This is a genomic window from Pseudooceanicola profundi (assembly GCF_050897955.1).
Classification (GTDB): Bacteria; Pseudomonadota; Alphaproteobacteria; order Rhodobacterales; family Rhodobacteraceae; genus Pseudooceanicola.
Genome location: NZ_JBPAXZ010000001.1, coordinates 503639 through 559329, shown reverse-complemented (window position 1 = coordinate 559329; position 55691 = coordinate 503639). Strand labels below are relative to the sequence as shown.

The following is a 55691-nucleotide window of genomic DNA, read 5'->3' as shown; positions in this document are numbered from 1 at the left end:
TCTTGTGGTGGTGCGGCCCCCTTTACCCGCTGTGAGGCCGCAGGACCAGAGGGCTCAGGGCCCGGCGCGCCCGCGCCGTGTCAGCCGTCCGATCAGGAAAGAGGTCCGCGGCGCCCAGACATAGCGGGTTCTGCCAAGGGGGCGCCGGCCCACACGGATGCGGCTCAGGCTGAAGCCCAGCAGGCCCGCATGTCCGGCCGCGACCATGACAAACAGGGCGTGCGGGCCAAACCCGGTGATCAGCCAAGCCGCGATATAGGGCGAGAATATCGCGCCAGCGGCGTAGAAAAATAGCAGCGCGGCAGAGAGTTCGGCGCGTTGCCCGTCCTCGACGAAATCATGCGCATGGGCCGCCGCGACGGAATAGACCGGATAGGTGGCGAGCCCGAAGAAAAACGCGTTGAGCTGGGCCGCCGCCGGGCTGGCCGCTCCGGTCATTGCAGAGGCCGCACAGGTGACCATAGAGGCCAGCGATATGCCTGCCAGCACGCGGCGCCGGTCAAACCTGTCGGCCAGCAGCCCCGCCGGTATCTGCGCCAATGCGCCGCCCAGGACGAAGAGCGCAAGAAACCAGGCGATCTGCTGCGCGTTCAGCCCGACGGCCTGCCCGTAGACCGGGCCGATCATACGGAAGGTTGCTGCCGACAGGGCCGAGACGATCACCGCCACCGCCGCCAGCGGAGAGGTCCGCCAGGCCACGACCGGGCGCAGCCGGGGGGCGTCCGGCATGGCCGGCTGGGCGGCTGTCGACAGGGTCAGGGGCAGAATCGCGGCGCAGCAGATCAGCGCCAGGATCGTGTAGGAGGAATATGCCGCCGGTGTCAGAAAGCCGATCAGCAGCTGCGACAGGAGCGACGCCCCCATATCCGTCAGCCGGTAAACCCCGGTTGTCTGGCCGCGCGTTTCTTTGGTGATCCGCACCATCAGCCAGCCTTCGATCACCGTGTAGCTGCCCGCGATACACAGGCCGGACAGGACCCGCAGCAGCGCCCAGGCATAGGGATTGACGACCAGCATATGGGCCAGCATGCCAATCACGCCAAAAACCACAAAGGCGGCAAAGGCCCGGGCATGTCCCACCCGTCCCATCAGCCGCGGTGCCCACCAGCAGCCCAGGAAAAAGCCGAGGAAATGCGCCGAACCGAGCAGGCCGATCTCCTGGCGCGAAAAGCCTTCGGCAATGCCGGACAGCGCGTCGAGCGGGCCAAGGCCGCCCGAGGAAAGCTGAAGCAGAACCACCGACAGAAACAGCGGGGCGAGGGTGAGGATCACACGCATGCCCCCTCCTTGCCCCGGCGCGGCGGATCATGCCAGCCCGGATGCGACACCTGGTGACGTTTCTTTCTGCCGAATGTCGGAAGCCGGGGATGTGGAGGCCCCGGCGGGAGGCGGCGGCGGATAGGGCGTCAGTACCGGCGCCCGGGGCGAATCCGGGGGCAGGCAGAGCCGCCAGCTCCGGGGCGGGTCCATACGGGACCGCAGCCGATCCAGCCGCCAGAGCGGCGCGCCGCCGCCAGGAGTGTCGCCGCTCAGGCGCCAGCGGCTTTCGACGCCCTGTGCCCCGCCGGGGCCGGGGGTCAGGATGAGGCCCAGCGGCACGGCCGGACCAAGCGCGGTCCCGCTTTCAGCCGCAAGATGCAGCCGCCTGATGGCGGTCAGGCCGGGCAGGCCGGGGATATCCGCCACGGCCAGCGGAGAGGTGCCGCTGCGCAAGACCTCCTCCAGCGTCCAGAGCACATCCTCGGCCCGTTTCGGCCGGACAAAATGCAGCCGTTCGGGCGGAAACAGCGCGGCAACCCCCTCTGCATGGAGCTGCTCTGCCTGCCAGGACGGCGCGATCCACCACACCGGCCCCTCCCGCCCGGCGGCGGCCAGCCGGGCGGCCATGACCAGGGCCAGGCTGCGCCGGGCCGGACCGCAGATCTCGTGCAGGCGGGACAGCGCCAGGACGGCCCCCCCGCCAAGGTCGAGGACAGGTCCGGCCCGATGTGGCCGGCGGGACAGGGCAGGGGCGTGAGCAGACATGAGGAAAGTGTAAAATGTTCGCTTTATGTTCTCAATGCTTATGTGGAAAATTTTCTTAAGCACGGAGCCTGAACAGGGAATGTGTAACCTTTTGACCATAAGGATCGAGAGCGACCGGGGGACAAAGATGAAAGACAACAGACTGGGGCAGACCGACCTGCGGGTGAAAAACTACTGCCTGGGCAGCATGACCTGGGGCTCTCAGACCCGCGCGAAAGACGCCCACCGTCAGATCGACATGGCCCGGGATGCCGGGCTGAACCTGATCGACACGGCGGAAATATATCCGGTCAACCCGATCAAAGCGGAAACGATCGGCCGGACGGAACGCATCCTCGGGCTCTGGCTGGAAAAAAACCGCGCGCAGCGCGGCGACATTCTGATCGCGACCAAGCAAACCGGCCCCGGCAACGCCAAGGTCCGCAACGGCGCGCCGATCACCGGTGCCAATATCCGGCAGGCCATCGAGGATTCGCTGCGCCGGCTCCGGACCGAATATATCGATATCTTTCAGTTCCACTGGCCCAACCGCGGCTCGTTTCATTTTCGTCAGAACTGGCAGTACAACCCGGCCGGCATCGACCGGGACAGGGTGCTCGACAATATGGTCGACTGCCTCGAAACGCTGGAGCAGGAACGGTGCCGTGGCACGATCCGTTTCTTTGGCCTGTCCAACGAAACCGCATGGGGCACGGCGCAATGGCTGCGCCTGTCCCGCACGCGCCACGCGCCACGCCCGGTCACCATCCAGAACGAATATTCACTGCTCTGCCGGCAGTTCGATACCGATCTGGCAGAACTCAGCCTGACCGAAGACATCGGGCTTCTCGCCTATTCGCCTCTGGCGGCCGGGCTGCTGACCGGGAAATATCAGGGGCGGGCCATCCCGGACGGGTCCCGGATGAGCCGTGTTCCGGACCTGGGCGAACGCAAATCCGACCGGGCCTTTGCCGCCGTCGACGACTATCTCGATATCGCATTCAGGCATGATCTCGACCCTGTGCATATGGCGCTGGCCTGGGTCGCGCAGCGGCCCTTCACCACGTCGACAATTCTGGGCGCCACCACACCCGACCAGCTGGGCCACATCCTGTCCGGGCTGAGCCTGACCCTGTCAGACGAGGTGATGAACGATCTGGACGAGGTGCATAAAAACCATCCGCAGCCGTATTGACCGGTCTGCCGCAGCCATAGGCCCATGCGCATCGGCTCCGGGTAACTTTCAGTCGCAGGGTGGCTTGCCTACAACACTCCCGCCCCGCCAGAGCGGTGGGTGCTCATTGCTGCTTGCCTGACAGACCAAATCCGCGCCTTCCTGAACGCGGAGGGATGTCATGCCGCTTTCGATATCGTCGGAGGTATTTTTGACCTGTGCCGTGACCGGCTCCGGCCAGACACAGGACAGGTCGCACCTTGTGCCCCGCAGCCCGGCCCAGATCGCCGAGAGCGCGCTGGACGCCGCGCGCGCTGGCGCGGCCTGTGTTCACATCCATGTCCGCGATCCCGACACCGGCGCCCCGTCCCGCGATCCGGCCCTCTACCGCGAGGTGACGGACCGCATTCGCGACGCCGATACGGATGTCGTGCTGAACCTGACCGCCGGGATGGGCGGCGACCTGATCCTTGGCGGCACCGACCATCCGCTGCCGCCGGGGCCGGGCACGGATATGATCGGCGCAGAAGAGCGGCTGGTCCATGTCGCCGACTGCCTGCCGGAGATCTGTACCCTCGATTGCGGCACGATGAACTTCGCCGAAAACGACTATGTCATGACCAACACGCCTGGCATGCTGCGCGCCATGGGCCGGCAGATCACGGCGCTTGGCGTGGTGCCGGAGATCGAGTGTTTCGACACCGGGCACCTGTGGTTTGCCCGCCAGCTGGTCGAAGAGGGGGTGCTGAAGGCGCCGGCCCTTGTTCAGCTGTGTATGGGCGTCCCCTGGGGTGCGCCGGACGATTTGCAAACTCTGCAGGCCATGGTTGCAAATGTGCCCTCAGGCTGGACCTTCTCGGCATTTGGGTTGGGGCGGCATCAGATGCCCTATGTCGCCGCCGCGGTCCTGTCCGGAGGTCATGTGCGGGTTGGCCTTGAAGACAATCTCTGGCTGTCGCGCGGCACGCTTGCAACCAATGCCCAGCTGGTCGAGCGGGCCGTGACCATCATCGAAAACCTCGGAGCCAGGGTCATGGGACCACAGGCCATGCGGGACCGGCTGGGCCTGCAAAAGCGGGCGCCGGGAGGGATCGCATGACACGTGTCGCAGCCATAATCGGCGGTGGCGTGATCGGCGCCGGATGGGCGGCCCGGTTCTTGCTCAACGGCTGGGATGTGCGGGTTTTCGATCCCGAGCCTCAGGCGCAGGCGCGCGTCCGCGAGGTCATCGACCGCGCCCGTCTCGCGCTTCCCGGTCTTGGCGACGTGGCGCTTCCGCCGGAAGGCCGGCTCGAATTTCCGGGCCTGATGTCCGATACGGTGCGCGGCGCTGAATGGGTTCAGGAAAGCGTGCCCGAACGGCTTGAGCTCAAGCACAAGATCTATCAGGCCCTGCTGCCGCATATGGAGGACGGGGCGATCCTTGCCTCCTCCACCTCGGGCTTTACCCCGACAGAGCTGCAGGGCGGCATGCAGAGGGCCAGCCAGGTCATTGTCGCGCACCCCTTCAACCCGGTCTATCTGATCCCGCTGGTCGAGGTCGTGGCAAGCCCGCGCAATATCCCGGAGATGGTGACACGGGCCACCGATATCCTGCGGGAAATCGGCATGGCGCCGCTGGAGGTCAAGGCCGAGGTGCCCGCGCATATTGCCGACCGGCTCCTGGAGGCCGTCTGGCGGGAGGCGCTCTGGCTGGTGAAGGACGGCGTGGCCACAACGGCCGAGATCGACGATGCGATCCGGCTGGGCTTTGGTCTTCGCTGGGCGCAGATGGGCCTCTTTGAGACCTACCGCATTGCCGGCGGCGAGGGTGGCATGGCGCATTTCCTGCATCAGTTCGGTCCGGCGCTGGAATGGCCCTGGTCCAAGCTGACGGATGTACCCGAGATGGACGATGCGCTGGTGCAGAAGATCGCCAGCCAGTCCGACGCCCAGTCCGGCGCCCATACGATTGCAGAGCTGGAGGCGCAGCGCGACCGCAACCTCGTAGGGATCCTGCGGGCGCTTGGCGCGGAAAGCTGGGGCGCCGGGACGCTGCAGAAAGAAGGCGATGCGGCGCGGCTGGCGGCCGCTGGCGTGCCGGAGAGCTTTGCCGATATCGCGGACCTCTCGCAGCCGGTGCGGACGATCCGCCGGGCGGTGCCGCTCGATTGGCTGGATTACAACGGCCATATGACGGAGGCGCGCTATCTGCATGTCTTTGCCGATGCGACCGACCGGATGATGATCCTGATCGGCTGCGACCGGGAATACGTCGCGGCCGGTCAGAGTTTCTTTACCGTTGAGACGCATATTCGTCATATCGATGAGGTTAAGGCGGGTGCGCCGCTGGAGGTGCTGACCCGTGTGATCGACGGCGGCGGCAAGAAGATGCACCTCTGGCATGAATTGCGGTCGGGCGACCGGCTGCTGGCAACGGCGGAGCATATGCTGCTGCATGTCGATCTGGGCACGCGCCGGTCTGCGCCGATGACGCCGGTATTGGAAGAGCGTCTGAGCGCGCTGAAGGATGCGCAATCCGGACTGCCCGCGCCGGAGGGGCTGAGCCGGTCCGTGGGGCAACGCCCCTAATCGCGGATCTCTGCCTGCAGGCGCGTCAGCATTTCGGGCAGGGTCCGGGCTGTCACCTGCGCCTCCCGCACCAGATTGTCGAAATCCCGGGTCAGGGCCTGAACGCGTTCCTTGTCGCGGAACACGATGTAATGGCTGCCGGAATAGAGCGCGACCATCAGCGGACCAAACACCGTGATCGGGGCGGAAAACACCCGCCGCGCATCAAACAGATACATGCGCAGCCGGGGGTAAAGTGTCCGCGTCAGGTCGCGCAGCCGCTCGACCTGGTCGTGGCGGATACGGGCGGGCAGGCCGCGGTAATATCCCTCTGCCCGGGCGAAGCTCTCAAGCTCATGGATCGGCAGGGCAATTTCGTAATCCGATGAGGACTGGCGCATCCAGCTGAGCCTGTCCTGCGACGCGCCGATGGCCTGCGCCGTGGTCTTGCCAAGATGGGGGGAATATTCCCACTGCATCACCTCGGTCGTTTTGAACATGTCGGGCAGGGAGGCGGGGACGTGGCGGATTTTGTACCCCGCCGCCTCCTGATGCCAGGCGAAGATCTGTTCGTCGACGAGCGCCCGCGGGGCAGAGGTCAGCGACAGCGAGGCCGCCATGAGATTGGCCGCCGTTTCGGGCCGTTCCGACAGCGACAGCAGCCAGTCGGCCGACACGCCAAGCGCCGCCGCGCATTCCCCCACGACCTGCGCATTGGGCAGCCGCGCGCCGTCGCCGGACAGAAGCTGCGAAATGGTGGACCGGTCGACGCCGATATCCCGGGCCAACCCCGCCTGGGTCGCCCCGCGGTCCTTCATCGCCTGCGTCAGACGCTGGCGGAACTGGCTTGCCCTGAGGCGTTTGTCGACTGATTCCGGCATGGCGTGACTTATATCACCAACGGGGAATTTTGTTAATCAGATACGGAATTCTCCATGCCGCAGTGCAGAGGTAATTGTTTTGTGACGGCCCGAGAGACGCGGAGACACGCGCCGGGGCAGCTCAGGGACAATGGGGATGTGGCATGGAAACGCGTGAACGCACGCTTGTGAAATCCGTTCTGTGGACCGTGCTGGGTCTGGTGGTGATGGTTGTGGTGGGCTTTGTCTTCACCGGCTCCATCGCCACCGGCGGCAGCATGGCGGTAGTGAACGCGCTTCTGGGGTTCATCTGTTACGCAGGCTACGAACGGGTCTGGGCGCGGATCGGCTGGGGGCGTGTCGATGCGTAAGATCGAATGGCCCACGCTGGCGCTGATTGGCGCAACCTATCTGGTCTGGGGGCTGGCAACGACCTGGCTGGCCACGCTGTGGCTGCCGCTGGCGGTGATTGTGGCGGGGGTCGCAATCTCCTTCCACGCCTCGTTGTGCCATGAGATCATCCATGGCCATCCCTTCCGCAACCGCCTGCTGAACGAGGCGCTGGTCTTTCCGGCTCTTGGGTTGGTCATTCCCTATCTGCGGTTCCGCGATACCCATCTGGATCATCATCACGATGAACATCTGACCGATCCCTATGACGATCCGGAAAGCAATTTCTGGGATCCGGCGGTCTGGACGAAGATGGCCCGCTGGCAGCAGTTCGTCATGGCGGCGAACAACACGCTGCTGGGGCGGATGCTGCTGGGGCCGGTGGTCGGCACCGTCTGCTTCTTTCGGACCGATCTGCGCGCGGCGCGGCAGGGGGATGCGCGGGTGCGCAAAGGCTGGCTCTGGCATATCCCGGCGCTGGTTCCGGTCGTGCTTTGGCTGGCTTTCGTGGCGGAGATGCCGGTCTGGGCCTATCTGCTGGCCACCTATCTGGCGCATGCCTTGCAGAAGATCCGGACCTTCCTGGAACACCGCGCCCATGAGCGTGCCCGGGGGCGGACCGTCATCGTGGAGGACCGTGGGCCGCTGGCACTGCTCTTCCTCAATAACAACCTGCACGTTGTGCACCATGCCCACCCGAACCGGGCCTGGTATGAGCTGCCTGCGCTCTACCGTCAGCACAAGGAGCGGTTTCTCAAGCGGAACGACGGCTATGTCTATCGCAATTACCGCGAGATCTTCGGGCGCTATCTGATTTCCGCAAAGGACCCTGTGCCGCATCCGCTCTGGCAGCCGCCCGCGGAATAGGTCACTGATCCGGGTCATGGAAACCTGGATCCTCTTCTCCCTCGGCGCGGTCGTCTTTCAGACGGCCCGCTTCATGCTGCAGAAGGTGCTGGCCACCGGCGGGCTTTCTGCCGGGGGGGCGACCTTCGCGCGGTTCCTTTTCTCCGCCCCGATTGTCTGGGTCGCCGCGCCGTTTCTGGTGCCGGACTGGCCGTCGCTGGGGCCGCTTTTCTGGCCCTATGCGATTGCGGGCGGGATCAGCCAGATCATGGCGACGGTCTGCGTCGTCCTGCTGTTCCAGACCCGGAACTTCGCGGTCGGGATCACGCTGAAGAAGACCGAGGTGCTGCTGACCGTGCTGGTCGGCATCGTGATCCTGGGCGAGGGCGTCAGCCTGGCCGGGCTATTGTCGATGATCGTGGGGCTGACGGGCGTCCTGATCCTGTCAGACCCGCCCAAGGTCGAGGGCGGCCGCTGGACCGACATCCTGATGTCGCGCGCCGTGGTGCTGGGGCTGGTGTCCGGCGTGTTTTTCGGGATTTCCGCCGTGACCTATCGCGGGGCCACGCTGGAAGTGGCGGGGGAGGCCTGGTCACGGGCGCTGGTGACGCTGTCGGGCGTGCTTTTGGTGCAGATCGTCAGCCTCGGCGGCTGGCTGCTCTGGCGCGAACCGGGAGAGGTCTCGCGTGTCGCCAAGGCCTGGAAACGGGCGGGCTGGATCGGGCTGGCCTCCCTGGGCGGCAGTTTCTGCTGGTTCTCGGCCTTCGCGCTGGAGAATGCGGGCTATGTTTTTGCCGTGGGGCAGCTGGAGGTGATCCTGTCGCTGCTGGCCTCGGTCATTTTCTTTCACGAGACGGTCAGCCGGCGGGAGGGGCTGGGGATTGCCTTGATCACCCTGTCGGTCGTGGCGCTGGTGGCGGTGACCTGATCTGAGGCGGTGCCTCTCTCGAAGGCCCGGTTCAGAGCACCCGCCCGGCGGCACGCCGGGCAGCGGCCGACCGCCCCCCTGGGCGGCCGGTGCCCTCGGAGCGCATGACGATCAAGCTAAGCCTTGGTCTTTTTCAGTCCTCACGCCCCTGCGCTTCCACCATCCCGCGAAGCCGCTTGAAGGCGCGGTTCTCCCCCTTGTTGGCGAAGAAGGGCACGCTGTCGGGCGGGGAGAGGTCGGCGGCGCGCTGCTGAACCTCTGCCAGCACCACTTCCGTGATGAAGGGCAGGTCAAAGCCGCGCGCCTCGGGCAGGGGGATCCATTGCAGCGCCGAGAGCTCATCCGAGGCGGCGGAGAAATCGTCGAGGTCAGAAACGATATGCGCATCTGCGTCGACCACAAAAAAGCGCGCATCGAACCGGCGGGGCCGGCCCGGCGGGGTGATCGCGCGGAACACGAAGCGCAGGGCGGAGGCGTCGGGGATATGGCCGGTCGCGGCAAAGCTTTCCCAGTCCGGCGGGACCGTATCCCACTGACCCGGGCGACCCAGGATCAGCCCCGTCTCTTCCCAGAGCTCCCGCACCGCTGCGGCGGCAAGCGCCGTGACCAGATCGCCCTCGGCATCCTCCAGCAGACGGCCCGCGCAGGGATCGGGGATCGGCCCGGCCAGCGGCACGGTGGCGTCACCCGCATCCACGGCGCCGCCGGGGAAGACGAACTTGTTTGGCATGAAGACAGCCTTGGCGCCGCGCTGCCCCATCAGGACCTTCGGCGCCGTCGTGCGGTCGCGCAGGGCAATCACCGTGGCGGCATTGCGGATCTGCGATTTGTCAAAGGGCTGGCCTTCGTCGAGATTGGCGGCATTGGCCGGATCCGGTAACTGCATGTTTTCCTCCCTCGGCGCGGATGCACCCCGGGGGCCTTAACCGGTTTTTCCGAACCCGTGCATGCGCCGGGCCCATTGGAAAGCCACCAGCGCCCCCTTCAATCTGGGCAGAAGGTAGAGGGACAGCGCGACCGTGCCAATAGCGAAACAGGTGAAGAGCACCAGAGGCTCCGGCTGGAAGGCAAAGAACACGGCTAGCAGCGAAGGCGCCATCAGATGGCCGACGATCAGGATCGTCAGATAGGCCGGCCCATCGTCGGCGCGATGATGAAACAGCTCCTCCCGGCAGACGGGGCAGTGATCGCGCACCGTGAGATACCCCTTCAGCAGCGGTCCGGAGCCACAGTTCGGGCAACGCCGCCGCCAGCCCAGCCGCAGCGCCGGCCATGTCTCCCTCTCCTGGCTTTGCCCGGCCTGATCGTGATCGGCCTTGGGCGGTTCGGCCTCTGTCATGACGGTCCCTCTGCTCGGCGGCGTGCACGGGAGGCCTGCCGCCGGAATGGATGTGATCTGCCTAAGGTGACGGTCTGAACGGCCGGTGAAAAGAGGATGCGGTGTCCTTGCGGCGGGATGTCGCGCGCCGCAACGGGCGCCCCGAAAAAAAATAGCCCCCCCGCGACGGAAACCCCGAGCCCCCCCGTTAGAGAGATCAGAAGGCCGGCGGGACACCCTGCCGGAGACTTCACCGGAGAGATCGAAAACAGGATTGAGACCCGATGAAACGAGCAAATGCAATCACCTCCGCGCTGATACTGGCGCTGACCTCCACCGCGCTGCCGCTGGCCGCGCAGGATCGCGACGCCGCCCCGCGGCCTCAGCGTGGCCCGGGCTTTGACATGTCCCGCATGGATACCGACGGCGACGGCAAAGTCACCCGCGAGGAAATGCAGGCCCAGGCGCAGAAGCGCTTTTCGGACGCCGATGCGAATGGCGATGGCGAAGTGACCATCGACGAGATCGTCGCAGGCATGGAAACCCAACGCACCGAACGGATGCAGAAAATGGCCGAACGCATGCTCAAGCGCGCCGATGCCAATGAGGATGGAAAACTGACGGCCGATGAGATGGGGCCGCGCAATGGCGACCGCATGTTCGCCTTTCTGGATGCCGATGAGGACGGCGCCGTAACGCGCGAGGAATTCGAGCGGGCCCGCAAAATGTTCGGCGACCGCGAGGCGCGCATGAACCGTGGCGATCATGACCATGGCAAACGCTGGAAGTCCGACCGCGCGGATAAGCCCCGCCACGACTGAGATACAGGCCGGCGGCGCGTCGTCGCCGGCCTCCTCCCCCACAACGCTCATCAGAGAAAGCCAAATCCATGCATCCCAGAAATCTTACTCTGTCCGCTCTTGTCCTGGTCCTGACGACCTCGGCGCTTCCGCTTTCGGCCCAGGCGCGGGATGGTCATCTCCGCCCAACTGCAATGCCATCGGTAAACGATGCGTTGGCTTTGGACCTTAACGGCGACGGTGGCGTCACCCGCGAGGAACTGCGCGCCGGATCGGACCGGCGCATCGCCCGGCTGGACACTAACCGCGATGACGAGATCACCGCGGAAGAGATCGCAGCCCGCGCCCGGTTTGACGATGAAACGTCACGGCAGATGGCCCGTTATCTGGTGCGCGTGGCCGACACCGACCGCAATGGCAGCCTGTCGTCGGACGAATGGCAGAGCCAGACCCGCGAACGTGTTTTCGCCTTTCTCGACAGGGATGCGGACGGCGCCGTGACCGGTCCGGAATTCGCATCCGTCAGGCAGAGCTTTGCGGCGAAGGCCAAACCGCTCCCGGCATCCCGGCCCGACCACCGCGACGGCACGTGGGGGCGCTGAGCCATCGGCCTGTGACGGGGGGGAGACCTCCCCCGTCACAGGCCCGATTGCACGGCCCCGAGGAAATGGTTACGCCCACCGGATATGATGGACATGCCCTTCGACGATCTGGAGCGACTGGATGACGACGCGCTGCTGGTGCTGTTCGCCAATGGCGACCGGCAGGCCGCGCGGCTGCTGACCCAGCGGCTTGCCCCCGGTGTTCATGGCCATGCATGGCGGATGCTGGGCGATCAGGCCGAAGCCGAGGACGTGGCTCAGGAGGCGATGATGAAGCTCTGGCGCATCGCGCCGGAGTGGCGCCAGGGCGAGGCCAAGATTTCCACCTGGCTCTACCGGGTGACGGCCAACCTGGCGACCGACCGGCTGCGCCGCAGACGTCGCGGCGCGGTCGATATCGACGCAATACCAGAGCCGGAAGACACGACGCCCGGCGTCGATCAACAGCTTCAGGACCGTGCCCGCACCCATGCCCTGCACACGGCCCTGGCGACACTGCCCGACCGGCAGAGAGAGGCGGTGGTCCTGCGCCACCTCGAAGGTCTGGCCAATCCCGAAATCGCGGAGACGATGGGGATCGGGGTCGAGGCGGTAGAGAGCCTGACAGCACGCGGCAAGCGTGGACTCGTCAAGGCACTCTCGGGCATGAAGGAGAAACTGGGATTTGTAGACGATGACTGAGCGAGACACACATACCGAGGCCCCCGATAGCGGGCTGGAGCCCTATTTCGCCGCGGCCCGGCGGACGATGCCCGCGCCGTCATCCGACCTTTTGGCACGGATCGGGGCAGATGCCTTTGCGGTTCAGGACGAACAGAGCCATGCCCGCCTGCAGCCCCGGGTGTCGGACCGGCGCGGCCCGCTGGCCGCAGTTCTGGCGCTGCTGGGCGGCTGGCCCAGCCTGGCCGGGCTCGCCACGGCTGGCATCGCGGGCCTCGCGGTTGGTATGTTCGGTCCGGCTGCGGCGGCCCTGCCGGTCTCCGCTCTCGGCCTCGCCACCGTTTCGACGGAAATTGAACAGGACGCATATCTGGTGGACCCGATCCAGAACTTCACTCTGATTTCCTACACCGATGATCTGGAGGACTGGCAATGACCCGGCAGATAGCAGACCCGGCGCCGCGCCGGATGGGCTGGCCGCTTCGCCTGCTGCTGCTCGTCTCGCTCGGGCTGAACCTGCTTGTCGCGGGGGTGGTGGCCGGACATATGATGAACGGCCGGCCCGAACGCAATGTGCCGCGGGTCGACCGTATGATCGGCCCGCTCACCTTCGCGCTGAGCGAAAAGGACCGGCGGGAAATCGGACGCGAGCTGCGTCGCGAATATCGCACGGCCCGGCCGTCTCATGACGATGTCGCCGAGGAATACCGGGGTTTGATTACGGCCCTGCGTGCCAACCCCTTTGATCCCTCGGTGGTCGAGACGGTGCTGGACCGGCAGGCCGAAACAGCCACCACCCGGCTGATGCGCGGGCAGACGGTGCTGATGGACCGCATCTCCGGCATGTCGACCCAAGACCGGTCCGAATTCGCCGATCGGCTGGAGGAGGGGCTCCTCCGGATGGAACGGCGGCTCAAGGACCGCAAACCCGGCCCGGCAGCCGACGACTGACGGTAGACGCGTCGCAGGCTGGCCGCGCTTTCCCGCGGGCAGGGGCAGACGCGACACTGGCCGTGCCACCTGCTGGCCGTTCCCTGCCGGTTCAGGCCCCGCGCGCGGCCCATGCGGGGCCGGCTTCCGCCTGCCACGCGTGATCGCAGGGCGGCTGTCCTAACTTCCGGCGAGCTGCGATCTGGCCAGCGGTGCAGGCGCCCAGGTGCCGGAACGGGTCGGCGGCTGCTCTGCCGCGACGGCGACCCGGTTACGTCCCTCGTGTTTCGCCTGATAGAGCGCCGAATCCGCTTCTGATATCCAGCGGATGATCTCATCCTCGGCGGCAAGAAAAGGCGGCAGGCGCCGGCAGGTCATGGTGCTGATCCCGATGGAAATGGTCGTCCGAAGGCCGGTGCCGCTCCGGGGGTGGGCGAAGACGGTGCCACAGATCGCTTCCCTCAGTTTTTCCGCCATGATCCGGGCAGCGGCCTGATCGGTGCCGGGCAGCGCGATCAGAAATTCCTCGCCGCCCATGCGGACGGCAAACCCCTCTGTCGGGGTATGTTCGGCAATGATCCCGCCGGTGGCCGACAGAATGGTATCGCCGGCCGAATGACCGAACCTGTCATTGATCCATTTGAAATAGTCCAGATCGGCCATGATGATCGTGGCCGGCTGACCGGTCCGGCGCAGATCATGCAGCAACCGTTGCAGCCGGGGCATGGCAAAGCGCCGGTTATACAGCCGTGTCAGCGGGTCGATGACGGCCGATCGCAGGCCCTGGCTGAGATCGGCGCGCAGGCGGTCGATCTTGTCCAGACGGTCCAGCTGAAGTCCGACCCGCGCGGTCGTTTCGGCACCATCGAGGGCGCCGCGCAGGATACCGCTGGCGCCCACCCGAAGCCCCTGGGCCGCGAAGCCGCTGTCATCCGGCCCGACCGCCAGCAGGCAGCTGGCGGGATCGGGCCGCGCGGCAAGCCGGGCGATGAGGCGCAGCGCCTGTTCCCGGCCAAGGCCCGGGCCGTCGACGACAAACAGCGAGGCATCCGGCAGGGCGGCGCCGGACCCCGTGCCGGTCCCGACCTGGACCGGCGCGATATTGCGATGTCGCAGGGTCCGCGTCAGCGTCTCTGCCCAATAGGGCGCGTCCTGCGCCGGAGAGACCAATGCGATCCGGCTTGGCCAGGAGAAGCCGGCCGTCGCTTCGGCCAGGCCGCTGTCGCGATCCGGGCCGAAACGAAGCTGCAGATCGGCAACGCGGCCGCGGTGATGCAGCAGCCCCTCAACCCGCGCGAGGAGTTCCTCGTCGCCATAGCTGCGGCACAGCACATCGTCCACACCGGCCGCGATCAGCTTGACGGTCCGGTCCGGATCGGTCCTGTCGGTCATGATGATGCGCAGGCAATCCGCCGTTGCCGGGTCCGCCTTGAGCTGATGACAGAAGGCTATGGCCCCGTCCGGGCCGAATCCGTCCCGCAGGATGATTGCACCGGGACGGTCAGCCCGTGCCGCCGCCAGCGCGGTGCTGGGCCGATCCGCCTGAATGACGTCGTAATACGCCCCGGAAAACAGGGCGCTCAGCATCAGCCTGCTGGCAAAGCGATCATCGGCGATCAGGAGTCTTCCGGGCATCTTCTCCGCCTGTTTCCTGGCCCGGGCATGGCCGCTTCTGCGGATCGAACCCGGTCTTGTCTGAGATCGACATTTGGTGAAAGTGGTTAATAAAGTGTTGCGATGGCTCCCGCAGGGGGGGCTTAAGCGGAAATTCCCTCATCACCATGGCGTGAGCGGCACAACGGAGACCGGATGAAACAGGATCAGGCCGAAACCATAGCCCTGGGCGCTTTAGCCTGGCTGGCGGGCAATGAAGAGCTGTTGCCGGTGTTCATGAATGCCTCGGGACTGTCCGAAACAGAGCTTCGCGCCCGCGCGGGCGAGCCGGAACTGCTGGGATCCGTGCTTGATTTCCTGTTGATGGACGATGCCTGGGTGATAGCCTGCTGCGATGCCCGGAGCCTGTCATACACCAGCCTGATGCAGGCGCGCGCGGCGCTTCCCGGAGGGGCACAGGTGCACTGGACCTGATCCTAAAGGGACGGCAGCCCGGGATTGCCTTCGATCAGACGCGCCAGCAGGCGCAGCAGTTCGGCATGGTCTTCGGGGCGCAGACGGTCCGCCATGCGGGCGGCGTTTTCCCGGGCGAAGGGGGTCGCGGCCTCGATCGCCCGTTCCCCTGCCGGCGTCAGCGTGATGTGGCGCGTCCGGCGGTCGCCTTCGCCTGAATTGCGTTCCAGCAGCCCCTGCGCCTCCATTCCGCGCAGGGCCCGTGACGTCGCGGTCCGGTCGATGCCGACAAAGGTGGCGATGTCGGACGGCTGGGTCAGCCCCTCGTTTCCGACAGCCAGCAGGACGCACCAGCTGATCCGCGTCAGGCCGATATCGCGCAACTTTTCATCCAGCCAGCGCTCCTGCAGGCGTGCGGCAACGGACAGGTGATATCCCAGCGACGCATGAAGGCGGTAGAGCGCCGGGTCCTTCTGGTCTCCGGTCACGCTGTCATGGATGGTGGGCGGCAGTGACATGGGTCCGACTGGGCCGCACCGCCGGCCACTTGTCAAGCCGCGCGGACCCCGAAACCTCCTCCGTGGCGGACCGGGTTCGGACATCATGCGGACGCGATTGTTCTGATTGAATGCTTCAAAAGCGACATGATGTGTCGGGAATGTTTCAGCATTCAGCCCGGCCCATGCTTTTCTGCCGGAAGAGGGAGCGCGCTCATGACAATCGAAACACCCAGAAAGAAACGTGGCGGCGGCCGGGCCGGATATGCCGCCCGGCGGGGGCCCGCCGTGATCACACAGGCGCCCTGGCAGGTGCCCGTGAACCCCGATCGACCGACAGAGCCGATGCCGCAGGAAGGTGTCGAGGCGATCCACGATACCGCCATGCGGGTGCTGGAAGAGATCGGCGTGGCCTTCCTGAACCCCGAGGCCTGTCGCATCCTGGCTCAGGCCGGGTGCCGGGTCGACGGCGAGGTGGTCTATATGGGCCGCGATTTCGTGACCGAGATGCTGAGCCATGCGCCGGCGCAATGGACCATTACCCCGCGCAACCCCGACCGCCGGATCACCATCGGCGGCAATCACATGGTGTTTGGCAATGTCTCGTCCCCGCCAAACTACTGGGATATGGCTCTGGGCCGCAAAATCCCGGGCCAGAGGGTGCACTACGCCAATTTCTTAAGACTTTCTCAATACTACAACTGTATCCATTTCATCGGCGGCTACCCGGTGGAACCGGTCGACATCCATCCCTCTGTCCGCCATCTGGATGCGCTTTACGACAAGCTCACACTCACGGACAAAGCGCCCCATGCCTACAGCCTCGGTCCGGAGCGGATCGAGGACGGCATGGAAATGGTGCGGATCGCCGCGGGGGTCAGCCACGATGAATTCGCGGCAACCCCCCGGATGTTCACCAATATCAATTCGACCTCGCCGCTCAAGCATGACTATCCTATGCTGGACGGCTGGATGCGGATGGCGCGTCGCGGGCAGGCGCTGATCGTCTCTCCCTTTACGCTGGCCGGCGCCATGGCGCCTGTGACCATGGTTGGCGCTGTCACGCAATCGCTGGCCGAAGGCCTGTCGGCCATTGCGCTGGCACAATATATCAACCCGGGCGTGCCCTGCGCCTTTGGCACCTTTACCTCCAACGTCGACATGAAATCCGGCGCGCCAGCCTTCGGGACGCCCGAATATATGCGCGCCACCCAGATCACCGGGCAGATGTGCCGCTATTACAACCTGCCCATGCGGTCCTCGGGCGCCTGTGCCGCCAACGTGCCGGACGGGCAGGCAATGTGGGAGACGTCGAACTCGCTCTGGGCCGGGGTCCAGTCAGGCAGTCATATCATCTATCACGCCGCCGGCTGGCTGGAGGGCGGGCTGATCGCCAGCCCCGAGAAATTCGTCATGGATTGCGAGGTGCTGAGCCAGATCCTGCGCTATTTCGATCCCGCCCTGTGGCGGACCGACGCCGGTGATCTGGCCTTTGACGCGATGAACGAGGTCAAACATTCCGGACATTTCTTTGGCATCCAGCACACGCAGGACCGCTACGCCACGGCCTTCTGGCAGCCCTCGGTCAGTGACTGGCGCAACTTTGAAGGCTGGCAGATCGCGGGCGGTGTCTGGACGGCAGAGCGTGCCCACACCATGTTCCAGCGCATTCTTCAGGAATTTGTGCCGCCCCCGCTGGAGGATGCGCGCCACGGCGAGCTGATCGAATTTGTCGAAAAGCGTCGGGCAGAAGGTGGTGCGCCAACCGATTTCTGATGCGCAGGTCCGCGCGCGCGGGCGGCGCAGCGTTCGCCATATATTAAGCTCTTTCTGCGATAGTCCCGGCAACCGGTGAACGGAAGGGCAAGGCATGCACGGGCTGATCAACCGCGCGATCCAGTGTTTTCTGCGCGACACCTACGGGCCCGATGTCTGGTACGTCGTGGCGCGGCAAGCAGGTGTTGCCGACATGGATTTTGCGGCAATGCTTCATTACGACGACGCGGTGACGGAGCAGGTGTTGACCGCCGCGGCAGGTGCCCTCACCCGGCCGCGCGACAGCATACTTGAGGATCTGGGGACCTACCTCGTCTGCAATGAAAACATGGAGGGGCTGCGCCGCCTGCTGCGCTTCGCCGGCACCACCTACGAGGAATTCCTGCTCTCTCTCGAAGACCTGCCTGGCCGGGCACGGCTGGCCGTGTCGGATCTGGAACTGCCGGAGCTTGAGTTGCGATGCGACCCGGACGACAGCTACGTTCTGTCTATCGGTGGCGGGCCGCAGGGCTTTGGCCTGGTGATGGTCGGTATTCTGCGGGCGCTGGCGGACGATTACGGCGCCCTTGTCCTGCTGGACTACGGCCAGAGCGAGGGCGGGCAGGAACAGATTTCGCTCCGCATCGTCACCTCTGCCTATTCGCAGGGCCGGCAATTCCATCTCGCCGCCGCCGCCGCAGACGCCCAGCGGGAACCCGCATCGTGACCGCTCAGCTTCAGGCAGCCCCCGCGGATCCCCCGGCCTTTAACGAGGTTCTCGACCGGCTGTGCCCCATGCATACCGTGCTGGACAGACGCGGCACCATCCTGCATGCCGGTCCGACCTTGCGAAAACTCCGCCCGGGAGAGGCGCTGCGGGGCCGGCGGGTCTTTGATATCCTTGAAACCACGCATCCGGCTGGTCTGTGCGATGTTGCAGCAGTGATCGCCGCGACCTCCCGCCGCCATCGGTTGAGGCTCCGGCTGCGGGATGCCCCGAAAACCACCCTGCAGGGCATGGCTGTCCCGCTTTCCGGCGGCGGGGCGATCCTCAATCTGTCGTTTGGCATCTCGATACTTGAGGCGCTGCAGCAATACAGCCTGACCGGGTCGGATTTTGCTGCCACCGATCCCACGGTCGAAATGCTGTTTGTGGTGGAGGCGAAATCAGCCGCGATGGAGGCGTCGCGCGGTCTGACGCGCCAGTTGCAGCGGGCCAAGGCCATGGCGGAATATGAAGCGGCCACCGATCTGCTGACGGGCTTGGCGAACCGCCGGGCGCTGGATCACGTTCTGGCCCGGATGACAGAGCTGGGGCAGGAATTTGCCCTGATGCATGTCGACCTCGATTTCTTCAAGGAGGTGAACGATACGCTGGGGCATGCCGCGGGCGACCATGTCTTGGAGAATGTGGCCCGGATTATGACAGAGGAAACCAGAGCGGAAGACGTGGTCGCCCGGGTCGGCGGCGACGAATTTGTCCTTGTTTTTCATAACTTATGTGACAGGGAACGGCTGGAGGAGATCGCGCGTCGCCTGATCCGGCGGCTGGAGGAGCCGACGCTCTGGCAGGGGCAGACCTGTCAGATTTCGGCTTCTCTGGGAACGGTGCTCTCCATCGATTATGCCCAGCCGCGGGCGGACTGGATGCTGGCCGATGCCGACGCCGCGCTCTATTCGGCCAAACGCGCGGGACGCGGTCGCCATTGTTTTCACAATCGTGCCGGTCAGCAATCTGGCAGTCCGCTGCGCTGACCGCCCGGCGCCGCCGGATGCACAGCTGATGTTCCGGGCTTGCACCTGTCGCTATTGCCCGGCTTCCCGTTTTGCGTCACTTCAGTCGCAAATTGGAGGACAGCTTGGGCCGCAACATATCAATCGAGCCGCTGAATCTGGACGCCTTCGCCCCGTTTGGCGACGTGCTCGAAGCCGAAGGAGATCCGGACAAGCTGATCAATCAGGGGTTCTGCGGCCGCTATCACGACCGCGCCATGCTGGATTTCGGTCCCCGCGGCCGGGCCGGCATCAGCCTGTTCAAGGCAGAACCGCGACAGCTACCTTACATGTTGGAAATGGTCGAACGACATCCGGACGGTTCGCAGGCCTTCATCCCGATGAGCCAGCATGACTGGCTGGTGATCGTGGCGCCGGACCGGGACGGAATTCCCGGCCGCCCGCGTGCCTTTCGGGCGTCGCCGGGGCAGGGGGTGAACTTCTACCGCGGCACTTGGCATGGTGTTCTCACCCCACTGCATGCCCCGGGGCTGTTTGCCGTGGTTGATCGCATCGGCACCACGACAAACCTTGAGGAACACTGGTTCGACCGCCCGATCCAGATCGGCTGACGCGGACTTACCCGAACGGGCGCAGTGTCGCGTGCCGGTTAACGTCCTTGTAAAGCAGATAGCGGAACCGCCCCGGTCCCGCCGCATAACAGGCCTGGGGACAGAAGGCGCGCAGCCACATGTAATCGCCCGGGCCGACCTCGACCCAGTCGGTGTTGAGCCGATAAACGCCTTTTCCCTCAAGCACATAAAGCCCGTGCTCCATGACGTGGGTTTCGGCAAAGGGAATGATCGCACCGGGTTCAAAGGCAACGATATTCACATGCATGTCGTGCCGCAGGTCTTCGACCGGCACAAAACGTTTGGTCGACCATTTGCCCTCTGTCCCGGGCATCGGATCGGACGCGACCTTGTCTTCATGCGTCACAAATGCCTCTGGCAGGGCAAGGCCATCGACCACTTGATAGGCTTTGCGGATCCAGTGGAACCTCAACGGCTCTGCCCCCGTGGCATGCAGGCCCCAGGAGGTGCCGGGCGGAATGTAGCAATAAGAGCCTTCCTCCAGCATGTGATCCGCCCCATCCAGGCGCAGCCGGGCCGTCCCGCGCGTCACGAAGAGCACCGCTTCCGCCTGAGGGTCCGGGTCCGGACGGTCGGAGCCGCCCCCTGGTTCGGTTTCAACGATATATTGCGAAAAGGTCTCCGCAAAACCGGAAAGCGGCCGCGACAGGATCCAGGCCCGGGTTCTGTCCCAGTGCGGCAGGAAACTGGTGACGATGTCGCGCATCGTACTATGCGGGATCAGCGCGTAAGAGTTGGTAAAGACCGCACTGTCCGAAGGTGTCTGGGTCTGTGGCGGCAATCCGCCCGGGGACGAGGCATAGCGATGCGACAAGGCGCTCTCCTAAAGGTGTGGCCCGGTTAGGCCGGGCTACAGGTCTGACACCGCAATCCGGACAAAAAGGCAAGGGGGTTGACCGAATTCTCTGCCGTCAGCGGCACAATCACGACGCGAAGGCGATCGTCGCCTCGACCGCTCTTTTCCAGTTTCGGTAGAGCCGCTCGCGGTCCTGTGCGGCCAGCGACGGGGCGAACCGCGCCTCCGCCTGCCAGGTCCGGGCAAATTCCTCCGGCCCGGGGTAGAGGCCCGCCTGATGCCCGGCAAGCCAGGCTGCCCCGGTGGCCGTCGTTTCCAGAAGGGCAGGGCGTTCCACCGGCGCGTCGATCATGTCCGACAGGAATTGCATCGCCCAGTCAGAGCCGGCCATGCCGCCATCGACCCGCAGCGCCGTATCGCCCAGATCAGACCAGTCTGCGCGCATGGCCTCCAGCAGGTCGCGGGTCTGATACCCCACGGATTCCAGCGCCGCCCGGGCGAATTCCGCCGCGCCCGAATTACGGGTCAGTCCAAACATCGCCCCACGGCATTCGGCGTTCCAATAGGGCGCGCCCAGACCGGTAAAGGCGGGCACGAGGATGGGGTGATGCCCTGCATCCGCCCCGGCGGCAAGGGCCTGCGCCTCCTGCGCATGGCGCATCAGCCCAAGCCCGTCGCGCAGCCATTGCACAGCCGCCCCGGCGATGAAGATCGACCCTTCCAGCGCATAGCTCGCCTTGCCGTCCAGCCGATAAGCGAGTGTCGTCAAAAGCCGGTTATGCGACCGGACCATCGTCTCGCCCGTATTGAGAAGCGCAAAGCAGCCCGTGCCATAGGTGGATTTCATCATGCCGGGGCGGAAGATGGCCTGTCCGATGGCCGCCGCCTGCTGGTCCCCTGCCACGCCGAGAACGGGTATCTCCCGCCCGAACAGATCGGCGCGTGTTGTCCCGAAATCATCGGCGCAGTCGCGTATTTCGGGCAAGATGGATCGCGGCACATGAAGCAGATCGCACATCTCCGGCGACCAGTCCCCCCCGGCGATGTCATAGAGCATGGTCCGGGAGGCATTGGTGGCATCCGTCACATGAACGGCGCCGCCCGTCAGGTTCCAGATCAGCCAGCTGTCAACCGTGCCAAAGGCAAGCTCTCCGGCTTCTGCGCGGGATCGGGCGCCGTCCACATGGTCCAGGATCCAGGCGGCTTTGGTGCCGGAGAAATAGGGATCGATCAGCAATCCCGTCACCTCCGACACGCGACGGCCATAGCCCGCCGCCGTCAGATCGCGGCAGCGATCCGCAGTGCGCCGGTCCTGCCAGACGATCGCCGGGTGGATCGGCCGGCCGGTCTTGCGGTCCCAGATCAGCGTCGTTTCGCGCTGATTTGTGATGCCGATCGCGGCGATATCTCCGGCCCGCAGGCCGGCCTTTTCGATGGCAGAGCGGCAGACGGCGGCGGTGCTGCTCCAGATCTCGCCGGGGTCATGTTCGACCCAGCCGGATTTGGGATAATGCTGGGTGATATCCTGCTGTGCCAGACCTGCCACCTGCATCTGCGCATCAAACAGGATCGCACGGCTTGAGGTGGTGCCCTGATCTATGGCCAGAATATACGACATGACATGGCTCCCTCCAGACCGGAGTGTGGCTCTGCGCGCGCGGGCTGTCAACGCGGTCCGGGTCCGGGGTCCGAATGATAGCGGGCTGATATTGCAGTAGTTTCTTTAGTTTATCTTCGGCCCGGCCGGGCCCGGCTGCACGTCATGCCCGGCCATCCACCGCTCAACCGACCGGACCTGGTCCGGCGTCATCCGCAGCCCGAGCTTGCTGCGCCGCCAGAGCGCATCCTCCGCGGTCCGCGCAAATTCATGCGACATCATCCAGTCAAGCTCGGCCTCGGTCAGCGTCGCGCCGAATTCCGTTCCAAGGTCCTGCGCGGTCTGTGCCGCACCCAGCACCGACCGCGCCTCTGTCCCATAGGCGCGCACCAGCCGCGCCGCCCAGGGCGCTGTCAGGAAAGAATAGTCCGCCCGAAGCCCGGCAATCAGCTCTGCCACCTGATCCACCGGGAAATCGCCGCCGGGCAGGGCGGCACCTGCCGTCCAGGCCGGACCGGCCGCCAGATGACGGCTGATCAGCGTCAAAGCATTTTCGGCAAGCTTGCGATAGGTCGTGATCTTGCCGCCGAAGACATTCAGCAATGGCGCCCCGCCCGCAGTGTCGAGCTTGAGCGTATAGTCGCGGGTGGCCGCAGAGGCCTTGGCAGTACCGTCGTCATGCAGCGGGCGCATCCCGGCATAGCTCCAGACGACGTCATCTGCCGTCAACGGCTGGCGGAAATACCGGTTGGCAAAGGACAGCAGATAGTCCCGCTCCTCTTCGGTGCAGTGCGGCGGCGTAAACGCATCCGGATGATCGGCATCCGTCGTCCCGATCAGGGTGAAATCGGTCTCGTAGGGGATGGCGAATATGATGCGCCCGTCTGTGCCCTGCAGAAAGTAGCATTTGTTATGCTCATAAAGCCGAGGCACCACGATATGGCTGCCGCGCACCAGCCGGATCCGGTCGGTGGAGACCATGTTCAGCCGGTCTTTCAGCACTTCGCTGGCCCATGGCCCCGCAGCATTCACGACCATATGCGCCCGGTGCTCGGCGATCTGATCGGTGTCGCAGTTGCGGGTCCGTATCAGCCAGGCGCTTTCCTCGCGCTCGGCCGAGATCACCTCCGTCCGAAGCATCAGCCGGGCGCCCCGCGCGGCCGCGTCCCGGGCATTCAGAACCACCAGCCGGGCATCGTCGACCCAACCGTCGGAATATTCGAAAGCATGTTCAAAACGCGGCTGCAGCGGCGCCCCTTCGGCCGTTCCCGTCAGGCTGAGGGTTCGCGTCCTTGGCAACCGGCTGCGCCCGCCAAGCGTATCGTAGAGCGCCAGCGCCCCCCGGATCAGCCAGGCCGGGCGGCGGCCTCTGGTCCATGGCATCACCCGGCCCAGCAGCCGGGCTGCCGGTGTGTCGGTTTCAAACCGCATGTCGCGGTGGTAGGGCAGAACAAACCGCATGGGCCAGGCGATATGCGGCATGGCCTGCAACAGGACCTCGCGTTCGCGCAGCGCCTCGCGCACCAGCCTGAATTCGAAATATTCCAGGTAGCGCAGGCCGCCATGGAACAGCTTGGTCGAGGCCGAGGAGGTGGCCCACCCCAGATCGTTGCGTTCCGCCAGCCGGACCGTCAGGCCGCGCCCCGCCGCATCCCGCGCGATGGCGCAGCCATTGATCCCGCCGCCGATCACGAACAGGTCGGTTATCTGGGTGTCATCGGTCACATCTGGATCCCTGCCGCGCTCTGATTGGTGCAGATATGCCAGCCCGCCGCCGGGTTGCAAAGGTGCCGCCGCTGCCGGCCGGCGGTCTGCTGCGTCCCGCGCCCGGCGGCAGAGCCTTTACAGTCAGCGGTCTGCGTCCCGCACGGGGTTTGTCAGCCGTCCAATCCCGCTAACCTCGACCTCGCAGATGTCGCCGTCCGTCATCCACAGCGGTGGTTTGCGCCCCATGCCCACCCCCGGCGGCGTGCCTGTGACAAGCACATCGCCCGGCTCCAGCGTCATGAACGAGGCGCAGGTGGCAACGATATCAGCGACCGAGAAAATCATCTGATCGATCGCGGCCTGTTGCACGATCTCGCCGTTCAGCCGGGTTGTCAGCGTCAGGCCCCGGCATCCGGGCGGCAGCGCGTCCGCCGTGACGAAACAGGGACCAAAAGCGCCGGTGCCGTCGAAATTCTTGCCGGCCGTCCATTGCGGAGACCGCATCTGATAGTCGCGCAGCGAGGCATCGTTAAAGATCGAATATCCGGCGACGTAGTCAAGCGCCTCCGCCGCATCGACATCCCGCGCCCTGCGTCCAATCACGGCGACGAGCTCGCCTTCGAAATCAAGCTGTTCGGACAGCCGGGGCCGGATGATCGGCGCCCCGTGACCGATGAGAGAGGAATTGAACCGCGCGAACAGAGTCGGGAAATCCGGCTGCGCATTGCCGGTCTCCGCAGCATGATCCGCATAGTTCAGCCCGACGCAGATGATCTTGCCCGCCCGGGAGATCGGCGGCAGCACGGCGCAGGTCTCGGGGTCGACATTCTGTCCCTGTGCCAGGGCCTCTGCGGCCTTGGCCAGCGCCGCCGGACCGGCGCCGATCAGGTCGAACAGGTCACCCGGATAGGCCGGCTGGTCTTCGGTCAGGCCGCGAAACCCCGCGTCGGCCTCAACCGCCAGGCCGGTCTGGCCATCCTGCATAAAGGTAAGAAATTTCATTGTTTTGCCTCTTCCCTGTGCCAGCTCGCGCAGGTGTCGCCTGCGCCCGGCGGCGCCGCCCGGTATCTGGCAGGCGCCGCGCGCCACCGGCAGGGTGGCCCGTTCTGTCGCGCACTGCAAGGCAGAGGGGACCGGCGCCCGTCACCACCCCCCGTTGAGGTAGCGGGCGGCGATGGCGTCCAGCCCGCCCAGAACAAAGACCGACAGCTGTTCGACCACCTGTTCTTCCGCACCATTGCCAATCAGCTGGCCCATCGGAGTCTTGCCCTGACCGACCAGCGCAATTGCCGCGCAGGGGGCGGCGATGCTGGGCAGGCAGCGAACCAGCACCGGGTCCGTGGCAGGGATTGCGGTAATTTCGCTCAGGATGGGCAGAACCAGTTTGAGCTTGGGCAGAACTTCCTGATCCTGCAGCCGGTGCATATGCACGGTCGGGGCCAGCACTTCCCGCGCCAGCACGGTCATCGGCCAGAGCTCTTGCCGGAACGCGCCACCGACAAGGAACCGGATCAGCCCCGTCAGCTTTTCCCGGGGGGGTAGTGGGCTGGCGGCGATCCGTTCCACATCGTCCATATCGACAAACCGCCGATGCGCCTCTGCCAGCACCGCCTGATAGAGCCCGGCCCGGCTGGTGAAATGATAGTTGATCGACGCCAGATCGACATCGGCTAGGCCCGCAATCTCCTTGCTGGTCGTGTCGGCGAATCCCGCCGCCGCAAATCGTTCGCCGGCCACCTCAAGGATGCGCTGGCGTGTGGCTGTGCCGTCGGCCCTGGGGATGCGTGCCGCGCCGGGGCGTTTTGCGTTTGGCATGGGTTCGTTCCGCTATGTCCGACCTGTCAGACGCTCGACTCTAGCATTGCGATATATTAAATTCAATTTAGATTTAATTTCCTGTCGGAGGGATGTCATGCCGGGTCGTGTCGCAAAAGGTGCTGTTTTTGGGGCGTTACTGGCCGTATGCGCAGGCGGAATTTACTGGTGGTCGGCCCGGCAGGACGCCGAATCCGGGCCGCTGACCCTCTACGGCAATATCGATATCCGGCAGGTGGCGCTGGCCTTTGACGGCAGTGGCCGCATCACCGATCTGACCGCGGAAGAGGGCGACACCGTCTCTGCCGATCAGGTGATCGGCCATCTCGACACAACGGCGCTGACCCTTCAGGTCAAGGCGCAGGCGGCGCAGGTCGAAGCGCTGCACCAGGCTTTTCTGGAACTGGAGGCCGGCGCGCGGCCGGAAGAGATCGCGCAGGCGCGGGCCAGCGTTGCCTCCGCCACGGCAGGCGCGCGGCTTGCCGATCTGCGCCGCGACCGGATCGACCGGTTGATCGCCACGGGCAGCGGCGCGGTGAGCCAGGAGGATCTGGACCGTGTGACGGCAGAGGCAGAGGCCGCCACGGCAAGCCTGCAGCAGGCCAGCGCCGCGCTGGACCTGATCGTAGCAGGCGCCAGGCAGGAAGACCTCGCCGCGGCGCGGGCCAGGCTCCAGTCGGCGGAAAGCCAGCTGCAGCTGCTCAAGTTTCAGCAATCGCAGGGCGAATTGCGTGCACCGGCCACGGCCGTTGTCCGGTCCCGCCTGAAAGAACCCGGCGACATGGTCACGGCACAGGCGCCGGTCTATGCGCTGGCCCTGACTGCACCCAAATGGGTGCGCGTCTATGTGCGTCAGGCCGACCTGGGACACCTGAGAGAGGGCATGCCGGCGCAGGTTCTCAGCGACAGTTTCCCGGGCGCGCCGGTCGCCGGTCACGTCGGGTATATTTCGTCAGTGGCCGAATTCACGCCAAAGGTGGTGCAGACGGAGGAGTTGCGGACATCGCTTGTCTATGAGGTTCGGGTTGTTGTTGACGACGACGCCGACCGGCTCCGGCTGGGGCAGCCCGTCACGGTGCTGCTGGAGGCCGGGTTGTGACCGAGCCAACCGTTCTGGCCGATGGGCTGGTGCTGCGGTTTCCGGGCGCGGGGGCCGGAGAGGCGCCGGCCCTGAACGATTTCTCGCTGCGCGTACGCCCCGGCGAACTGACCGCGCTTGTCGGCCCTGACGGGGCGGGCAAGACAACCTTCATGCGCTGCTGCGCCGGGTTGCTGAAACCGCAGCAGGGCCGGCTCTCGGTCCTGGGCCAGGACGTCCTGCAGGCGCCGCAGGCGGTGCAGGATCGCATCAGCTACATGCCTCAGCGCTTCGGGCTGTACGAGGATCTGAGCGTTCAGGAAAACCTCGATCTCTATGCCGATCTGCATGGCGTTCCGCCGCAGGCCCGCCGCGAACGGTTCGCCCGCATGCTGGAGATGACAGATATGTCGCGCTTCACCGATCGCCCGGCCGGTAAGTTATCCGGCGGTATGAAGCAGAAACTGGGGCTGGCCTGTACCCTTGTCCGGTCACCCGAACTGCTGCTGCTGGACGAACCTAGCGTCGGCGTCGATCCGCTGTCGCGCCGCGATCTGTGGAAGATCATCATGCAGCTGGTCGAGGACGAGGGGCTGAGCGTTCTGGTCAGCACCGCCTATATGGATGAGGCGGAGCGCTGTGCGCAGGTCTGCATCATGCATGCAGGCCAAATTCTGGCCCGCGGCACGCCGGCCGAGATACGCAGCCGCGCGCGAGGGCTGACCTATCGCTGCACGCCGCCGGCACATATGCAGGCGCGCGATCTGCAGGCACGTCTGATCGATGCCCCGGGCGAGGTGATAGATGCCGAGCCACGGGGCGGCGATGTCCGGTTCATCCTCAGGCCGGGACGGACTGAAGATCGGGCACAGGTGCTGGCCCGCCTGTTGCCGGACATGCAGCCGCAGACCAGGCCCGAAGATCTGGAAGATGCGTTCATGATGCTTCTGCGCCACGCCGGCGACACGCCGCCAGAGGTGGATGTGACGCCGGGGCAGGGGCACCCGGCCGTCGCCGCCGCGCGGCCGGGGGGACAGGACCGCGGCCCGGCGATCTCGGTCCGCGATCTTGTCCGCCGGTTTGGCGATTTCACGGCCGTGGCCAGCACCTCTTTTGAGGTTGCGCGGGGCGAGATTTTTGGCCTGCTCGGCCCAAATGGCGCGGGCAAGACGACGACCTTCCGCATGCTCTGCGGCCTGCTGCCTGCCACCAGTGGCGAGCTGAACGTTGCCGGGCAGAACCTGCGCGAGGCCCGCGCAAGGGCCCGTGCCAGCATTGGCTATGTGTCTCAGAAATTTGCGCTTTACGGCAATCTGACCGTGTCGGAGAACCTGCGGTTTCTGGGCGGGGCCTATGGGCTGCGCGGGCGCCGGCTCAAGGCACGGATGGCCACGCTGCTGGACCAGTTCGACCTCGACCCGTCGGCGCGCAGCGGGCAGCTGCCTGCCGGCTATCGCCAGCGTCTGGCCATGGCCGGGGCCCTGCTGCACGAACCGCAGATCCTGTTCCTTGACGAACCGACAAGCGGTATCGATCCGCTGGCCCGCCGTGCCTTCTGGCGGTCGATCACAGAGCTTGCCCGGGGGGGCGTGACGGTGGTCATCACGACGCATTTTATGGAAGAGGCCGAATATTGCGACCGTGTCGCGATCCAGGACGCCGGCAAGATGCTGGCCATCGGAACACCGCGCGAGGTGCGCGACATGGCGGGTGCCGAAGACAGCGACATGACACAGGCCTTTATCGGGATCGTGGAACAGTCGCGCGCAAAGCGCCCCGGATCGCATGCGGGAGAGGCCGCATGACCACGCGCACCGAGGTCGATACAGAAGCAGACGTCGACGCCGGCACGCAGTCCGCTCAGGCGGGCGGTTCCGCGCGGTCGCGGGCGCGGGCACGTCTGGTGGCGCTGGTGCGCAAGGAAACGCGCCAGATGCTGCGTGACCGCAGCAATCTGTTCGTCGGTCTGCTGTTGCCGGTCGTTCTGATCCTCCTGTTCGGATACGGCCTGTCCTTTGACGTCACGGATGCGCGCGTGGCGGTGATCATGGAAGACAGCTCGGCGGCAACAGCCAGCATTGTCGCGGCGTTGGCCGGGTCGGACTACCTGACCCCGGTCTGGACCTATTCGATGACAGAGGCAGAAACCCTCATGCGGGCCGGCGATGTGTCCGCGATCCTGCGCGTCCCCGCCGATTTCTCCCGGCATGTCCTCGCCGGAGAGGGGCGTCTGCAGCTGATCCTGAACGGGGTCGACACGACCTCGGCGCAGGCTATCGAAGGCTACGCCAACGGCGCTGTGCAATCCGCGCTGCAGATCCTGGCGGACCGGCAGGCCGGAATGGTCCCCGCCGCCTCGGTTGTCATCGTGCCGCGCGTCTGGTTCAACGAAGCCAATGACAGCACCTGGTTTCTTGTCCCCGGGTTGATCGTTCTGGTCATGACGCTGATCGGGGCCTTCCTGACATCGCTTCTGATCGCGCGGGAATGGGAACGTGGCACGCTGGAATCGCTTTTTGTGACCCCCGCACGCCCGCTGGAAATAGTTCTGGCGAAACTGGTGCCGTTTCTGGCCGTCGGGCTGATCGATCTGGCGATGTGCCTGCTCGCCGCGAAATTCGTCTTTGATGTGCCCATACGGGGGTCGATCACGGTTATCATCCTGTCTTCGCTGATCTATCTGCTTGTGTCTTTGGCGCTTGGGCTGGTGATCTCGGCTGTGACGCGAAATCAGTTCGCGGCCAGTCAGGTGGCCCTTCTGGCCAGCTTCATGCCGGCGCTGATGCTGTCAGGATTTGTCTTCGACCTGCGCAATGTGCCCGTGGTGGTGCAGGTGATCGGCCATATCCTGCCCGCTACCCATTTTATGGATCTGATCAAGACCCTGTTCATGGCGGGCGATTACTGGCCCCAGATCCTCAGCACCAACGCCATTCTTCTGGCCTATGCCGCGGGTCTGATCGCCATTGCGACGCGCCGGATGGCGAAACGGTTGGAGTGATCATGTCCGGAACCGCAAGATACATCAGCCAGACCCTTGCCCTGATCCGGAAAGAGCTGTTGGCCCTCTTCAAGGATCCCTCCAACCGGGCGCTGCTGTTTGCACCGGCGCTGATGCAGACACTGCTGTTCGGCTATGGCGCGACCTTTGACCTGAACCATGCGCCCTTTGCCGTGCTCGATCACAGCAACAGCGCCGCCTCCCGCGAGGTGATCGCGCGGATCGAGGGCACGGGTGTTTTTACCAGGGTTGCCGATCTGCAGAATTCCGATCAGATTGCGGACCCGATCGACAGCGGAGAGGCCCTGGCAGTGCTGGTCTTTCCACATCGGTTCGAGGCCGATCTGGCCGCCGGTGGACCGGCTCCGGTACAGGTCATTCTGGACGGCCGGAACTCCGCGACGGCAGGCTTGGCATCAGCCCAGCTTGCTACAATCGTCGCCCAGTTCAACGCAGACCAATTGGGGGCCACCGCTCCTGTCCGGCTGATCCGCCGGGCCTGGTACAATCCGAACTTTCAGTCCCGCTGGCACCTCATGCCGGCGATGATCGCCTCTCTCAGTATGCTTCAGACCCTGCTTCTGGCCGCCTTGTCGGTGGCCAGAGAACGCGAGCAGGGCACCTTCGATCAGCTCCTTGTGACGCCATTGGCGCCGACCCAGATCCTGATCGGAAAAGCGCTGCCCTCGATCGTGGTGGGGCTGGTGCAATCCCTGATCATCTTTCTGATCATCCTGCTCTGGTTCCGGATTCCGATGGCGGGGTCCGTCTGGCTGCTGTTTGGGGGGCTGCTGGTTTTTACCACGGCTTCGGTGGGGATCGGGCTTTCGGTATCTGCGGTCTCGGTCACCATGCAGCAGGCCATGCTTTACACCTTCATGCTGATGATGCCGCTGATGCTGCTCTCCGGCCTGTTGACCCCGATCGGGAACATGCCGCAGATCCTGCAATGGGTGACCTACGCCAATCCGCTGCGATTTGGCATCGATATCGTGCGACGGGTCTATCTGGAAGGGGCGGGCCTGCACGAGGTCGCACACAGCTTTGTGCCGCTGCTGATCGTCGCGGCCGTAACCCTGCCAGCCGCGGCCTGGCTGTTCCGCCACCGCCTGTATTAACGCGCCCTATAATCGACCGGGCAGGGGCCGACGCTGCAGTAGTGCGCCGAACCGGAGAAGGGGCAACCCAAGCCGTCTGGACCTGTGCCGTCTGTTAGGCCGGTCCGATGCCGACCGCGCAAGTCTTACAGCTCAGGAGCGGCCATGTCTTTGCAAGGTCACAGCAAAATCTGTGTGCCGTATATATCAATAATGAACTTTCTGACGGGGAGACCTCATCTCCCGATTTTCTTCACCGGCAAAGTCTGAGATCGTTCTGTTTGAATTCAGAAGGAAATCAGCATGCCAGGCCTCGCTCACCGCCTTGTCCCGACCACCGCGCTGCGCGATCTCGGACCCACGGAAACGCCGCGGGTCACGACGATGGAGCTGTTCTTCGATCTGGTCTATGTCTTCACGATCATTCAGCTGTCGCATTACCTGCTGGAACATGCGAGCTGGCTGGGCGCGCTGGAATACGCGACGCTCTTTGCCGCGGTCTGGTGGGCCTGGAACTATACGGCCTGGGCCGCCAACTGGCTGAACCCCGACCATCCGAGCGGCCGCGGGCTGATGATCATTCTGATGTTCTGTGCGCTCATGATGGCGGTTGCCGCGCCGCAGGCCTTTGGCGACCGGGCTGGCCTCTTCGCCCTGGCCTATGTGGCGATGGCGCTGATCAGGGCGGGGTATATGACACTTGCGTTCCGCGGGCAGACCATGGGGCGGAACTACTTTCAGCTTGGCGCGTGGAGCGCTGTGTCCGGCCTCTTCTGGATTGCCGGGGCGGTGATCGCGCCGCTCAGGCTGGAACTCTGGATCCTGGCGCTGGTGATCGACATCGCCGCCCCCTATTGCGGCTTCTGGCTGCCGGGAAAGGGGGCCACGCCGATGTCCAGCTGGACGCTGAGGGGCCTCCACCTGTTCGAGCGCAATCAGCTGATCTTCATCATCGCCCTTGGTGAATCCGTTCTGCTCCTTGGCGGTTTCCTCGTCAGCCACGATCTTCATGCCTCGTCCTGGATCGCGGCAGTGACCGGCTTTCTCCTGATCGTCTCGCTGTGGTGGATCTATTTTGTCGACCTGTCCCAGCCGGGCGAACACAGGTTCGAACATTCGACAGACCATACCGCGCTGGCCCGGGCCGGCCTCGCCTATGCCCATGGCGTCGCGGTCTGCGGTGCCATCGTCACGGCTGTCGCAATCGAGATGATCGTCGCGCATCCGATGGACGCCATCCACGCCGAAACGGCGGTCATCGCCTTTGCGGGGCCTGCGCTTTTCCTGCTGGGCTGCACCATCTTCCATCGGGTCACGGCAGAGCGTTTGCGCCTCATCTACCTGCTGGCGCTGGCTGTGCTGGCAGGCTGGAGCTGGCTAGCCCTGTCGCTGCACCTCTCGGCGCTGCAGCTGGGGATCGGGGTGCTGGCCGTGATGATCGCCATCGCGGCCCTGGGCCACAGAAAGAGCCTCTGACGTGCTGCCCGCGGCGCGCAACCTCACCCTTGCGAACAGCCTCTTCCTCGGCGGGATGGTCCTGCACAACCTCTCCTACCCGCTGGCCGGGGCAGGGGGGATCTGGCCTGCCGTCTTCTATCTCTATTACGGGGCGCTCTTTGTGCTGGCGACCTGGGCGCTGAGCGCGTCCCGCCCATGGCGGGCCATGATATCCGCCGCCGGTGTGCTGGTCCTGTGCGCGGGTCTGGCCAATTCCTATGGCCCGACGCCTGCCTCGGCCCTCGCGGTCTATGTCTCCTCCATCCTCTATCACCTCGGGATGATTATCGTCCTGGCGCGCTACACGTTCGGGGCGCGGCGGGTGATGACGGATGTCCTGCTGGCCGCGACATCGCTCTATCTCGTCCTGGGCTCCGCCTTCGCGGCGCTTCTGGCGCTGATCGAATGGGCGGCACCCGGCTCCTTCGTCGCCGGAACCGGGGCGGCAATCGGCTGGCAGCAGATGCTCTATTTCAGCTACGTCACCCTGACGACACTGGGCTATGGGGATATCCTGCCGGTAGGCTCCGTCGCGCAATCCGTCACCACGTTCGAGGCGATCTGCGGAACGCTCTACACCGTGATCCTGCTCTCCCGGCTCGTCGGGCTGCACGCCAGCCGCAGCTGATCCGCCACGGATAAAGCGGGAAACGCCCCGGATCAAGGACCACATCGGGACCAGCGAGACGTTACAAAGCAAGGTGTGCTGCGGGGGAAATGGCAGCCCGTAGGGGAATCGAACCCCTCTTTCCAGGTTGAAAACCTGGCGTCCTAACCGATAGACGAACGGGCCGCGCTTGGCGTGAGGCGGCTTTTAGGAAAACCGCGCGACGGGCGCAAGGGGATTTTTGATCGACGCGCGAAAAGTTTTACGACCCGCCGCGACGGCCCCGCTTCGGCCGGCGGGGGCCTCAGATCGCGCTGCTCGGCGCCGCATCGTCCAGCCGGAGCTGCACGGTCTGCCGCCCCTGCCACACGTTCACATCAAGCTTGCCCGCAAGGTGATACCGCCGCCCGTCCCGCGCCGCCAGCGCCGCCCCCAGGGCCGTGTCGAAGACGTTAAAGGCGATCGCATCGAGAGAGGCACCCAGCCCGTCGCCAAATCGCAGCTTCAGATGATTCTCGCCGACCTGCTTGGCAAAGCTGATTGTCATGTCGGGAAAGGCGAACCGCGGGGCAGGGGCGCTGGCGCCATAGGGCCCGGCGGTTTCGATCTGATGCACCAGCTCCACAGTGGCCGCCCCGGGCATCAGAATCCCGTCAAGCCGCAGGTCAGACGGCCCGCCGTCGCCCGCCCCCTGCCGCGCCAGCAGCTCTGACAGCCGCGCCATCGCCGCATCCAGCTGGTCGCGCATCACGGTCAGACCGGCGGCCATCTTGTGCCCGCCGCCCTTGACCAGCAGCCCCTCCGCCGCCAGCCGCTGGATGGCCGCGCCCAGATCGACGCCCGCCACCGACCGGCCCGATCCCTTGCCCACGTCCCCATCGAACCCGATCACCACCGAAGGCCGGTTCGTCGCCTCTTTCAGCCGCGAAGCCACGATGCCCACCACCCCCGGATGCCAGCCCTCGCCCGCCGCCCAGACCAGCGGCGCCTCCAGCCCGCGCCCCTCTGCCTGCACGAGGGCGGAGGCCTGCACCTCCCGCTCGATCTCCCGCCGCTCGGCATTCAGGGCATTCAGCCGCTCGGCCATGCGCCCGGCCTCCGCAGGATCGGTGCAGGACAGCAGCCGCGCGCCCAGATCGGCCTGTCCGATCCGCCCGCCCGCATTGATCCGCGGCCCCAGCAGATAGCCCAGATGATAGGAGGTCGGCGCCGTATCCATCCGCGCCACATCCGCCAGCGCCACCAGCCCCGGCCGGTGCCGCCGCGCCATAACGACCAGCCCCTGCCGGACCAAAGCCCGGTTCACCCCGATCAGCGGCGCCACATCGGCCACCGTCGCCAGCGCCACAAGGTCGAGCATCGCCATCAAATCGGGCAAGGTCCCCGCGCCATCCGCCCGCGCCTGGCGGTTCGCCTCCACCAGCATCAGGAAGACGACAGCCGCCGCGCAGAGATGCGCCAGCGCCCCGTCTTCATCCTGCCGGTTGGGGTTCACGCAGGCGGTACAGTCGGGCAGGGTCTCCCCGCCCAGATGGTGGTCGAGGATCACAACATCGCAGCCCGCCGCCGCCACCGGCTCATGGCTCAGCGTGCCGCAGTCGACGCAGACAATCAGGTCATGCGCGGCGCCCAGCTCGGTCATCGCCGGGACATTGGGTCCATAGCCCTCGTCGATCCGGTCGGGGACATAGAGCGTCGCCTCCCGCCCCATCTGCCGCAGCCAGTCGATCAGAAGCGCGGCAGAGGTGCCGCCGTCCACATCATAATCGGCAAAGATCGCGATCCGCTCGCGCCCCTTCACGGCCCGCAGAAACCGCGCCGCCGCCGCCTCCATATCCCGGAGCGACCGCGGATCGGGCAGCAGGTCCCGCAGCGAGGGCGCCAGGAACAGCGCTGCCTCCTCAGGTGAAACCCCCCGCCGCGCCAGCACCTGACACAGCGGACGCGGCAGCCCGCCGCCCTGCGCCAGCGCCTCCGCCGCCCGGTCCACCTCCATCGAGGGGCCGACCCAGCGGCGCCCGGTCAGCGAGGATGACACGTCCAGGTAATCCATCACACCCCCTCAGGTCAGACCCCGACGGCCCCCTTCATCTTGGCAAAAATACTCCCGCGCGGAGCGCATCCGACCCCGCCAGACAGCGCCCCCTCAGACCTCTTCGATCCGGATCGCCACCGGCCTTGTCTCCACCACGCCGGTCTTGTCCATCGCGGAGAGCGCAACGTCGAGTGATTGCCGGTCCGTCTGATGCGTCACGATCAGAACCGGCGCGCCGCCGCCCTCGTGGTCATACTGCCGCATCCGGTGGATCGACACGCCGGCCTCGCCCAGAACCGTCGCCACCTTGGCCAGCGCGCCGGGCTTGTCCTGCAGCGTCATCCGCAGATAATAGGCCGCCGGCGTCACCGATTTTGCGGGCACGGCCGCCACCAGCGTCTCCGCCTTCTGGCCAAAGACCGGGATCCGCAGCCCCCGCGCAATGTCGCAGACATCGCCCATCACGGCCGAGGCCGTCGGCCCTTCGCCCGCACCGGGGCCGCGCAGCACGATCCGCTCCACCGCATTGCCCTCCAGCACGACCATATTGGTCCCGCCTTCCAGCTGCCCCAGCGGAGAGGTCATCGGCACCAGGCAGGGCGACATCCGCTGTTCCAGCCCGCGCCCCGTCATCCGCGCCACGCCCAGCAGCTTGATCCGGTAGCCCATATCGGCGGCGGCGCGGATATCCTCGATGGTCAGCCGGCCGATCCCTTCCAGCTCCATATCGTCAAAGGCGACCCGGGTGCCGAAGGCCACGGCGGCCAGCAGCGACAGCTTGTGGCCCGCATCGATCCCGCCCACGTCCAGCTCCGGATCGGCCTCCAGATAACCCAGCTGGTTGGCCTCCTCAAAGACCTCCTCATAGGGCAGTCCCGCGCTTTCCATACGGGTCAGGATATAGTTGCAGGTGCCGTTCATCACGCCCATGACGCGGGTGATCGCATTGCCCGCCAGCCCCTCGGTCAGCGCCTTGACCACTGGAATGCCACCGGCAACGGCGGCCTCGTACCGGATCACGCGACCCTGCGCCTCTGCCAGCTCGGCCAGCGCCTGACCATGCACGGCCAGCATCGCCTTGTTGGCGGTCACGACATCCTTGCCAGCCTTCAGCGCCGCCTCCGTCGCGGCCTTGGCCGGGCCGTCCGACCCGCCCATCAGCTCGACAAAGACATCGACATCCTCGCGGGTGGCCAGCTTGACCGGATCGTCTTCCCAATCGTAGCCCGAGAGCGACACGCCCCGGTCCTTGTCCCGGGTCCGGGCGGAGACGGCGGAGATTGTGATCTCCACCCCGGTCCGGGCGGTCAGCATCTGCGCCTCGCGCCGGATGATCTTGATCACCCCGACGCCGACCGTTCCCAGCCCCGCAATGCCCAGACGCAACCTGCCGCTCATGCCCATCTCCTTCAAATTTCACTGCCTGCGGCTTTATCCGGTCCCGCCGGGCCTTGCAACGCGGCAACGGGGACCGGTCAGACCATGGTGGACAGGAAGGGCCCCGCGCGATGAGGCCTATTGGATCTGCCGCAACCGCGCTGCCCGGGCCCTGAGCGCCGCCGCCCGCGCATTCAGCGCAGCATCGTCGCCCTCTGCGATCTGCGCCTTCTGACCGCGCGCCAGAATCTCCGATTGCGGCACAAGCGCGGGGTAGTCGCCCTGCAACTCGGACGCGGGAATCGTGCGGCCCAGGTCCGGAATATCCGAACAGGCAGCGAGGCTGAGAAGCGCAAAAAGGACAAGAAGAAAGGACGTGCGGATCATGATCGGCTCCCGATTGACGACACCCTGACGCATCCGGGCGAGAGGGGCAAGAACCGCCGGGACCGCGGCCGCCGCGCTTGATCTGAACGGGCGTTCAGATACAACCGGTGGCATGGCCCGTACCCAAGGTTCCCGTTCCGAACTGACCGCGCCGCGTATCCGAGACGCAGCCCTGACGCTGTTCGCGCGCCATGGCTATGCGGCCGTTTCGATGCGCCAGATTGCGGCGGAGGTAGGGGTGCAGGTCGGCGCTTTGTACAATTATACGCCCGACAAGCAGTCTCTGCTCTTTGATCTGATGAAAACGCATATGCTTGAGCTGCTGAGCGCCGATGCGGCGCGGCCCCGGCCAGAGGATCCGGTCGAGGCGCTGGCGGAGTTCACGGCATTTCACATCCGGTTCCATGCAGCCCGGCCCGATGCGGTCTTTATCGCCTATATGGAGCTTCGTAATCTCGACCCGGCAAACTTTGCCGAGATCGAGGCGCTGCGGCACAGATACGAGGAGGGCCTGGCCGAGATCCTGCGGCAGGGCCAGGCGGCAGAGGCCTTCCGGATCCGTGATATCCGGATCGCAACCATGGCGCTGATTGCCATGCTCACGGGCGTAAACACCTGGTTCCGGCAGACGGGGCGGCTGCGGCTGGAGGAGATCGAGGAGATCTACCGCGATCTTGCTTTTCGCCTTGTGGCGGGGTGACGCCCTGCGGGCGTATGGGGGGCGCTGCCCCCCACCGGCCCTGCGGGCCGCCCCCCGGGATATTTTGGGCAAGAGGAAGGGGGCGCCGCCGCGTCAGTGCGCGGGTTTGATGAATGTGCCGTTTCTCAGCTCCCGAAAGGCCTGCTGGAGCTCTTCGCCGGTATTCATCACGATGGGGCCATGCCAGGCGACCGGTTCCTGGATCGGGGCGCCGGAGATCAGCAGGAAGCGCACGCCCTCCTCGCCGGCCTGGACGGAGATCTCGTCACCTGTGCCGAAGCGCACCAGGGTGCGGTTGCCGGACATGTCGCGGATATTGACCTCCTGACCGCGCACTTCCTTTTCCAGCAGCACCCCGGTCGGGGCCGAGGCATCGGCAAAGGCGGCAGATCCTTCGAACACATAGGCAAAGGCGCGGCGATAGGTGTCGACGGGCAGGGTTTTCTGCACCCCCGGCGGAATGGAGATATCGAGATATTGCGGATCCGCCGCGATCCCGTCGACGGGGCCGCGCCGGCCCCAGAATTCGCCCACGACGACGCGCACGCGTGTGCCGTCATCATCGATGATCTCCGGGATCTCGCCTGACGAGACATCCTGATAGCGTGGCGCGGTCATCTTGAGATCGCGCGGCAGATTGGCCCAGAGCTGGAACCCGTGCATCTGGCCGGAGGCGGTGCCTTTGGGCATTTCCTGATGCAGGATACCCGATCCGGCCGTCATCCACTGGACATCGCCCGCACCGAGCGAGCCGGAATTGCCGAGGCTGTCGGCGTGATCGACAGTTCCGGACAGCACATAGGTGATCGTTTCAATGCCCCGATGCGGGTGCCAGGGGAACCCGGATTGAAAATCGCGCGGATCGTCATTGCGGAAGTCATCGAAGAGCAGGAAGGGGTCAAGCTCGGACGGGCGGTGAAACCCGAAGGCGCGGTGCAGGCGGACACCGGCGCCCTCCATGGTTTCCATGGCTTGACGGGTCTCGAGAGTGGGACGGATGGACATGGCGTGTCTCCTGTTGCACAGATCGCAAAGATAGGCCGGACCCGGCCCTTGGCCAAGCGGCCGCTTGGTGCGCCCGCACAGGGGCCTTGTGCGGATGACAACATTTGGCGAGGCCCGGGACGTCGTTCCGGACCGGCCGGCGCCCCGCTCTGGACTGACAGGGGCAGGGCGGTGAAACACGAGGAGCTGAGCAGGATGGAAGCGACAGTGGCAGAGGTATCGGCATCCGCCGCCCGGCGTGTCTTTGGTGTGGGAGTGCTGCTGTTTCTGGGGCTGTTGCTGATCAGGATGGCCATGCTGGGCGGAGGCCGCCCGCTGGACGCGCTGATCCTGGTCATGGCTCTGGCGGCCCTGGGCGGAGGATGGGCCATGTACCGGGCGACGTCGCGGTCCATCCGGCTGCGATCCGACGGGCTGTTTGACAGCCGCGGCATCTGCCTGGCGCGAATGGAGGATATCGTCTCCGTGGATCGCGGCACATTTGCCTTCAAACCGTCCAACGGATTTGTTCTGCGGACCCGCGGGCGCCAGCCGACCCTGTGGCAGCCCGGGCTTTACTGGCGCTACGGGCGGCGCATCGGCGTCGGCGGGATCACCCGCGCGGCCGAGGCAAAGCAGATGGCCGATGCGCTGGCGATCATGCTGGCGGAGCGCAGCGCGGCCGAAGGGCAGGGCTGAGGTCCCGGACCAGCCCCGTGCCGGAACCGGGCGGGGCGGGGCGTGTCAGCCTCAGCTGGGCGTGCCGTCGTCCCACTTCAGCTGGGAGGTGAACCGCGGGTTCATGAACAGCCGGGTCCGCATTTCGAAATCGTCCATGCCGATCTTGAACGGGAGCTGGTAGTCGTTCCAGGTCTCGAACAGGATGAATTCGTCGCCGGAGGAGATCAGCGGAAGCTTTTCGCGCATCGCCGTAGCAGAAGTATCGCTAAGCGGATCCTGGCCGGACGCGCCGCGCACCTTGGACCATTTGACGACATATCTGTCTTCGTCCGCGTTATAGTCCAGCACACTGACCCGCATCTGCAGGTTGTGATGACGCACCAGCGATTTCATGAGCGAGAATGAATTCGTGACGAATGTATCGTCGATCTTGTTGGTCTCGCGCGAATAGGCATCGGCAACGGTAAAGGTCGCCTTCTGGTTCATGCTCTGCATCCGGAGCATGTCGAAGAAAGAGAACATGGCCACGAAACACCACAGCAGCAGCGGCGCCAGGATGATCGCCTCAAGCGCGATCGCGCCCTGTTCATTGCGGCGGAAGCGGCCGAACCAGGCACCGGCCCGGACGCGGCGCGATTGAGAAGAAGAAGGAACAGGCATGGGTCAGCTCGGCTCGTTCACGAAAGCGGTGGTGGAATAGAGGTGGTAGTCGCCGTTTCCGTCCTTTTCGACCATCATGCCCAGGCCAAATGCGGCGAACAGCGGTTTTGAGACGAAACAGGCGCGCAGGATCATGATTTCATTGTCGCCGCCATTCACAAAGGTCCGCACGGGGCTGATCTCCTCGGATTTGTCGACACAATCCGCCCCGTTGGTGAGGGTGGAATAGGCGCGCAGGTCCATCGGCTGCATTTCGAGCCGGAGGGAATTGTCGCAATCCGGCAGGAAGCCGGCATAGTCGCAGATCGATTCCTTGATCGTGGCATGGGTCGGCGTGCCGCCGAAGCCAAGCCGCAGGTCACGCACCGCGAGGTCGAGCCCACGCTCCAGCATGGTCTGCCGGAAGGTCATGAACCCCATGTCGATCGAGGACAGCATCAGGGTCATGAACAGCGTGAACATGAGCGCGAAGTCGACAACCATCGTGCCGCTTTCGTCGGTGCACCAGCGCCGCGTGCCGGCGCGCATATAAGCGATGAGACGGGTCAATATGTGAGCCTCAGTTGTTTGAGCTGGCGCGCGATCGACCCGAAGGCCTCTGCGATTTCCAGCCCTTCGACGCGGTAGAAATGGCTTGCGGAAGAGGCGCAGTTCTCCATGTGTGTGGCGGCCGAATTGTCAATCTCGAAGCCGATGGTCCAGATCACGATCCCGGCTTCTTTTGCTTTGGTGCACAGGCTGGCCAGGGCCGCATTGCCGGAGGTGTTGTCATAGGCGATTTCGAAAATGTCGCTCTCCAGAGAGTTATCGACATCGTCTTCGAAACTGTCGATCGTGTGGCGCGACCAGTGGTACCGCATGGCCGGTGTGTCATAGGCAAAGGGCATGATCCGCCGCGATGTCGTGTTCACGCCATCCGTCATCAGCACAACGGTTTTCAGCACGTTTTCCGAATAGTCGACCGGCCGGCCGTCGAAGGCATCGTCGATCAGCCCGTCGTCCACCATATCCGCGATCACCGGCTGGAACGCCGGGTCGAGCAGCCCGATACCCCATTTCATCCCAAGATGAATTGATGTCTGCTCGCGCCCGGTCATCGAGTTGATCTGGGATTTGAGTGCGTCCTTGTTCTGGCTGAACGCCGTGATCGTCTCATAGGACTGGGTCGGACAGGAAATCTGCGTGAAATTGCTGCTCGCCCAGGAGAAATACTGCCCCTGGATATAGGCTTTGTCCGGGTCGATCTCGGTATTGTCGAAATCCGTAGGCAGGAACTGCACGCAGTAGGAATAGTTGTGCAGCTGCCGGACGTTCATCCGCGAAAAGATCTCTTTGCCGGCATTCACATCCGCCGTGTAGGGCACAACGGATACGGAAATCTTATCCTCTGATTCCGGTTTCAGCACTGTATCCAGAAAATCCCCTGCGGCCGTGTGCAGGCGCGTCATCCGGCTGTTCTGGTTCATCGAACCGGAGATATCGAGCACCAGAGAGATCTCGGCATTGCCGATCTGTTCCTCGGCGCGACCCCGCGCCGGAATGGTCAGCGAATTGCGCCCCATCATGTTCAGGAAAGGCGTCTGGATATCCGCGGTCAGATTGACCTGAACATAGCGGCTGCCGGCCACGCCCTCTGTTTCGACATCATCGGCGGTGACGTAGGACGCCAGTTCTGCCTTGTTGAAATAGTCGAGCACCACCGACACCGGATCGAGCGAGTTGTCGCGGTGTGCAGCCGCCAGAACGGACGCGTCGATTGTCTGCTGAAGCCGCGTGCGCTGCATCTCGGTGCGCATCAGGTCGACCGATATCCCGACAACCAGCATCATCGTCAGCATCAGAAAAATCACGAGCGTCAGGAAAACCGCGCCATCTTCGTTCCGCGCATAGCCGCGCAGGAAACGGCGCAGCACGACGGTCCTCCTGGACAGTCGCGATTGCGGGCGTCGGACGTCAGTTGTCATGTGTTCCATGGTCATCCTTTCGCGGTTTGCCGGCGGCGGGACACAGTGCCCCGGACGGTCCGACGACCCGCGCAACTCTTTGGAAACGCGTTAATTGCAAAGGATTGGTTAAACCTGGAATGAGACCTAAATTTGGCGCGATTGGGACGCACCGGAGGAATATGCAGGGATCGCGAACGCTGGGCGCGATTTCACCGGAATTGTCGTCAACATCCGAAAACTCCCCCCTCTACATCTTCGGCGCGACGGTCTAGGGTCCGACTCGTGCAGCGCCATACAGCCGGGAGGAATGCCGATGACCGTGACCGCCGCCAAGGAGCCGACCTTCCGACAGAGCGTCGATCTGATGTTCAACCGGGCCGTGTCCCTGATGAACCTCTCACCCGGTCTTGAAGAGAAAATCCGGGTCTGCAACTCGACCTATACCGTCCGGTTCGGCGTCAAGCTGCGTGGCCAGATCCATACCTTCACCGGCTATCGCTCGGTCCATTCCGAACATATGGAGCCTGTGAAGGGCGGCATCCGCTATGCGCTCTCCGTCAATCAGGACGAGGTCGAGGCGCTCGCGGCCCTCATGACCTACAAATGTGCTCTGGTAGAGGCGCCTTTCGGCGGCTCCAAGGGCGGGCTCTGCATCGACCCGCGCGACTGGGAAGAGGATGAGCTGGAGCGGATCACCCGCCGCTTCGCCTATGAGCTGATCAAGCGCGACCTGATCAACCCGGCCCAGAACGTGCCGGCGCCCGACATGGGTACAGGCGAGCGGGAAATGGCCTGGATGGCCGATCAGTACAAGCGCATGAACACCACCGATATCAACGGAAATGCCTGCGTCACCGGCAAGCCCATCGGCGCCGGCGGCATTCAGGGCCGGACAGAGGCAACGGGGCGTGGCGTGCAATATGCGCTGCGCGAATTCTTCCGCGACGCCGCCGATGTGAAGATGGCCGGGCTGGAGGGCACGCTCGACCGCAAGACGGTGATCGTGCAGGGCCTTGGCAATGTGGGCTATCACGCCGCCAAGTTCCTGTCGGAGGAGGACGGCTGCTATATCACCGCCGTGATTGAGCATGACGGTGCGGTCTTTGACCCCAACGGCATCGATATCGAAGACCTGCGCCACTGGATCATGCAGCACGGTGGCGTCACCGGCTATCCGCATGCCCGCTATCACGACGAGGGCGCGGCCCTGCTGGAGGAGCCCTGCGATATCCTGATCCCGGCGGCGATGGAGGGGGTGATCAACCTGACCAATGCCCCCAATATCAAGGCAAAGCTGATCATCGAGGCTGCCAATGGCCCCGTGACCGCCGGGGCCGATCAGATCCTGCGTGAAAAGGGCGTTGTGATCATCCCGGACATGTATGCCAATGCCGGCGGCGTGACCGTGTCCTATTTCGAATGGGTCAAGAACCTCAGCCATATCCGCTTTGGCCGCATGCAGCGCCGCCAGGAAGAGGCCCGGCACGAACTGATCGTGGCCGAGCTTGAACGGCTTGACCGTTACCTCGGCAATGCCTGGTCCATTACGCCCGATTTCAAAAAGAAATACCTGCGCGGTGCGGATGAGCTGGAACTGGTTCGGTCGGGTCTGGACGACACGATGCGCGGCGCGTTCCAGTCCATGCGGGAGATGCTGCACAGCCGGGATGACGTCTCTGATTACCGGACCGCAGCCTATCTGGTGGCGATCAACCGCGTGGCGTCGAGCTACCGCGCCAAGGGGCTTTAGACGGTCCCGGAGTGAAGGCGGATCCCTGACATGAACGTGTTCGCGCGGCCCGGTCCATGGCGGGACGAGGCCGCGCAGGCAGTCTGCGTTGCGACTTCGGGCAAGCGTAACGCCGGCCCGGTCTTCTCGCGCTGATCAGGACCTGCTTTGCCAAGGCGTATCCGACGGTCACGGGCCGAAGTATCACCGCATTGACGGGATCAATCTTTCAGCACATCGCGAACCGCACCTTTCCTGTCGTCGTCTTGCGTTGCATTCCCCCGCGCCGCCTGCTTACTTGCCGGCAACATGGAGGCGGCGTCATGCGGTTCAATGCTCTGAAAGTCCTGAAAGAAGGGCTGACCGGCAATAAGGGGTGGGGCCCGCACTGGCGCGACCCGGAACCCAAATCTGCCTATGACATCGTCATCATCGGGGGCGGCGGCCATGGCCTCGCCACCGCCTTCTATCTGGCCAAGGAACACGGGCTGACCAATGTCGCTGTGCTGGAAAAGGGATATCTTGGTGGCGGCAACGTGGGCCGGAACACCACCATCGTGCGCGCCAACTACTACCTGCCGGGCAATTCGGAATTCTATTCGCATTCCCTCAAGCTCTGGGAGGTGATGGAGCGCGATCTGAACTTCAACGTGATGCATTCGCAGCGCGGGCTGATCAACCTCTTCCATTCCGACGGCCAGCGCGATGCCGCCGTGCGGCGCGGCAATGCGATGATCAATCAGGGCGATGACGCGATCCTGCTGGGGCGGGAGGAGCTGCGGCAGATGCTGCCCTATCTCGACCATGACAATGGCCGCTTCCCGATCCACGGCGGGCTCTATCACAAGCGCGGCGGCACGGCGCGGCATGACGCGGTGGCCTGGGGCTTTGCCCGGGGCGCATCGCAGCGTGGTGTCGACCTGATCCAGAATTGCGAGGTGACGGGGATCGATGTCGAAGGCGGCAAGGTCACCGGCGTCCAGACCACGCGCGGCGCGATCAAGGCGCGCAAGGTCGCCATCGTGACGGCGGGCCGGTCCGGTCAGGTCGCGGCGCTCGCCGGGCTGCGCCTGCCGATCGAGAGCCATATCCTGCAGGCCTTTGTCACCGAGGGGCTGAAGCCTGTCATCGACAATGTCGTGACCTTCGGCATGGGCCATTTCTACATCAGCCAGTCCGACAAGGGCGGGCTGGTCTTTGGCGGCGATCTGGATTTCTACCCTTCCTACGCGCAACGCGGCAACCTGCCGACGGTGGAGCATGTGATGGAGGCCGGCATGACGCTCATGCCGATGATCGGCCGCGCCAAACTGCTGCGCAGCTGGGGCGGGATCATGGATATGACGCCCGACGGCTCGCCCATCATCGACCGGTCGCCCATTGACGGGCTCTATCTGGATTGCGGCTGGTGCTATGGCGGGTTCAAGGCGGTGCCGGGATCGGGCTTTGCCCTGGCGCATCTCCTGGCCACGGACAGATATCATGAGAGCGCCACGGGATTCCGGCTGGACCGGTTCATGACCGGGCGCGGGCTGATGGACGAGGAAGGCACCGGGGCGCAGCATAACCTGCATTGAGGCCCGTGGCGGGGGCGGGATGCGCGCCGCGCGGGGATATTTTTGGCAAGAAAAAGATCTAGGTGAGATGAGACTGACCTGTCCACATTGCGGTGAGCGCGACCTTCGGGAATTTGTCTATGGGGGCGCGGCGCTGGCGCGGCCTTCGGGAGACTGGGGGCCGGACTGGGACGCCTATGTCCATCTGCGCGAGAACCCGGCCGGGCGGTCGCGGGAATACTGGCAGCATGGCAGCGGTTGCGCGGCCTGGCTGCTGGTGGAGCGCGACACGGTCACGCATGAGATTTACGCGGTGACGCTGGCCGGGGAGGGCGCGGCATGAGGCTGACCTCCGGCGGGCTGATCGATCGCGACCGGCAGGTGGGCTTCACCTTCGACGGGCATTCCTTTCTGGGGTTCGAGGGGGATACGCTGGCCTCCGCCCTTTTGGCCAATGGGCAGCGGGTGGTGGCGCGATCCTTCAAATACCACCGGCCGCGCGGCATCCTGAGTGCGGGCAGCGAGGAGCCGAATGCGCTGGTGACGGTGGGCCGCGGGCCGGGGCAGGAGCCCAATGTCCGCGCCACCATGCTGGAGCTGCGGCAGGGGCTGGTGGCGGCGTCGCAGAACGCCTGGCCTACGGTCGGGTTTGATCTGCTGGAGGTCAATGACCTGCTCTCGCCCTTCTTCTCTGCCGGGTTCTATTACAAGACTTTCATGGGGCGCGGGGAGAGCAAGCTGCGGGTCTGGGAGGCTCTGTTCGAGCCCGCGATCCGCCGTGCGGCGGGGCTGGGGCGGCTGAGCCGGGAGGCCGTGCATCTGCACACCGACAGTGCCTTTGGTTTCTGCGACCTGCTGGTGATCGGGGCGGGGCCTGCCGGGCTGATGGCCGCGCTGGTGGCGGGGGAGGCCGGGGCGGATGTGATCCTGGCCGATGAGGACAGCCTTGCGGGCGGTCGACTGAAAGGCGATCCGCAGGAGATTGCGGGGCAGGGTGGTGCGGCCTGGGCGGCGGCGGCCGTGGCGCGTCTGACAGCCATGCCCAATGTCCGGATCATGCCGCGCAGCACCGTGACCGGCGCCTATGATCAGGGGACCTATGCGCTGGTCCAGCGGCATGTGCCCGCGCCGGGCCGTCCGGAGGAGACCTTCTGGCGGATCGCCGCCCGCCATGCCGTGCTGGCGACCGGCGCGCTGGAGCGCCCCGTGGCCTTTGTGAACAACGACCGGCCCGGCGTGATGCTGGCGGGGGCGGTGCGGACCTATCTCAACCGCTACGCCGTGGCGCCGGGGCAGCGGGCGGTGGTCTATGGTGCCTCTGACGAGGCGCACCGGACGGCGGCGGATCTGCTCAAAGCGGGCGTGCATGTGGCGGCGCTGGTCGATGCGCGGCCCGGGGTCTCCACCACGCTGGATATCCCCTTCTTCACCGGCCATGTCGAGGCCGCCCATGGGCGGGAGCTGGAGGCGGTGACGATCCGGCGCGCCGATGGCAGCTCCGACCGGCTGCATTGCGACCTGCTAGCCATGTCGGGCGGTTGGAACCCGAACCTGCACCTGTCCTGCCATATGAACGGCCGGCCCCGCTGGGACGACAGCCTGCAGGCCTTTGTGCCGGTTGAGGGCGCGGTGCCCGGCATGCGCTATGCCGGATCGGTGACGGGGGCGGAGACCACCGCCGACTGTCTGACGCAGGGCCAGCGGGCGGCCTCCGAGGTTTTGACAGACCTCGGACGGCAGGCGCCGGCGATGGATCTGCCGGATACCAGCGACACCACGCGCGCCGCGCAGCCCATCTGGATGGTGCCGGGCAAGGGCCGCAAGTGGGTCGATTTTCAGAACGACGTCACGGACAAAGATATCCGCCTTGCCGCGAAAGAGAACTATCGTTCTGTCGAGCATATGAAGCGTTATACGACGCAGGGCATGGCCACGGATCAGGGCAAGACCGGCAATGTGACGGCCCTGTCGATCCTTGCGGATGCAACCGGAAGGACCATTCCGGAAACCGGGACGACCACCTATCGCCCGCCCTATGCGCCCATTGCCATCGCCACGCTGGGTGGCCATGGGCAGGGCAAGGGCTTTGCCCCCGAACGGCTGACCGCACCGCATAATGTGACGCTGTCCATGACCGCGCCGCAGATCGAGGCGGGGCTCTGGTATCGCCCCTCCTACTTCCCGCGTGCGGGAGAGGAGACCTGGCGGCAGTCTTGTGACCGGGAGGTCACGATGGTCCGCAGCGCGGTCGGCATCTGCGACGTGTCGACCCTCGGCAAGATCGACGTGCAGGGGCGCGATGCGGCGGCCTTCCTCGATTTCGTCTATACCGGCACGATGTCGACCCTTGCCGTGGGCAAGGTGCGCTATGGGCTGATGCTGCGCGAGGATGGCCATGTCATGGACGACGGCACATGCGCGCGTCTGGGGGAGACCCATTTCCTTGTCACCACGACGACAGCCGCCGCGGGCCTTGTGATGAAACAGCTGGAATTCGCGGCGCAGGTGTTGCGGCCGGAGCTGGACGTGCACCTCGTCTCCGTGACGGAGCAATGGGCGCAGACGGCGGTGGCCGGGCCGAAATCGCGGGAATTGCTGAATGCCGTGCTGGATACGCCCATGGCAGAGGGCGACTGGCCCTTCATGTCCTGCGGCGATGTCTCGGTCGGCGGCATCCCGGCGCGGCTCTTCCGGATCTCCTTTTCGGGCGAACATGCCTATGAGATCGCCGTGCCCGCGCGCTATGGCGAGAGCCTGTTCCGGCAGCTTGTCACCCGGGCGGAGGAGATGGGCGGCGGCGCCTATGGGATGGAGGCGCTCAATGTCCTCCGGATCGAGAAGGGCCTGCTGACTCATGCCGAACTCGACGGCAGAACAACGGCTTACGACCTTGGTCTTCAGAGCATGATGTCGAAGAAGAAGGATTTTGTCGGCCGGGCGGCGGCGGGCCGGGAGGGGCTTCTGGACCCCGAACGCCCGCGCCTTGTCGGGCTGAAACCGGTGGGCGCTGTGCAGCAGCTGACCGCCGGCGCGCATCTTTTTGAGCCGGAGGCAGAGCCGGTGCGGGTGAACGATCAGGGCACGATCTCCTCCGTCGCCTATTCGCCGACTTTGGGGCATTTCATCGGCCTTGGGCTGCTGAAAGAGGGGCCGGAGCGTTACGGCGAACAGGTGAAGATGGTCGATCATCTGCGCGGGGTAACAACGCTTTGCGAGGTCTGCTCGCCTGTCTTCTTTGACCCTGAGGGAGGGCGCGTTCGTGGCTGATCCGATCACATTGACCGCCGTCGCGCCCGGCTCCGGCCTGCCGCTGCGCCATGGGGCTATGACGCTCACGCTGCGGGAGACCGGGCCCGTGACCTCGCTGGCAGCAGTGCCTACGGGGCAGGGGGCATTGGCAGAGGCGCTGACGGCGCAGGGGCTGACCCTGCCGGAGGTCGGGCGGATGGCCGCGTCAGAGGCCGGGACGACCCTCTGGTTCGGCCGGAACCTGTGGCTGCTGATGGGCGTGGTGGCAGAGGCCGACGTGACCGAGGCCGCCGCCACGACCGACCAGTCCGACGCTTGGACCTGGCTCGATCTGACCGGCCCGGTCGGGGCGGAAGTCATGGCGCGGCTGGTGCCCGTCGATCTGCGCGATTCCAGTTTTCCGACCGGATCGGTGATCCGGACCACGCTGCACGGCATGATGGTTGCGGTTTTCCGGGAATCCGGGGATGTGCTGACCATCGGCGTTTTCCGCTCCATGTCCGGCACTCTGGTGCGGACGGTGGCGGAGGCGATGGAGACGGTGGCGGCGATCTGAGCGGTCGCGAAGAATTATTCGCAGCATGTTCCGGATGGCGCCATAAGCGTTCCATCGATCATATGTCCCGCCCGGCGGCGACGCCGGGCAGCGCCGACCCGCCCCGTCGCACCACCGGTGCGCCAGAAAAGTGCGGCACGCCTTTGGCGCGACGGGCGGCGCTAGTGCGCCACCCTCGGGTCGGCGCTGCCCTTCGCTCTGACCTTTTGCTTTTGCGTTAACTCTACCGCAATCCCCCAGCTTATCCCCGCCTTTCCGCCGCACGGCCGCTGGACTTGCCCCCCGCGACGCCCGATACTCACCCGATGAGTCTGCCCCCCGGTTTCCTTGACGAGATACGCAACCGCGTCAGCCTGTCCCAGGTTGTCGGCAAGAAAGTCATGTGGGACATGCGCAAGTCCAACCAGGCCAAGGGCGACTGGTGGGCGCCTTGCCCCTTCCATCAGGAAAAATCCGCGTCTTTTCATGTGGATGACCGGAAAGGGTTTTACTATTGCTTCGGCTGCCACGCCAAGGGCGACGCGATCTCCTTCCTGAAGGACGCCGAAAACCTCCAGTTCATGGAGGCGGTGGAAGCATTGGCGCAGGAGGCCGGCATGCAGATGCCCGCCCGCGACCCGCAGGCCGCCAAGAAGGCCGAGAAACGCGCGGGGCTGGCCGATGTCATGGAAATGGCCGTCCGTCACTATCGCATGATGCTGGGCTCCGGCGCCGCGACAGAGGCGCGCGCCTATCTCGACCGCCGGGGGCTGACGCGCGAGACGCAGGAGCGGTTCGAGATCGGCTTTGCCCCCGAGGGCTGGCAGGGCCTCTGGGACCATCTGCGCGGCAAGGACGTGCCGGAACAGATGATCCTGGCCGCTGGCCTCGCCAAACCGTCGGACAAGGGGCGCAACCCCTATGACGTTTTCCGCAACCGGATCATGTTCCCGATCCGCGATGCCCGGGGCCGCTGCATCGCCTTTGGCGGCCGGGCGATGGACCCGAAGGATAATGCCAAATACCTGAACTCGCCCGAGACGGAGCTCTTCGACAAGGGCCGCAGCCTTTACAACCATGGCCCCGCGCGGGAGGCGGTCGGCAAAGGCGCGCCGCTGATCGTGGCCGAGGGCTATATGGATGTCATCGCGCTGGCCACGCGCGGCTTCGGCGGGGCCGTGGCCCCGCTGGGCACGGCCGTGACCGAAGAACAGCTCGCCATGCTCTGGCGGATCACGCCTGAACCTGTCGTGGCACTTGACGGTGATCAGGCGGGGTTCCGTGCGGCCAAGCGGCTGATGCATCTGGCCCTGCCGCTGATGGAAACCGGCAAAAGCCTGCGCTTTGCCCTCTTGCCGGAGGGTAAGGATCCGGATGATCTGCTGAAATCGGACGGCCCCGCCGCCATGCAGGAGCTGCTGGACAAGGCTTTCCCGCTGATCGACCTGCTCTGGCGCGAGGCGACGGAAGGCAAGGTGTTCGACAGTCCCGAACGCCGCGCCGCGCTCGACGCTGAATTGCGCAACGCGATCAAGCAGATACCGGACCAGTCCCTGCGCCGTCACTATGGCGATGCGCTCAAGGAGATGCGGTTCCAGCTGTTCCGCCCGCAGCGCCAGCCACGAAGCAAAAGCAGCACCTGGACCCCACGCGGCGCACCGCTGCCGCCCCGTACCACGACCAAGACCTCCTTCCTGACCGCCGGCGGCCCGGCGGCAGAGGACCTGATGCGCGAGGCGGTGATCCTCGCCACGCTCTGCATGACGCCGGAATCCCTGCACGGCTTCGAAAGCCAGCTGGAGCTGATGGACCTCCGCGATCCGGAGCTGAAACCGCTGCGCGACGTCATCCTGAGCCATGCCGATCAGGGGCGCGAACAGCTTGCCCTGACGATTGCCGAAAAACTCGGCCCCGAGGCTCTTGATCACCTGCTGACGCGTCCCCATGTGGCGATCTGCCCCTCCGTTCGGAAGCCGGGCAATACGGAAATCGCCCAGATGACGCTGGCGGAGGAACTGGCCAAACTCAAAGCCCGCCGTGGCCTCCATGCGGAGATCGCGGAGGCGGAGGAAGAGCTGACCGGCACCGCCGATGAGGCCGTGACCTGGCGGCTGTCGCAGGCGGCGGAGGCGCTGAACAAATCCGTGGCGCCCCGGCAGAAGGACAAGGCGGACTATGACCTCGGAGACAACGGCGCCCGAATCAGTCGGGAGGAAAAGGGCGCCTTCGAAGCGATTCTGGGAACGATTCGCTTCGACAAAGGGCGAAAGTGACCCTTTCCGGTAACGGATTCCCAAAGAATTAACGCTAACCGGGTGTGCGCAGTCGCGAATCGCGCTATTGATTCGTTCCAAGCGAATCACGCCCGACCCGCGCCGAAGCAGAAGGCAGAGGCGAGAGACAGGAGCAGAGCATGGCCCCCAAAGATACCGACGACGAAGACAAGCGTCAGGACGACGACGACCAGGATCAGGACGTCTCTCTCGACCTCAGTCAGGCTCAGATCAAAAAGATGATCGCGGAGGCGCGGGAACGCGGCTTCATCACCTATGATCAGCTGAACCAGGTGCTGCCCCCCGACCAGGTGTCGTCGGAGCAGATCGAGGATGTGATGTCGATGCTCTCTGAAATGGGCATCAATATCATCGAGGATGACGAGGCCGAGGAGGAGGAGCAGAAATCCACCGCCGTGGTCGAAACCGCCTCCAACCGCGATGTCGCCCTGTCCTCCGGCACCGGCGAAAAGCTGGACCGCACCGACGATCCGGTGCGCATGTACCTGCGCGAGATGGGCTCTGTCGAGCTGCTGTCGCGCGAGGGCGAGATTGCCATCGCCAAACGGATCGAGGCCGGCCGGAACACGATGATCCTCGGGCTCTGCGAAAGCCCGCTGACCTTCCAGGCCATCACCATCTGGCGCGACGAACTTCTGTCCGAAGACATCCTGCTGCGCGACGTCATCGATCTGGAAACCACCTTTGGTGATCAGATGGACGGTGACGAGGATGCGCCGGTTGTCGACACCTCCTCTACCGAAAATGCATCGGCCTCCTCGGAGAAGGAGCAGGAATACGACGCCGACGGCAATCCGATCAGCACCGACGATGAGGATGACGACGATCAGGCCAACATGTCCCTCGCGGCCATGGAAGCGGCGCTGAAACCGCGCGTCCTTGAAACGCTCGACCGGATCGCCGGCGACTTTGCCGTCCTGTCCGAACTGCAGGACAACCGTATCAGCGCCACGCTGAACGAAGACGACAGTTTCAACGATGCCGACGAAGCGCAGTACCAGAAACTGCGGTCCGAAATCGTTGAACTGGTGAACGGCCTGCACCTGCATAACAATCGGATCGAAGCGCTGATCGACCAGCTCTACGGCATCAACCGCCGGATCATGCAGATCGACAGCGCCATGGTGAAACTGGCCGACCAGGCCCGTATCAACCGTCGCGAATTCATCGACGAATACCGGGGGCACGAACTGGACCCGAACTGGATGGACCGCATGGCGGAGAAATCCGGACGCGGCTGGCAGATGTTCATCGAACGCTCTTCCGACAAGGTCGAAGAACTGCGCTCCGACATGGCGCAGGTCGGTCAGTATGTCGGCCTCGACATCTCTGAATTCCGCCGCATCGTGAACCAGGTGCAGAAGGGCGAGAAAGAGGCCCGGCAGGCCAAGAAGGAAATGGTGGAGGCCAACCTGCGCCTCGTCATCTCCATCGCCAAGAAATACACCAACCGTGGCTTGCAGTTCCTCGACCTGATCCAGGAAGGCAACATCGGCCTGATGAAGGCCGTGGATAAATTCGAATACCGTCGCGGCTACAAGTTCTCCACCTATGCGACCTGGTGGATCCGTCAGGCCATCACCCGGTCCATTGCCGATCAGGCCCGCACGATCCGTATCCCGGTCCATATGATCGAGACGATCAACAAGCTGGTCCGCACCGGCCGCCAGATGCTGCACGAGATCGGCCGCGAGCCGACCCCGGAAGAACTGGCTGAAAAGCTCCAGATGCCGCTGGAGAAGGTCCGCAAGGTCATGAAGATCGCGAAAGAGCCGATCTCCCTCGAAACGCCGATCGGCGACGAGGAAGACAGCCAGCTGGGCGATTTCATCGAGGACAAGAACGCGATCCTGCCGCTGGATTCCGCCATTCAGGAAAACCTGAAGGAAACCACAACCCGCGTTCTGGCGTCCCTGACCCCGCGGGAGGAACGCGTTCTGCGGATGCGTTTCGGCATCGGCATGAACACCGACCACACGCTGGAAGAGGTCGGTCAGCAGTTCTCCGTGACCCGTGAACGGATCCGGCAGATCGAGGCGAAGGCGCTGCGCAAGCTCAAGCATCCGTCGCGCTCGCGCAAACTGCGGTCCTTCCTGGATCAGTGACTATTTAAGCGCAGATACGCGTGGTCAAAATCTGAGGTGACCATTTCTCGTGAAATCGGTCACCTCCAGAGATGGTCGAGCGAAGTAAGTGCAGAGCTTTGAAATGAAGAAATCGCTTTTGTTTTCAACGGTGTTCGCGGTCTGGTGCTCGGCCGTCTCTGGCGAGGGCTGGGAAGCGTCCGGCTATTTCACCGGCTTTGAGTGCAATGAAAACGGCGCCGCTCTGACGGATCGGGACGGCACGACCATGTACCTTGGGCGGTCCTGCGATGCCTTTGTTCCGGGGCATGGACGCGGCTTGTGGCACTTGTCCAATGCTGGCTTTCTGGTCGAGGCGGGGAGCTATCAGCGTGGCTTTCGCGGCGAGTTCGGCCCGGTCTGCGGCATGTCATGCAGCTATGAAGATGCCGAAAAGTATCGCGACTGACGACAAAGCTTGCGCCGCCTGAGGGAAACCGGACAGGTGGCAGCCCTTTCTGCCGGGCCGGTGTGACGTGACCATGGGGGCCAAGGGCGGCCGTCTCGTGAGTGCCGCAGCTGACGGCTGCAATGAAAACGGACAAAAGCAAAATGCTTTGCTCTGTTTCCCGGCATCCTCAGGAAACCCTCTGCGCATCTCGGGCGTTTATCCCTCATCAGGAGGGAGCCCAAATGAACCGTTTTTCTGTGGTGCCGTGTCTGGCGGCAATCATCCTGGCGTCGGCAGCCCAGGCTAAGATCGAGCCGGAGCAGACCGATATCCGACGTCCCATCCTGACGCCAACCATCGCCGAGACTTCCAGCCTTGCCTTGCCTGCCGATCAGATCGACGCCTGCCGGGAAACGCTTTCCCGGGTGTTGGGCGCGCCCATGCTTGGGTCGCAGGCCGACTACGGGATGCAGGCGGCACCCACGCTCCCTTTCTCGGCATGTGTGCAGGAGGCTCGGAACTGAGCGGGCCGCTGGCTCAGGCCGGGCCTTTACCCGGAGACTGACGCGCCGCATAACGGCGACATGCAGACCGATTTCACGATCGAGACGAACGGGCCCGGCCTGTACGAATTCACCCGTCAGGTGACTCGCTGGACCGCGGGGCAGGGCGACGGGTTGCTCACACTCTTTATCCGGCACACCTCCGCCAGTCTGCTTGTCATGGAAAATGCCGATCCCGAGGTGCAAACCGACCTGCGGGCCTTTTTCCACCGTCTGGTGCCCCCCACCACCGACCCGTCCATGAGCTACCTCACCCATACCTACGAAGGCCCCGACGACATGCCGGCGCATATCAAGGCAGCGCTTCTGCCGGTGAGCCTGTCCATCCCCGTGGCAGACGGACGCCCCTTGCTTGGAACATGGCAAGGGATCTATGTTTTCGAACATCGGACCCGTCCCCATCGCCGGGAAGTTGCAGCACATCTGGGATGAGCAATTCGGGCCTACCCAAACTCTGGTGGGTGCCCTATAGTAGCTGTGGATAGATTGGGGACGACCCCATGTAACTGGCGGTCTCAAGGGGAAAATTTCAGCATGCGTTGCCCGTTTTGCGGAAATGTCGACACTCAGGTCAAAGATTCGCGGCCCGCGGAGGATCACGTTTCGATCCGCCGGCGGAGGTTCTGCCCGGCCTGTGGCGGCCGGTTCACGACCTATGAGCGCGTGCAGCTGCGCGACCTCGTGGTGATCAAATCGAACGGCCGTCGCGAGGATTTCGACCGCGACAAGCTGGAACGCTCCATCCGTATCTCCATGCAGAAACGGCCCATCGAACCGGAGCGGATCGACCAGATGATCTCAGGCATCGTGCGGCGGCTGGAATCCATGGGAGAGACGGATATCTCCTCCAAGGTGATCGGCGAGATCGTGATGGAGGCGCTGGCCCGGATCGACACCGTGGCCTATGTGCGCTTTGCCAGCGTCTACAAGAACTTCCAGGCTGCCGACGATTTCGACAAATTCGTCAGCGAGCTGCGGCCCGAAGGCGCGGCGGAGGAGTAATCCACGGGCATACGCCCCAGACCGCGCCGAGACGATGCGATGACGGAGGGATCATGACCCGCGAGACTGACCTCCGGTTCCTGTCGCTGGCGCTCTCGCTCGGGCGGCGCGGGCAGGGCTGTACCTGGCCCAACCCGGCTGTCGGCTGCGTCATCGTGAAGGATGGCAGGATACTGGGTCGCGGCTGGACTGCGCCCGGCGGTCGACCCCATGCCGAACCGCAGGCGCTGGCCCAGGCCGGGGCGGCGGCGAAGGGGGCCACGGCCTATGTCTCTCTTGAACCCTGTGCCCATCACGGCAAGACCCCGCCCTGTGCCGATGCGCTGGTGGCGGCGGGGATCGCACGCGTGGTGGCGCCGCTGGCCGACAATGACCCGCGCGTTTCGGGGCAGGGGTTCGACCGGCTGCGCGCGGCGGGGATAGAAGTCTCGACCGGGCTGCTGGCCGATGAGGCGGAACGCGACCATCTGGGGTTTTTCCTGCGCACGGAGCAGGGGCGGCCGATGGTGACGCTGAAACTGGCCTCGTCCTTTGACG

General features: G+C 64.9%; 55 protein-coding genes and 1 tRNA gene (1 of these 56 cut by a window edge). 36 read left to right on the top strand and 20 right to left on the bottom strand.

The annotated features are described in order from the left end of the window. Positions 1–54: 54 nt before the first annotated feature. Together ACRARG_RS02720 and ACRARG_RS02715 are read right to left on the bottom strand one after the other, a co-directional pair. On the bottom strand, positions 55–1278 hold the full coding sequence (locus ACRARG_RS02720) for an MFS transporter (RefSeq protein ID WP_432688441.1): 1224 nt from the start codon (positions 1276–1278) through the stop codon (positions 55–57). 27 nt (positions 1279–1305) lie between these two features. Further along, on the bottom strand, positions 1306–2025 hold the full coding sequence (locus tag ACRARG_RS02715) for an ImuA family protein (RefSeq protein WP_432688440.1): 720 nt from the start codon (positions 2023–2025) through the stop codon (positions 1306–1308). A 127-nt stretch (positions 2026–2152) separates the two neighbouring features. Here ACRARG_RS02715 and ACRARG_RS02710 point away from each other — a divergent pair, with 127 nt between their 5' ends. The 3 genes from ACRARG_RS02710 to ACRARG_RS02700 all read left to right on the top strand — a co-directional run bounded on the left by ACRARG_RS02710 (position 2153) and on the right by ACRARG_RS02700 (position 5749). Further along, a complete protein-coding gene (locus tag ACRARG_RS02710) occupies positions 2153–3199 on the top strand; it encodes an aldo/keto reductase (RefSeq protein WP_432688439.1) in 1047 nt (348 codons plus the stop codon). A gap of 160 nt (positions 3200–3359) precedes the next feature. Further along, complete coding sequence (locus ACRARG_RS02705) at positions 3360–4277, top strand: beta-keto acid cleavage family enzyme (RefSeq protein WP_432688438.1); 918 nt, start codon at positions 3360–3362, stop codon at positions 4275–4277. Beyond that, complete coding sequence (locus ACRARG_RS02700) at positions 4274–5749, top strand: carnitine 3-dehydrogenase (RefSeq protein ID WP_432688437.1); 1476 nt, start codon at positions 4274–4276, stop codon at positions 5747–5749. The genes ACRARG_RS02705 and ACRARG_RS02700 overlap by 4 nt, the downstream gene beginning before the upstream one ends. Here the strand turns inward: ACRARG_RS02700 and ACRARG_RS02695 are convergent. After that, a complete protein-coding gene (locus ACRARG_RS02695) occupies positions 5746–6609 on the bottom strand; it encodes a helix-turn-helix domain-containing protein (protein WP_432688436.1) in 864 nt (287 codons plus the stop codon). The two genes, ACRARG_RS02700 and ACRARG_RS02695, sit on opposite strands and share 4 nt — an antisense overlap. Before the next feature lie 143 nt (positions 6610–6752). Here ACRARG_RS02695 and ACRARG_RS02690 point away from each other — a divergent pair, with 143 nt between their 5' ends. From ACRARG_RS02690 to ACRARG_RS02680, 3 genes are read left to right on the top strand one after another with little or no spacing between them, the layout of a single operon-like run. Then, the gene (locus ACRARG_RS02690) at positions 6753–6959 is read left to right on the top strand and encodes a DUF2061 domain-containing protein (RefSeq protein WP_432688435.1); all 207 of its coding nucleotides are present in this window, start codon (positions 6753–6755) and stop codon (positions 6957–6959) included. Beyond that, positions 6952–7845 carry a fatty acid desaturase gene (locus tag ACRARG_RS02685; protein WP_432688434.1) on the top strand — a complete coding sequence of 298 codons (894 nt, stop codon included), beginning with the start codon at positions 6952–6954 and terminating at the stop codon, positions 7843–7845. The genes ACRARG_RS02690 and ACRARG_RS02685 overlap by 8 nt, the downstream gene beginning before the upstream one ends. A 16-nt stretch (positions 7846–7861) precedes the next feature. Further along, entirely contained in the window at positions 7862–8752 is an 891-nt protein-coding gene (locus ACRARG_RS02680) for a DMT family transporter (protein ID WP_432688433.1), read from the top strand. Positions 8753–8885: 133 nt separating this feature from the next. Here the strand turns inward: ACRARG_RS02680 and ACRARG_RS02675 are convergent, their stop codons facing one another. Both ACRARG_RS02675 and ACRARG_RS02670 read right to left on the bottom strand, forming a co-directional pair. Continuing rightward, positions 8886–9638: an NUDIX hydrolase gene (locus ACRARG_RS02675; protein ID WP_432688432.1), complete on the bottom strand. Its 753-nt coding sequence runs from the start codon at positions 9636–9638 to the stop codon at positions 8886–8888. 36 nt (positions 9639–9674) lie between these two features. Then, entirely contained in the window at positions 9675–10091 is a 417-nt protein-coding gene (locus ACRARG_RS02670; protein ID WP_432688431.1) for a DUF983 domain-containing protein, read from the bottom strand. Positions 10092–10354: 263 nt separating this feature from the next. On the opposite strand from ACRARG_RS02670, the gene ACRARG_RS02665 reads away from it, so the two are divergent. From ACRARG_RS02665 to ACRARG_RS02645, 5 genes are all read left to right on the top strand, one after another. Next, the gene (locus ACRARG_RS02665; protein WP_432688430.1) at positions 10355–10891 is read left to right on the top strand and encodes an EF-hand domain-containing protein; all 537 of its coding nucleotides are present in this window, start codon (positions 10355–10357) and stop codon (positions 10889–10891) included. 173 nt (positions 10892–11064) lie between these two features. Then, positions 11065–11472, top strand: a complete 408-nt coding sequence (locus tag ACRARG_RS02660) for an EF-hand domain-containing protein (RefSeq protein WP_432688429.1) — start codon at positions 11065–11067, stop codon at positions 11470–11472. An 87-nt stretch (positions 11473–11559) separates the two neighbouring features. Further along, positions 11560–12153: an RNA polymerase sigma factor gene (locus ACRARG_RS02655; protein WP_432691305.1), complete on the top strand. Its 594-nt coding sequence runs from the start codon at positions 11560–11562 to the stop codon at positions 12151–12153. Then, positions 12146–12568 carry a hypothetical protein gene (locus ACRARG_RS02650; protein ID WP_432688428.1) on the top strand — a complete coding sequence of 141 codons (423 nt, stop codon included), beginning with the start codon at positions 12146–12148 and terminating at the stop codon, positions 12566–12568. Before ACRARG_RS02655 ends, ACRARG_RS02650 begins: the two co-directional genes overlap by 8 nt. Then, positions 12565–13083 (top strand): periplasmic heavy metal sensor, encoded by a 519-nt coding sequence (locus tag ACRARG_RS02645; RefSeq protein ID WP_432688427.1) that lies wholly within the window; start codon positions 12565–12567, stop codon positions 13081–13083. Before ACRARG_RS02650 ends, ACRARG_RS02645 begins: the two co-directional genes overlap by 4 nt. Before the next feature lie 159 nt (positions 13084–13242). On the opposite strand, the gene ACRARG_RS02640 is transcribed toward ACRARG_RS02645, so the two are convergent. Next, positions 13243–14697: a diguanylate cyclase gene (locus ACRARG_RS02640; protein WP_432688426.1), complete on the bottom strand. Its 1455-nt coding sequence runs from the start codon at positions 14695–14697 to the stop codon at positions 13243–13245. Between the two features lie 174 nt (positions 14698–14871). Here ACRARG_RS02640 and ACRARG_RS02635 point away from each other — a divergent pair, with 174 nt between their 5' ends. After that, positions 14872–15150 (top strand): DUF3572 domain-containing protein, encoded by a 279-nt coding sequence (locus ACRARG_RS02635; protein ID WP_432688425.1) that lies wholly within the window; start codon positions 14872–14874, stop codon positions 15148–15150. Between the two features lie 2 nt (positions 15151–15152). Here the strand turns inward: ACRARG_RS02635 and ACRARG_RS02630 are convergent, their stop codons facing one another. Further along, positions 15153–15647: a MarR family winged helix-turn-helix transcriptional regulator gene (locus tag ACRARG_RS02630; RefSeq protein WP_432688424.1), complete on the bottom strand. Its 495-nt coding sequence runs from the start codon at positions 15645–15647 to the stop codon at positions 15153–15155. 195 nt (positions 15648–15842) lie between these two features. On the opposite strand from ACRARG_RS02630, the gene ACRARG_RS02625 reads away from it, so the two are divergent. The 4 genes from ACRARG_RS02625 to ACRARG_RS02610 all read left to right on the top strand — a co-directional run bounded on the left by ACRARG_RS02625 (position 15843) and on the right by ACRARG_RS02610 (position 19726). Then, complete coding sequence (locus tag ACRARG_RS02625; RefSeq protein WP_432688423.1) at positions 15843–17402, top strand: trimethylamine methyltransferase family protein; 1560 nt, start codon at positions 15843–15845, stop codon at positions 17400–17402. Between the two features lie 94 nt (positions 17403–17496). Continuing rightward, positions 17497–18108: a heme NO-binding domain-containing protein gene (locus tag ACRARG_RS02620; RefSeq protein WP_432688422.1), complete on the top strand. Its 612-nt coding sequence runs from the start codon at positions 17497–17499 to the stop codon at positions 18106–18108. Then, on the top strand, positions 18105–19136 hold the full coding sequence (locus tag ACRARG_RS02615) for a GGDEF domain-containing protein (RefSeq protein WP_432688421.1): 1032 nt from the start codon (positions 18105–18107) through the stop codon (positions 19134–19136). The genes ACRARG_RS02620 and ACRARG_RS02615 overlap by 4 nt, the downstream gene beginning before the upstream one ends. A gap of 92 nt (positions 19137–19228) precedes the next feature. Then, the gene (locus tag ACRARG_RS02610) at positions 19229–19726 is read left to right on the top strand and encodes an ureidoglycolate lyase (protein WP_432688420.1); all 498 of its coding nucleotides are present in this window, start codon (positions 19229–19231) and stop codon (positions 19724–19726) included. Positions 19727–19733: 7 nt separating this feature from the next. On the opposite strand, the gene ACRARG_RS02605 is transcribed toward ACRARG_RS02610, so the two are convergent. The 5 genes from ACRARG_RS02605 to ACRARG_RS02585 all read right to left on the bottom strand — a co-directional run bounded on the left by ACRARG_RS02605 (position 19734) and on the right by ACRARG_RS02585 (position 25662). Next, entirely contained in the window at positions 19734–20561 is an 828-nt protein-coding gene (locus ACRARG_RS02605; protein ID WP_432688419.1) for a bifunctional allantoicase/(S)-ureidoglycine aminohydrolase, read from the bottom strand. A gap of 109 nt (positions 20562–20670) precedes the next feature. Further along, on the bottom strand, positions 20671–22161 hold the full coding sequence (gene glpK, locus ACRARG_RS02600; RefSeq protein WP_432688418.1) for a glycerol kinase GlpK: 1491 nt from the start codon (positions 22159–22161) through the stop codon (positions 20671–20673). Positions 22162–22266: 105 nt separating this feature from the next. Next, entirely contained in the window at positions 22267–23865 is a 1599-nt protein-coding gene (gene glpD / locus ACRARG_RS02595) for a glycerol-3-phosphate dehydrogenase (RefSeq protein ID WP_432688417.1), read from the bottom strand. A 123-nt stretch (positions 23866–23988) separates the two neighbouring features. Then, positions 23989–24849, bottom strand: a complete 861-nt coding sequence (locus ACRARG_RS02590; protein WP_432688416.1) for a fumarylacetoacetate hydrolase family protein — start codon at positions 24847–24849, stop codon at positions 23989–23991. A 141-nt stretch (positions 24850–24990) separates the two neighbouring features. After that, entirely contained in the window at positions 24991–25662 is a 672-nt protein-coding gene (locus ACRARG_RS02585) for a TetR/AcrR family transcriptional regulator (RefSeq protein WP_432688415.1), read from the bottom strand. A gap of 97 nt (positions 25663–25759) precedes the next feature. Here ACRARG_RS02585 and ACRARG_RS02580 point away from each other — a divergent pair, with 97 nt between their 5' ends. The 6 genes from ACRARG_RS02580 to ACRARG_RS02555 all read left to right on the top strand — a co-directional run bounded on the left by ACRARG_RS02580 (position 25760) and on the right by ACRARG_RS02555 (position 32963). Next, positions 25760–26761 carry an HlyD family secretion protein gene (locus tag ACRARG_RS02580; protein WP_432688414.1) on the top strand — a complete coding sequence of 334 codons (1002 nt, stop codon included), beginning with the start codon at positions 25760–25762 and terminating at the stop codon, positions 26759–26761. Continuing rightward, positions 26758–28545, top strand: coding sequence for an ATP-binding cassette domain-containing protein (locus tag ACRARG_RS02575; RefSeq protein ID WP_432688413.1), 1788 nt, complete (start codon positions 26758–26760; stop codon positions 28543–28545). Before ACRARG_RS02580 ends, ACRARG_RS02575 begins: the two co-directional genes overlap by 4 nt. Continuing rightward, positions 28542–29741, top strand: coding sequence for an ABC transporter permease (locus ACRARG_RS02570; protein ID WP_432688412.1), 1200 nt, complete (start codon positions 28542–28544; stop codon positions 29739–29741). Before ACRARG_RS02575 ends, ACRARG_RS02570 begins: the two co-directional genes overlap by 4 nt. A 2-nt stretch (positions 29742–29743) precedes the next feature. Continuing rightward, positions 29744–30859, top strand: a complete 1116-nt coding sequence (locus ACRARG_RS02565; RefSeq protein WP_432688411.1) for an ABC transporter permease — start codon at positions 29744–29746, stop codon at positions 30857–30859. A 282-nt stretch (positions 30860–31141) separates the two neighbouring features. Then, positions 31142–32314 carry a low temperature requirement protein A gene (locus ACRARG_RS02560; protein ID WP_432688410.1) on the top strand — a complete coding sequence of 391 codons (1173 nt, stop codon included), beginning with the start codon at positions 31142–31144 and terminating at the stop codon, positions 32312–32314. Between the two features lies 1 nt (position 32315). Then, positions 32316–32963, top strand: a complete 648-nt coding sequence (locus ACRARG_RS02555; protein ID WP_432688409.1) for a potassium channel family protein — start codon at positions 32316–32318, stop codon at positions 32961–32963. A 90-nt stretch (positions 32964–33053) separates the two neighbouring features. On the opposite strand, the gene ACRARG_RS02550 is transcribed toward ACRARG_RS02555, so the two are convergent. The 4 genes from ACRARG_RS02550 to ACRARG_RS02535 form a co-directional block, all read right to left on the bottom strand. Then, positions 33054–33128, bottom strand: a tRNA-Glu gene (locus ACRARG_RS02550). 118 nt (positions 33129–33246) lie between these two features. Continuing rightward, positions 33247–34995, bottom strand: coding sequence for a single-stranded-DNA-specific exonuclease RecJ (gene recJ / locus ACRARG_RS02545; protein WP_432688408.1), 1749 nt, complete (start codon positions 34993–34995; stop codon positions 33247–33249). Between the two features lie 93 nt (positions 34996–35088). Beyond that, entirely contained in the window at positions 35089–36375 is a 1287-nt protein-coding gene (locus ACRARG_RS02540) for a homoserine dehydrogenase (RefSeq protein WP_432688407.1), read from the bottom strand. Positions 36376–36492: 117 nt separating this feature from the next. Then, positions 36493–36741: a hypothetical protein gene (locus ACRARG_RS02535; RefSeq protein WP_432688406.1), complete on the bottom strand. Its 249-nt coding sequence runs from the start codon at positions 36739–36741 to the stop codon at positions 36493–36495. Between the two features lie 112 nt (positions 36742–36853). Between ACRARG_RS02535 and ACRARG_RS02530 the strand changes: the two genes are divergently transcribed. Continuing rightward, positions 36854–37441 (top strand): TetR-type transcription factor C-terminal domain-containing protein, encoded by a 588-nt coding sequence (locus ACRARG_RS02530; RefSeq protein ID WP_432688405.1) that lies wholly within the window; start codon positions 36854–36856, stop codon positions 37439–37441. 93 nt (positions 37442–37534) lie between these two features. Here the strand turns inward: ACRARG_RS02530 and ACRARG_RS02525 are convergent, their stop codons facing one another. After that, on the bottom strand, positions 37535–38446 hold the full coding sequence (locus tag ACRARG_RS02525; protein ID WP_432688404.1) for a pirin family protein: 912 nt from the start codon (positions 38444–38446) through the stop codon (positions 37535–37537). 195 nt (positions 38447–38641) lie between these two features. Between ACRARG_RS02525 and ACRARG_RS02520 the strand changes: the two genes are divergently transcribed. Next, positions 38642–39124: a hypothetical protein gene (locus ACRARG_RS02520; protein ID WP_432688403.1), complete on the top strand. Its 483-nt coding sequence runs from the start codon at positions 38642–38644 to the stop codon at positions 39122–39124. Between the two features lie 51 nt (positions 39125–39175). Here ACRARG_RS02520 and ACRARG_RS02515 read toward each other — a convergent pair whose 3' ends face one another. Genes ACRARG_RS02515 through ACRARG_RS02505 form a run of 3 tightly spaced genes read right to left on the bottom strand, consistent with a single transcriptional unit; the run spans position 39176 to position 41679 of the window. Then, on the bottom strand, positions 39176–39766 hold the full coding sequence (locus ACRARG_RS02515; RefSeq protein ID WP_432688402.1) for a TadE/TadG family type IV pilus assembly protein: 591 nt from the start codon (positions 39764–39766) through the stop codon (positions 39176–39178). Positions 39767–39769: 3 nt separating this feature from the next. After that, positions 39770–40315, bottom strand: coding sequence for a TadE/TadG family type IV pilus assembly protein (locus ACRARG_RS02510; RefSeq protein WP_432688401.1), 546 nt, complete (start codon positions 40313–40315; stop codon positions 39770–39772). After that, positions 40312–41679: a TadE/TadG family type IV pilus assembly protein gene (locus ACRARG_RS02505; RefSeq protein ID WP_432688400.1), complete on the bottom strand. Its 1368-nt coding sequence runs from the start codon at positions 41677–41679 to the stop codon at positions 40312–40314. Before ACRARG_RS02505 ends, ACRARG_RS02510 begins: the two co-directional genes overlap by 4 nt. A 346-nt stretch (positions 41680–42025) precedes the next feature. On the opposite strand from ACRARG_RS02505, the gene ACRARG_RS02500 reads away from it, so the two are divergent. The 12 genes from ACRARG_RS02500 to ribD all read left to right on the top strand — a co-directional run. Beyond that, positions 42026–43462, top strand: a complete 1437-nt coding sequence (locus tag ACRARG_RS02500) for a Glu/Leu/Phe/Val family dehydrogenase (RefSeq protein ID WP_432688399.1) — start codon at positions 42026–42028, stop codon at positions 43460–43462. 302 nt (positions 43463–43764) lie between these two features. Further along, positions 43765–45018, top strand: a complete 1254-nt coding sequence (locus tag ACRARG_RS02495) for a sarcosine oxidase subunit beta family protein (protein ID WP_432688398.1) — start codon at positions 43765–43767, stop codon at positions 45016–45018. 67 nt (positions 45019–45085) lie between these two features. After that, positions 45086–45340: a sarcosine oxidase subunit delta gene (locus ACRARG_RS02490; RefSeq protein ID WP_432688397.1), complete on the top strand. Its 255-nt coding sequence runs from the start codon at positions 45086–45088 to the stop codon at positions 45338–45340. After that, on the top strand, positions 45337–48264 hold the full coding sequence (locus ACRARG_RS02485) for a sarcosine oxidase subunit alpha family protein (RefSeq protein WP_432688396.1): 2928 nt from the start codon (positions 45337–45339) through the stop codon (positions 48262–48264). The genes ACRARG_RS02490 and ACRARG_RS02485 overlap by 4 nt, the downstream gene beginning before the upstream one ends. Next, complete coding sequence (locus tag ACRARG_RS02480; protein ID WP_432688395.1) at positions 48257–48802, top strand: sarcosine oxidase subunit gamma; 546 nt, start codon at positions 48257–48259, stop codon at positions 48800–48802. The genes ACRARG_RS02485 and ACRARG_RS02480 overlap by 8 nt, the downstream gene beginning before the upstream one ends. A gap of 305 nt (positions 48803–49107) precedes the next feature. Beyond that, positions 49108–51054: a DNA primase gene (dnaG, locus tag ACRARG_RS02475; protein ID WP_432688394.1), complete on the top strand. Its 1947-nt coding sequence runs from the start codon at positions 49108–49110 to the stop codon at positions 51052–51054. 140 nt (positions 51055–51194) lie between these two features. Further along, positions 51195–53180: an RNA polymerase sigma factor RpoD gene (rpoD, locus tag ACRARG_RS02470; RefSeq protein ID WP_432688393.1), complete on the top strand. Its 1986-nt coding sequence runs from the start codon at positions 51195–51197 to the stop codon at positions 53178–53180. Between the two features lie 103 nt (positions 53181–53283). Further along, on the top strand, positions 53284–53607 hold the full coding sequence (locus ACRARG_RS02465; protein WP_432688392.1) for a hypothetical protein: 324 nt from the start codon (positions 53284–53286) through the stop codon (positions 53605–53607). Between the two features lie 224 nt (positions 53608–53831). Further along, a complete protein-coding gene (locus ACRARG_RS02460; protein ID WP_432688391.1) occupies positions 53832–54113 on the top strand; it encodes a hypothetical protein in 282 nt (93 codons plus the stop codon). A gap of 60 nt (positions 54114–54173) precedes the next feature. Then, positions 54174–54584: a secondary thiamine-phosphate synthase enzyme YjbQ gene (locus tag ACRARG_RS02455; RefSeq protein WP_432688390.1), complete on the top strand. Its 411-nt coding sequence runs from the start codon at positions 54174–54176 to the stop codon at positions 54582–54584. 102 nt (positions 54585–54686) lie between these two features. Beyond that, positions 54687–55154 carry a transcriptional regulator NrdR gene (gene nrdR, locus ACRARG_RS02450; protein WP_432688389.1) on the top strand — a complete coding sequence of 156 codons (468 nt, stop codon included), beginning with the start codon at positions 54687–54689 and terminating at the stop codon, positions 55152–55154. Positions 55155–55207: 53 nt separating this feature from the next. After that, a protein-coding gene (ribD, locus tag ACRARG_RS02445) for a bifunctional diaminohydroxyphosphoribosylaminopyrimidine deaminase/5-amino-6-(5-phosphoribosylamino)uracil reductase RibD (RefSeq protein WP_432688388.1) crosses the window boundary here: on the top strand, positions 55208–55691 show its beginning. Its footprint extends 620 nt past the window's final position; only the first 484 of its 1104 coding nucleotides appear in the window; the start codon lies at positions 55208–55210; its stop codon lies beyond the right edge, outside the window.

What these genes read in the sequence shown, in the direction of transcription:
- ACRARG_RS02720 (WP_432688441.1), bottom strand. Translation starts at nt 1,278, where the DNA reads ATGCGTGTGATCCTCACCCTCGCCCCGCTGTTTCTGTCGGTGGTTCTG.
- ACRARG_RS02715 (WP_432688440.1), bottom strand. Translation starts at nt 2,025, where the DNA reads ATGTCTGCTCACGCCCCTGCCCTGTCCCGCCGGCCACATCGGGCCGGA.
- ACRARG_RS02710 (WP_432688439.1), top strand. Translation starts at nt 2,153, where the DNA reads ATGAAAGACAACAGACTGGGGCAGACCGACCTGCGGGTGAAAAACTAC.
- ACRARG_RS02705 (WP_432688438.1), top strand. Translation starts at nt 3,360, where the DNA reads ATGCCGCTTTCGATATCGTCGGAGGTATTTTTGACCTGTGCCGTGACC.
- ACRARG_RS02700 (WP_432688437.1), top strand. Translation starts at nt 4,274, where the DNA reads ATGACACGTGTCGCAGCCATAATCGGCGGTGGCGTGATCGGCGCCGGA.
- ACRARG_RS02695 (WP_432688436.1), bottom strand. Translation starts at nt 6,609, where the DNA reads ATGCCGGAATCAGTCGACAAACGCCTCAGGGCAAGCCAGTTCCGCCAG.
- ACRARG_RS02690 (WP_432688435.1), top strand. Translation starts at nt 6,753, where the DNA reads ATGGAAACGCGTGAACGCACGCTTGTGAAATCCGTTCTGTGGACCGTG.
- ACRARG_RS02685 (WP_432688434.1), top strand. Translation starts at nt 6,952, where the DNA reads ATGCGTAAGATCGAATGGCCCACGCTGGCGCTGATTGGCGCAACCTAT.
- ACRARG_RS02680 (WP_432688433.1), top strand. Translation starts at nt 7,862, where the DNA reads ATGGAAACCTGGATCCTCTTCTCCCTCGGCGCGGTCGTCTTTCAGACG.
- ACRARG_RS02675 (WP_432688432.1), bottom strand. Translation starts at nt 9,638, where the DNA reads ATGCAGTTACCGGATCCGGCCAATGCCGCCAATCTCGACGAAGGCCAG.
- ACRARG_RS02670 (WP_432688431.1), bottom strand. Translation starts at nt 10,091, where the DNA reads ATGACAGAGGCCGAACCGCCCAAGGCCGATCACGATCAGGCCGGGCAA.
- ACRARG_RS02665 (WP_432688430.1), top strand. Translation starts at nt 10,355, where the DNA reads ATGAAACGAGCAAATGCAATCACCTCCGCGCTGATACTGGCGCTGACC.
- ACRARG_RS02660 (WP_432688429.1), top strand. Translation starts at nt 11,065, where the DNA reads ATGCCATCGGTAAACGATGCGTTGGCTTTGGACCTTAACGGCGACGGT.
- ACRARG_RS02655 (WP_432691305.1), top strand. Translation starts at nt 11,560, where the DNA reads ATGGACATGCCCTTCGACGATCTGGAGCGACTGGATGACGACGCGCTG.
- ACRARG_RS02650 (WP_432688428.1), top strand. Translation starts at nt 12,146, where the DNA reads ATGACTGAGCGAGACACACATACCGAGGCCCCCGATAGCGGGCTGGAG.
- ACRARG_RS02645 (WP_432688427.1), top strand. Translation starts at nt 12,565, where the DNA reads ATGACCCGGCAGATAGCAGACCCGGCGCCGCGCCGGATGGGCTGGCCG.
- ACRARG_RS02640 (WP_432688426.1), bottom strand. Translation starts at nt 14,697, where the DNA reads ATGCCCGGAAGACTCCTGATCGCCGATGATCGCTTTGCCAGCAGGCTG.
- ACRARG_RS02635 (WP_432688425.1), top strand. Translation starts at nt 14,872, where the DNA reads ATGAAACAGGATCAGGCCGAAACCATAGCCCTGGGCGCTTTAGCCTGG.
- ACRARG_RS02630 (WP_432688424.1), bottom strand. Translation starts at nt 15,647, where the DNA reads ATGTCACTGCCGCCCACCATCCATGACAGCGTGACCGGAGACCAGAAG.
- ACRARG_RS02625 (WP_432688423.1), top strand. Translation starts at nt 15,843, where the DNA reads ATGACAATCGAAACACCCAGAAAGAAACGTGGCGGCGGCCGGGCCGGA.
- ACRARG_RS02620 (WP_432688422.1), top strand. Translation starts at nt 17,497, where the DNA reads ATGCACGGGCTGATCAACCGCGCGATCCAGTGTTTTCTGCGCGACACC.
- glpK (WP_432688418.1), bottom strand. Translation starts at nt 22,161, where the DNA reads ATGTCGTATATTCTGGCCATAGATCAGGGCACCACCTCAAGCCGTGCG.
- ACRARG_RS02590 (WP_432688416.1), bottom strand. Translation starts at nt 24,849, where the DNA reads ATGAAATTTCTTACCTTTATGCAGGATGGCCAGACCGGCCTGGCGGTT.
- ACRARG_RS02585 (WP_432688415.1), bottom strand. Translation starts at nt 25,662, where the DNA reads ATGCCAAACGCAAAACGCCCCGGCGCGGCACGCATCCCCAGGGCCGAC.
- ACRARG_RS02580 (WP_432688414.1), top strand. Translation starts at nt 25,760, where the DNA reads ATGCCGGGTCGTGTCGCAAAAGGTGCTGTTTTTGGGGCGTTACTGGCC.
- ACRARG_RS02570 (WP_432688412.1), top strand. Translation starts at nt 28,542, where the DNA reads ATGACCACGCGCACCGAGGTCGATACAGAAGCAGACGTCGACGCCGGC.
- ACRARG_RS02565 (WP_432688411.1), top strand. Translation starts at nt 29,744, where the DNA reads ATGTCCGGAACCGCAAGATACATCAGCCAGACCCTTGCCCTGATCCGG.
- ACRARG_RS02560 (WP_432688410.1), top strand. Translation starts at nt 31,142, where the DNA reads ATGCCAGGCCTCGCTCACCGCCTTGTCCCGACCACCGCGCTGCGCGAT.
- recJ (WP_432688408.1), bottom strand. Translation starts at nt 34,995, where the DNA reads ATGGATTACCTGGACGTGTCATCCTCGCTGACCGGGCGCCGCTGGGTC.
- ACRARG_RS02540 (WP_432688407.1), bottom strand. Translation starts at nt 36,375, where the DNA reads ATGAGCGGCAGGTTGCGTCTGGGCATTGCGGGGCTGGGAACGGTCGGC.
- ACRARG_RS02535 (WP_432688406.1), bottom strand. Translation starts at nt 36,741, where the DNA reads ATGATCCGCACGTCCTTTCTTCTTGTCCTTTTTGCGCTTCTCAGCCTC.
- ACRARG_RS02530 (WP_432688405.1), top strand. Translation starts at nt 36,854, where the DNA reads ATGGCCCGTACCCAAGGTTCCCGTTCCGAACTGACCGCGCCGCGTATC.
- ACRARG_RS02525 (WP_432688404.1), bottom strand. Translation starts at nt 38,446, where the DNA reads ATGTCCATCCGTCCCACTCTCGAGACCCGTCAAGCCATGGAAACCATG.
- ACRARG_RS02520 (WP_432688403.1), top strand. Translation starts at nt 38,642, where the DNA reads ATGGAAGCGACAGTGGCAGAGGTATCGGCATCCGCCGCCCGGCGTGTC.
- ACRARG_RS02515 (WP_432688402.1), bottom strand. Translation starts at nt 39,766, where the DNA reads ATGCCTGTTCCTTCTTCTTCTCAATCGCGCCGCGTCCGGGCCGGTGCC.
- ACRARG_RS02500 (WP_432688399.1), top strand. Translation starts at nt 42,026, where the DNA reads ATGACCGTGACCGCCGCCAAGGAGCCGACCTTCCGACAGAGCGTCGAT.
- ACRARG_RS02495 (WP_432688398.1), top strand. Translation starts at nt 43,765, where the DNA reads ATGCGGTTCAATGCTCTGAAAGTCCTGAAAGAAGGGCTGACCGGCAAT.
- ACRARG_RS02490 (WP_432688397.1), top strand. Translation starts at nt 45,086, where the DNA reads ATGAGACTGACCTGTCCACATTGCGGTGAGCGCGACCTTCGGGAATTT.
- ACRARG_RS02485 (WP_432688396.1), top strand. Translation starts at nt 45,337, where the DNA reads ATGAGGCTGACCTCCGGCGGGCTGATCGATCGCGACCGGCAGGTGGGC.
- dnaG (WP_432688394.1), top strand. Translation starts at nt 49,108, where the DNA reads ATGAGTCTGCCCCCCGGTTTCCTTGACGAGATACGCAACCGCGTCAGC.
- rpoD (WP_432688393.1), top strand. Translation starts at nt 51,195, where the DNA reads ATGGCCCCCAAAGATACCGACGACGAAGACAAGCGTCAGGACGACGAC.
- ACRARG_RS02465 (WP_432688392.1), top strand. Translation starts at nt 53,284, where the DNA reads ATGAAGAAATCGCTTTTGTTTTCAACGGTGTTCGCGGTCTGGTGCTCG.
- ACRARG_RS02460 (WP_432688391.1), top strand. Translation starts at nt 53,832, where the DNA reads ATGAACCGTTTTTCTGTGGTGCCGTGTCTGGCGGCAATCATCCTGGCG.
- ACRARG_RS02455 (WP_432688390.1), top strand. Translation starts at nt 54,174, where the DNA reads ATGCAGACCGATTTCACGATCGAGACGAACGGGCCCGGCCTGTACGAA.
- nrdR (WP_432688389.1), top strand. Translation starts at nt 54,687, where the DNA reads ATGCGTTGCCCGTTTTGCGGAAATGTCGACACTCAGGTCAAAGATTCG.